Source organism: Hoylesella buccalis ATCC 35310, from assembly GCF_000177075.1.
Lineage (GTDB): Bacteria > Bacteroidota > Bacteroidia > Bacteroidales > Bacteroidaceae > Prevotella > Prevotella buccalis.
The window spans coordinates 1-47002 of the sequence record NZ_ADEG01000057.1 but is presented as its reverse complement, the minus strand read 5'-3'; the positions used below and the strand labels follow the sequence as shown (position 1 = coordinate 47002).

The window sequence follows — 47002 nt, the reverse complement described above, 5'->3', positions numbered from 1 at the left end:
TTGTCGTCACCACGGTAGATAATGGATGCGTTTTTGTCACGCTTGATTTTCTTCTCCTTAATTAAGCGTTCTTTCTCTTGGCGAATCTTTTCAAGCAATACGCTTGCTGGCTCATCATGAGGGTCTTGCGGTACAAGCTTTCCCTGTATCGCCCATTGTAATATGCTGTTCTTTAATTGCTTCCCGTTCATTGTTTGTTCTTTTCTTTTTCTTGTAACTCAAAAAATTTCTTTTGGCGTTCAATTTCTGCGATAAGATCCTCTTCCTTAGGAAGATATGTCATATACTTAGCAGCAAACAACTGCTTATTGTCGTGAAGAATGCTATAACGTGCAAGGTCTTTGCTTGTTTCAGCACATAACAGCAAACCTATTGTTGGATTATCACCCTCTGTACACTTCAGTTCATCATACATACGGATATACATATCCATTTGTCCGATGTCTTGATGAGTGATTTCTGTAGTTTTTAAGTCAATCAACAGAAAACACTTCAAGATGTAGTTATAGAAAACGAGATCGATGTAGTAATCTTTCAAATCTGTGCGGATAAGTTGTTGGCGAGCAACAAAAGCATAGCCTTTACCAAGTTCCATGATAAACTTTTGAAGGTGGTTTATGATAGCTGTTTCCAGATTTGTTTCGGTAAAGTCGTTATTTTTAGCCAGTCCTAAAAATTCTGCCACAATGGGGTTTTTCAAAAACTCCAATCTGTCTTTATCGAAATCGGCGGTCTTTGCTTTCATTTCTGCAACCACTACATCCCTTTTAGGAGATTGAAGTAAGCGGAAATAGTATTGTGAGTTGATATTACGATCGAGGGTGCGTGTTGACCAATGTTCCTTGGAGGCTTCCATTAGATACCATTTCCTCGCATCGTCGTTTTGCACACGAAGCAAAGAACGATAATGTGTCCAATTAAGATTTGGTACGCGCGCGTACCAAATCTCAAAATCATTGAAAGTCAGATAGAACTGCCTGTAATTACGTAAATCTCTCGGAGTAAAACTTTTATTGCCTCCGTATTCAGTGATCAGACTTTTAGACAGATTGTTGATAATGTTCTTACCATATTCAGCACGCGCTTCCCCATGCTGCTCTTCCAAAATGATGCGTCTACCAATTCTCCAATTTGTCATGCAGATAACAGCACTAATCGCATCAGACCCCTGTTTGTGACCTTCTTCTATTATTTGCTTTACGTCAATAAACAGTTTGTCTATATCGGGCATATTTGATATTTCGTTTGCCATAGTTTTTTTCTAAATTAGTGAGACAGCGTCTCACCTTTCTATAATTTTGCGGAACACCGTCTCACATTTTATAATTCCTCCACATTCACATCAATCCCCAAGATACGTTGTATCTCAGCCAAGGTCTTGTCTATCTCATGATCGAGAACCTTGCGCTTCTTGAAATAATTGGCAAGCAATTCGGCTGGAGGTAGGATTTCTTCATCCTCTTTCGGGAACTTACACAAGTCGAAGTTGCAATCAGTATCTATCAACTCCTGTACTGGATAGCAGCGTGCTTTCTCGTCACCGTCGGCAATAATCATCTCCTTGCGGTCGTTCCACCACTCACGGATAGGGTCGCAATGCACAGACTTCATGGATTTTGTCTTGGAGAAATGCTTGTAACCTTCTGGCATGTCGAGACGATAGAACCAAGTGTCTTTTGTGGAGAAACCTTCGGGTGCGCCGTCTGCGCAGGTGTTGTCGAAGAACAGTATGTTTGTGGCAATGGAAGTATAAGGAGCGAAGATGCTGCCTGGCAAACGGATGATGGTGTGCAGGTTGAAATCACGAAGCAACTTCGTCTTAATGGCAATCTTTGTGTTGTCAGCGCCAAAGAGGAAACCGTCTGGCACAATGACCGCCGCACGCCCATTCTTCTTCAGTCGGTACATGATGAGCACCATAAACAAGTCGGCAGTCTCGCTACTACGCATGTCTGAAGGGAAATGTGACTTGACGTCAGACTTCTCGTTGCCACCGTATGGAGGGTTCATCAACACCACATCAAACTTGTCTTCGTCTGTGTAGTTGAGTACATCTTTGGTAAGCGAGTTGTCATGAAACACCAATGGCGTGTCGATACCATGCAGCAACAGGTTTGTCACGCACAGCATATATGGGAATTGTTTTTTCTCGATACCAAATACAGATTGATTGTACTCCTTACGGTCTTCTGCTGTCTTTACCTTTTTATCCAGTTCGCCCAGCCAACTCGTAATAAATCCACCTGTACCACAAGCGAAGTCTGCCATTTTCTCGCCAATCTGTGGATTGACGATTTCTGCCATAAACTCGGTTAAGGCTCTGGGTGTGTAGAACTCACCAGACGAACCAGCCGACTGCATTTCTTTCAAGATGGTTTCGTATATCTCACCGAAGGCGTGGCTCTCTTCATAGTCGCCAAGGTTTAATCCGTCAATCACATTGAGCACTTGGCGGAGCTGAACGCCATCTTTCATATACTGGTTGGCATCCTCAAAAGTTGTCTTAACAATCGCTTCACGAATTGGGGTGTTTGGCGTTATCTCTATATTTTTGAGTTTGACAAACAAGGTGTTGTTGACAAACGATAGCAAATCATCACCCGTCAAGGCATTGCCGCTGCCATCATCATGCGCCCAGTTGCGCCAACGGCATTCCTCAGGAATGATTGACTTGTAATCGTCATCGTCCAATTCCCAGTCGTTCTCTTTCTCGTCATAGACTTTCAAAAACAGCATCCATGCCATTTGCTCTATACGCTGCGCATCACCGTTGATACCAGCGTCATTGCGCATGATATTGCGTACCCGTTTTACGAAATTTGATAAACTCATCTGTTGTTTCTCTTTGTGCGTCTTTTCTTGTCACGACATCACTCAAGTAGGTTGGCTCTGTTCGTTTGACTTGTCGAAAAGATTTATTTATGCTATATTATATATGTATTGTTCCAATTCCTTCACGGCATCAAGATAACCTTGCTTGCCACCGAAGAATTTCACGATGTTTGCCTTGGAGCCCAATTTGCGGAAAGGATCATTCTCAAGCACGGTAAGACTTTCTAATTCCGAAATACCCTCTTTGATATACTTATCTAATAAGGCTTCAAGCACGCTGCGTGCCTGCTCGCCATACTTATTGAAGATGTCTCGCTTCTTTACCTGCTCTGCACGCTCATGCCGTGTAAGTGTTTTCTTTCCATAGGCTATATGGCAGATGAAATCGAAATCATCCACATCATCCATATTTTCTGTATGCTTCAACGCCGCAAGGTCAATACCACTTTCTTTGAGCATTTCAGCAATGTCAGACTTTTTCTTGGTTTCTTGCCACTTGGATGTGAACGTGTCAATCGTTGCGTATGTGTCAATGATACTTTTCTTGGTATAGTCTGTAATGCTCTCCGTACGAAGCAGCTTGCCGTCTGTATCATAGACAGAAACAACCTTGTTGATAATCATCACTTGGCAACCGTCCTTGGCAACTATCGGTTTCGGTTGTGGTGCTGGGTCTGGTTCTTTCACTCCAGTAGGTTCATTCTCTTCTGGAGGTAGATACGGCGTAGGTTCTTTTTCTTTGGGCGGATAGTTTGGGTCTATCTCTATCGGTCCGTCCCACTCGGGGTCTGCGAACAATCGTGTCACATTGCGGAAATCCATGACGGTGAAATATGTCTTTCCCTCCTTTTCACGAAGACGGGTACCACGACCTATTATCTGTTTGAACTCTGTCATGGAGCCTATTTGCTGGTCAAGGACGATTAGTTTTGTCATTTTGCAATCAACGCCAGTCGACAGCAACTTACTTGTTGTAGCTATGACAGGATATTTCTCCGCAACGGAGATGAAGTAGTCCAACTTGCTTTTTCCGTATTCGTCACTACCAGTTATACGAACCACATAATCGGGATTCTTCTTGCACATATCAGCGTTGGCATTCGTCAAAGCCATGCGCATGCGTTCAGCATGAGTCTCATCCGCACAGAACACGATGGTCTTTGCCATGCGGTCTGTACTTTTCAAATAGTTGGTTATTTCTTGCGCCACTTCCCTAATGCGGTCTTCTATTACAATATTATAGTCGTAGTCGCTGTTGTTATAGATACGGTCTTCTATCTCGTTGCCGTGTATGTCCTTTTGTCCTTTTGTTGGTCTCCACTCATCACCAATGTTCGTTGTGATGTTGATTACCTTGAATGGAGCAAGGAAGCCGTCCTCTATGCCATTTTTAAGACTGTAAGTATAGATAGGCTCGCCAAAATAGCCAATGCTTGATTGATACTTTGTTTCTTTCGGGGTGGCAGTCATGCCAATATGAGTAGCCGAAGAGAAGTAATCCAAGATGTTTCGCCAGTTACTGTCGTCTTTTGCACTGCCTCTATGACACTCGTCAACGATAACAAGGTCAAAGTAATCGGGGTTTGGAAACAACTCTTGGTAATTCTTGGCATCGTTCTGCCCAATCAACTGTTGATAGAGTGCAAAAAACACTTGATACGAACTTAATTCCTCCAAGTGGTTCTTGTCTTTTGAGTAATCTATCTTATGTGTTACCTTTTTCAGTGGATTAAAGTCCTGTTGTATGGATTGGTCAACCAGAATATTGCGGTCGGCGAGGTATAACACTTTCTTCTTCAATTTGCTATGTAGCAAACGCCATACAATCTGAAAGGCAGTATACGTCTTGCCTGTTCCAGTTGCCATAACGAGGAGCACCCGACTCTGTCCTTTTGCGATGGCGTTGACAGTGCGGTTGATGGCATTGCGCTGATAATATCGTGGAGGAAAGATATTTTGACCAGTGCAGAAAGGCTGTGCAATGACAGCCAACTCTTGCTCATTAAGTCCGTTGCCATCGTTAGCCTCGCTTTTGTATCTTTCGATAAGTTCCTCTTTCGTAGGAAACTCTTCCATGGAAAAAATGCGTTCCTTGCCTGTCAAATAATCATGTTCCGCAAAACCTTCGCCATTTGAGCTGTAGGCAAACTTCACATCAAGCATTTGGGCATAGATCTTGGCTTGTTGCAATCCATGCGAAACAGAGTGGTTGGCGTCCTTCGCTTCTACAATGGCAATGGGCGTTGCCTTGTTCGCATAAAGCACATAGTCGGCAAACTTCGGTCTCTCTCGATGCACAAGATTGCCATGAAGGCTGATTTTTCCGTCAGTAAACCTAACCTTCTGTTCCATAAATATACTATCCTTTGGCCACCCCTTGCTTGTAATAGCTTCACTGATGTAACGGTTCTTGACATCCTCTTCTGTTAATTCTTTGCTTATGCCCATATTCAAATAATATTTTATTATCAGAAGTTATACTACATACTTTATATAGATTGGGAACTATGCGTTCATTTTACTCTTTGTTCTCGTTATTTATCAAATCCTTGAGGCCAACTTCGAAACCGTTAAGATTTTCAAGATGTTTCTCTAACTCGGGTTAATATTTATTTCGAGCAGAGCAATTGATAGCGCAAACACTCTTACCTAATTGTTTTGTCAGCCAGATACCTTTGCTATCCAAGATGTCTTTCATCTTGTTTAGTTTCAACATTCACCGAATTTACAGCAAATATACATTAAATATTGCGATAATCCGTTTAAATCGTACCATTTTGTGGAATCCTCTATTAAAAATCTTGTGGTATCGTATAATCATGGCTCTTTCATTTAAGAAAGGTTGTTTATTGTGCAAAATAATCTTTGTTCTTTTGTTGTAGCGATATTTTTAATAAAAAAACTTCTTGCAACAAGAGGTTATCGACTTTTTTTATTAACTTTGTATAATCGAGGTTTCTAAAAGTGTCGATAACCTCTTTTATATTATAATGAGAAAGGATAAAAACAAAATGAATGATTTTAGAAAATATGCCACCCAACACTTGGGAATGAATGGCATGGTGCTTGATGACGTCATCAAGAGTCAAGCGCGATATCTTAACCCGTATATTCTGGAGGAACGTCAGCTGAATGTAACGCAGTTGGACGTGTTCTCGCGCCTGATGATGGATCGCATCATCTTCTTAGGCACGGAGATTGACGACTATACGGCCAACACCTTGCAAGCGCAGCTGCTGTATCTCGACAGCGCAGACAGTGGAAAGGACATTTCCATCTACATCAATAGTCCTGGCGGAAGCGTCACAGCGGGCTTGGGTATCTACGATACCATGCAGTTTATCTCGTCTGACGTGGCAACCATCTGTACGGGTATGGCGGCTTCGATGGCGGCCGTACTCTTGGTAGCAGGACAAGAAGGCAAGCGCAGCGCGCTGACACACAGTAGGGTGATGATTCATCAGCCGCTCGGAGGCGTGCAGGGACAGGCTTCTGACATCGAGATTGAGGCGAAGGAAATCATTAAGTTCAAGAAGGAACTGTTCACCATCATCGCCAATCACTCGCACACACCGTACGAGAAAGTATATCGGGATTCTGACCGAAACTACTGGATGGACGCTGAGCAGGCGAAGAAATATGGCATGATTGACACGGTGCTGGTTAGGAAACAACAAAAAGTAGAAAATGCCGACGATTAAGAAAAAGTGTAGTTTTTGCGGAAGAAGCGAGCAAGAAGTACGACTGCTCATCACGGGAGCTGACGGATTTATCTGCGAGGATTGTGTTCAGCAGGCTTATCAGATTGCCGTGGCTTCCGGGGCTTTGGATGAAGAAGTGGAACAGCACGCCAGTGATCAGCCCTTCAAGCTCAAGAAGGTTCCCAAACCACAGGAAATCAAGGCTTATCTCGATGAATACATCATCGGCCAGGATGATGCCAAACGTTATCTGTCGGTGGCTGTGTACAACCATTACAAGCGGTTGCAGCAGCCCAAGAATGATGACGGCGTGGAGATAGAGAAGAGCAACATCATCATGGTGGGCTCAACGGGAACGGGTAAGACGCTGCTTGCCAAGACCATCGCTCGACTGCTCGATGTGCCTTTCACCATCGTCGATGCAACGGTGTTTACCGAGGCTGGATATGTGGGTGAGGATGTAGAGAGCATCTTGTCGCGCCTGTTGCAGGTGGCCGATTACGACGTGCCGGCAGCCGAGCGGGGCATCGTTTTCATTGACGAGATTGACAAGATAGCCCGCAAGAGCGACAATCCGTCCATCACACGCGATGTGAGTGGCGAAGGTGTGCAGCAGGGACTTTTGAAGTTGTTGGAAGGAACCATGGTGAATGTGCCGCCAAAAGGCGGTCGCAAGCATCCCGACCAAGATTACACCCACGTGGACACCAAGAACATTCTGTTTATCTGTGGCGGTGCCTTCGATGGCATTGAGCGCAAGATAGCGCAGCGGCTCAACACGCATGTAGTGGGTTATAACTCGGTACAGAACGTGCGGAACATCAACAAGGGCGACCTGATGCAATATATCTTGCCGCAAGATTTGAAGTCGTTCGGACTGATTCCCGAGATCATTGGGCGTCTTCCCGTACTCACTTATCTGAATCCTTTGGACAGAGAGGCGCTGCGCAAGATTTTGGTGGAACCCAAAAACTCGATTGTCAAACAATATATCAAGCTTTTTGAGATGGACGGAATCAAGTTGACATTCAACGAAGATGCGCTCGATTACATTGTTGACAAAGCAGTTGAATATAAATTAGGTGCGCGCGGTTTGCGCTCTATCGTGGAGTCGGTGATGATGGACGCCATGTTCGAAATCCCCTCCAAGCATGTCAAGAGCTTCAAAGTGACGCTCAAATACACCCAGGAGCAACTTGACAAGGCTCATTTACAGAAATTGGAGTCGGCTTAAACAGCCGCACAGTGAAACACAATAGCGATAATCTAAGTCGGACTGTTCGGCGAGGAAGGACCTGATCCCCGCCGAACGCGCCGGCACTAATGAAACACTATGGCAGAGAAGGTTAATCTTACAGAGAAATTAAAACTTTATTTCGGCTTTGATGCTTTCAAAGGCGAGCAGGAAGCCATCATCAAACATCTTCTGGCTGGCAACAGCGCATTTGTGCTCATGCCCACCGGGGGAGGCAAGAGCTTGTGCTATCAGTTGCCGTCACTTATCATGAAGGGAACGGCCATCGTGGTATCTCCGCTCATCGCCTTGATGAAAAATCAGGTGGATGTCATCAACGGCATCAGTGAGGAAGAGGGCGTAGCCCATTTTCTTAACTCGTCTTTAAACAAGGCTGCCATCCAACAGGTCATGGACGATGTTCGCTCGGGGCGTACCAAGTTGTTGTACGTGGCACCCGAATCGCTGAACAAGGAAGAGAACATTGAGTTCTTAAAGACCGTCAAAATTTCTTTTTATGCCATCGACGAGGCGCATTGCATTTCAGAGTGGGGGCACGATTTCAGACCGGAGTATCGAAACATCCGACCCACCATCAACAAGATAGGCGATGCACCTGTGATTGCTTTGACGGCAACCGCCACCGATAAGGTGCGCACAGACATCAAGCGCAGCTTGGGCATTGCGGATGCACGCGAGTTTAAAAGCTCGTTCAACCGCCCCAATCTGTACTACGAGGTACGCCAAAAAGCGTCGGATATCGACCGCCAAATCATCATGTTCATCCGTCAGCATGAGGGCAAGAGCGGCATCATTTATTGCCTGTCGCGCAAAAAAGTGGAAGAATTGTCTGAAGTGTTGAAAGCCAACAACATCAAGGCGGCTCCTTATCATGCTGGTTTGGACAGCGCCACCCGTTCACAAACGCAAGACGACTTTTTGATGGAGCGCATCGATGTTATCGTGGCCACCATTGCTTTCGGCATGGGTATCGACAAGCCCGACGTGCGCTTCGTCATCCACTACGACATCCCGAAGAGTCTGGAGGGATATTATCAGGAGACGGGTCGTGCCGGTCGCGATGGCGGTGAGGGCATCTGTGTGGCTTTCTACGCGCGGAAAGACCTCAAAAAGTTAGAGAAGTTCATGGAAGGAAAGCCCGTGGCAGAGCAAGACATCGGCCGCCAACTGCTGCAAGAGACGGCGGCTTATGCCGAATCTTCCGTGTGCCGACGCAAAATGTTGCTGCACTATTTCGGCGAAAGCTATACGCAACCCAACTGTCATAGCTGCGACAACTGTCTGCATCCCAAAGAGCGGCGCGAGGGCAAGGACGCCCTGCTCATCATTCTCAAGGCCATCGTAGCACTCAAGGAAGAGTTCCGTCAGGATTATGTCGTTGATTTTGTTATGGGCCAATCCACGGAAGACATCACCTCGCACAAGCACGATGAGTTGGAAGAGTTCGGCTCCGGCGAGGACGAAGATCCCAAGATGTGGAATCCCGTCATCCGACAAGCGCTCATCGCGGGATATATCGAAAAGGAAGTAGAGAACTATGGAGTGCTCAAAGTGACGGCTGCTGGTAAGAAATTCATTAAAAAGCCCGTGTCGTTCATGGTCGCACTGGATACCGAGTTCAACGATTACGATGAGGCTGAGTCGCCAGAAGGCGGAACCGGTGTACTCGATCCGGCACTCTTCAGCATGCTGAAAAATCTGCGAAAGCAAATGTCGGCCAAGCTAAACCTGCCAAAATACGTCATCTTCCAGGATGCCTCGTTGGAGCAAATGGCTACCGATTATCCCATTACCTTGGAGGAATTGCAGCAAATTCAGGGCGTGGGAGCCGGCAAAGCCAAGCGATATGGACCAAAATTCGTCGAGCTGATCAAAGCGCATTGCGAAGAGAATCACATCGAACGGCCCGAAGAGATGCGTGTACGAACGGTGGCTAAGAAGAGCATGCTCAAGATTAAAATCATTCAGAGCATCGACCTGCAGGTGGCACTCGATGACATCGCCAATGCTTTAGGGCTAGATTTCGACGAAATGCTCGACGAGTTGGAAGCCATTGTCTACAGCGGAACCAAAATCAACATCGACTACTTCCTGGAAGACGTGATGGACGAAGACCATGTGGACGAAATCTACGACTACTTCTTGGACAGCGAGTCGGATGGTTTGAAGCTGGCCATGGAAGAGTTGGGCGACCAATATACCAAGGAGGAGTTGCGCTTGGTGCGCCTCAAATTCATTTCTGATTTAGCCAACTAAGACACATCCCATCTCCCTGAGCCCTCTTTGAATCGTTTGTGAGTGACCAAGGTGTCTCCCTTCGTTCAAAAAGAAAATGCGCAACGTAGCATGGGAGAAATGAGAAAAATAATGATGGAGGGGTGGTATTCCCACTATTCCTGAAACGAAAGGGATGGTGAGTATGCCGCCCCTTCATGGCAGATAACGGCACATCGCCGATGCTTGTCTTTCCGTGAACATCCGCAACGTTTGGTTGCGCTATTTCGAGTCGGTTTTTTTATCGAATGATGATGGATTTGAAAAGCATGGAGTTTGGTGGCTAAACTCCATGCTTTTGGCAGCCAAAGTCAATGGGTTTAAGCGCCAAACTCCATGCTTTTTTCCACGAACCCTGTAACATGATGAACAAGCTATGTGAATAACGTTTTTGTCATGCCCGAACATAAAGCGTGACGAACACCCCCCTCATGCTCGTATTCAGTAAGCATTTAGTGAAGCTGTGGAGATAGAATGGTGTGATGGAACAAGCAAAAAGGCACGTCAAATCAGTGCCTTTTTGCCTTTTTAAAAGGTGTCGAGAAGGCGGTTGCTGCCGTCTTTCAAATCGTTAATTTCTAAATCCAATCGATACAAATGGAAGGGCAAGTCTTAATGAGCTGTGCCAATATTCCCAGTTGTGAACACCATTGCGAATGCGAAGTTCGCTTTTGAGGCCTGCTTTGCTGCAGAGCTGGTGAAGATTAAAAGAGTCTCCCACATCGGGATCATCATCTCCACAATCGAAGAACCAGCGTACTGTGCGCAGCTGTTGCTTTGTTGCTTCATTTGCATTCAACATGAAATCAATTGCAGAGTGGTCACGAACCGATTTGCATACATAGTATAACTTGTCCTTCCCATGCGGGGCAACTTCTGGTTCTTTGGTGTCCAACCAGGCACTCATGGCAAAAGACGATGAGAAAAGCTCGGGATGATGCTGGCAGTACACGGTGCTGGCACCTCCGCCCATCGAAAGTCCCATAATGGCTCGGTGTCCTTTGTCGGTATAGGTATGATACTTTTTCTCTACGGTAGGCATCAGTTCGGTAAAAAAGAACGTTTCATAGTTCCAGCCAGGCATGTTGTAGTAGCCATTCCACTGATTTCTTGCATCCGGGTGTCCTGCGTTAGGCATGATAATAACCATGGGTACAGCCTCTTGGGCTTTAATCAATTCATCTGCAACCTCTCTCATGTTTGCTTTCATAGCCCAGTCTTTATAGGTGCCATACAGACCATGCAGCAAGTAAACGATGGGATACTTTTGTGATGCTGGCTCATAACCTGTGGGCAGATAGACGTTGTATTTTATCGTACTATTCAGCAGCTTACTGTGTATGCTGTCGGTAATTACTTTACCAGCCCATAACGGAACACTCATCCAAAAGATAAAAAATAATAAAAATAACTTTTTCATTGTTATGTTGTTTAAAATAGTAATTTCTGGCAGAATCATTTGGTTGCGGGCAAATGCAAAGGTTGTCAGTAGCTATTGATGCTATGCAAAGGTATATAATTTTTTATTTTCCAGATAGGAAGGATTGATAAAAATAGCGAGTTTATGGTTTTTTCTCGCTGCGTTTACTTACAGTGATTCTGTTGCGGTGTGGAGCAGGGGATGGCTATGGATATTCATTATAGCCAGAATCTTTGCAAATCCCAAAATTGGACAAGAGGAAATTAAGTGTAAGTGCAAGCAAATACAATTAAAAAAACAAATAAAAGCCTGGTATCCTAACAAGTTGCTGTGTGTTTTTGATGTGGCAGCGCTCGCCGCGTTAATTTCAATTAAATGACATAGAAAAACGGGAAAAGTGCGGCAGATGTGGATTTTTATTGCTAAATTTGCACGCAATAAATTTTTAAATAAGGTACCTAAATATGTCATCATTTGTTGCAGATAAAATTATGATGGACGGTCTTACCTTCGATGACGTCCTGTTAGTTCCCGCTTATTCTGAAGTTTTGCCCAAGGAGGTTCAGTTGAAAACCAAATTCTCTCGTCACATCGAGATGAACGCTCCTTTCGTGTCGGCCGCCATGGATACCGTCACCGAATCGGCCATGGCCATCGCTATCGCACGCGAGGGAGGCATCGGCGTGATACACAAAAACATGTCGATTGAGGAACAGGCGCACCAGGTGGCTATCGTGAAGCGTGCCGAGAACGGCATGATTTACGACCCGGTGACCATCCGTCGTGGCAAGACCGTGCGGGATGCCCTGGAAATGATGCGCAGCTATCACATCGGAGGTATTCCTGTTGTTGATGAGGACGGGCATCTGGTTGGCATCGTGACCAACCGCGACCTGCGTTTTGAGCGTCGGTTGGACAAGGCCATCGACGAGGTGATGACACATGAGAATCTGGTGACTACGCATGCCAGAACCGACTTGGCTGCGGCTGCACAAATCTTGCAGGAACATAAAATAGAGAAGTTGCCGGTGGTGGACGCCAACAACAAATTGGTGGGATTGATTACTTACAAGGACATCACCAAGGCCAAGGACAAACCCATGGCTTGCAAGGACGAGAAAGGGCGTCTGCGTGTGGCTGCCGGTGTGGGCGTAACGGCCGATACCATGGAACGTTTGGAAGCATTGGTGGCAGCAGGTGCCGATGCCGTGGTTATTGATACGGCCCATGGTCATTCCAAGGGCGTGATAGAAAAGTTGCGTGAGGCCAAGGCTGCCTTCCCCAATATCGATATCGTTGTGGGTAACGTGGCGACAGCTGCCGCAGCCAAGTTGCTGGTGGACAATGGTGCCGATGCCGTGAAGGTGGGTATTGGGCCTGGCTCGATTTGTACTACTCGTGTGGTGGCCGGTGTGGGCGTTCCACAGTTGTCTGCCGTTTATGACGTGTTCTCCGTACTGAAAGACACGGACGTTCCGTTGATTGCTGATGGCGGTCTGCGCTATTCGGGCGACGTGGTGAAGGCCTTGGCGGCTGGTGGCAGTTCGGTGATGGTGGGTTCGTTGGTGGCAGGTACCGAGGAAAGTCCTGGCGAGACCATCATTTTCAACGGTCGTAAGTTTAAGAGCTACCGCGGCATGGGCAGTCTGGAGGCGATGGAACAGAAGAACGGATCGAAAGACCGCTATTTCCAAGCAGACACCACGGATGCCAAGAAGCTGGTACCGGAAGGTATCGCCGGTCGTGTGCCTTACAAGGGAACCGTTCAGGAGGTGATTTATCAGTTGATGGGTGGCTTGCGTTCCGGCATGGGTTATTGCGGTGCGGCAACCATTGAAGAATTGCATCATGCGAAGTTTGTGCGCATCACCAACGCAGGTGTTTTGGAAAGTCATCCGCACGACATCTCCATCACCAGTGAGGCTCCCAACTACAGCCGGCCGGAATAAACGGTTTTGCGGGAGTTCCCGGTGAAGACAGAATAGCATCGAGACATGAAAAAAATGAAAAAGCTTTTGACCATCATGCTCTGCTGTAGCAGCATGGCTCTGGCACAGCAGACCGATCCTGTCGTGATGACCATCAACGGTCAGCCCATCACGCGTTCGGAATTTGAATATTCTTACAACAAGAACAATGCGGAAGGCGTAATCGACAAGAAGACCGTTGACGAATATGTTGACTTGTTCATCAACTATAAGTTGAAGGTGATGGCCGCCCAGGCTGCCAAAATGGATACGGCTCGCTCGTTCAAGACAGAGTTTGCTACCTATCGCGACCAGCAAATCAGGCCAGCCATGATTACGGATGCCGATGTAGAGCAGCGCGCTCGTGAGATTTACAGAGAAAGCCAGCAGCGTGTTGACGGTGTGGGCGGACTGGTAAAACCGGCACACATTTTGTTTGGTATTCGCCAGACCGATGGTGAGGACAAGAAGAACCAGGCGAAGCAGCGTGCCGATTCGGTTTACAATGCCCTGCTGAAGGGAGCCGACTTTGCTGCATTGGCGCGACAACTATCAGATGACAGAGGCTCAGCCGAGCAGGGTGGCGAACTGCCATGGATAGAGAAAGGGCAGACGCTGAAAGAGTTTGAAGACATGGCTTTCTCCCTACGCAAGGGCGAACTCAGTAAACCTTTCCTTTCTCCCGCCGGTTATCACATCGTGTTGTTGAAGGACAAAGGCAAATTCTTCCCATACGATTCGTTGCGAACCAGCATTTTGCGGTTCATCGAGCAGCGGGGCATTCGCGAGCAAATCATCTCGCAAAAGATAGAAACCTTAGCCAAGGCTGCCGGACCTAACGTGACTGCGGACGAGGTGCTGGCCAAGAAGTGCGCTGAAATGGTGGCGAAAGATTCAAACTTGAAATATCTCATTCAGGAGTATCACGACGGACTGTTGCTCTTTGAAATCAGCAGTAAAGAGTTTTGGTCCAAGGCGCAGAGCGATGAAAGGGGCCAGGCTGACTATTTTAAGAAAAACAAGAAAAAGTATAAGTGGGAGCAACCCAGATTCAAGGGCATCGCCTACTATACAAAAGATAAAAAAGACGTGAAGGCTGTGCGGAAGGTAGTGAAACAACTGCCGTTTGACCAATGGACGGAAAAACTGCACAGTACATTCAATAATGACAGCATCTTGCGCATCAAAGTAGAAAAGGGTATCTTCAAGGCGGGTGATAATTCGCTGGTAGACAGGAATGTCTTTGGGAAGAAGGTGCTGCTGAAGCTCGAGAAAGATTATCCATACGCCGCCACCTACGGCAAAAAACTCAAGGCCCCCAAAGACTATCGGGACGTGAAAGCACAAGTGGTTGCTGACTATCAAGATGAACTGGAGAAGCAATGGGTGGAGAGGCTTCGCAAACAATATGCCGTGACCGTGAACCGCAGCGTGCTCGCTACGGTGAACAAGCATTGAGGTTTGGCGATGGTGTAAACAGACAATACAAGAAACATGAATAAAACTTTTAACGTAGGCTGTGCCCTTTTGGCACTCACGGTTGTGTTGGGAATCAGTGCCCGACCGCATGGCTCTGCTGCCGTTCAGCCCATGGCCGACTCTACAAATGTGGAGCAGCGTGCCCCCGAGTCGAGTGTCATAGACGAGGTGATATGGGTGGTTGGCGATGAACCCATCATGAAATCGGATGTGGAAATGTCACGTTTGCAAGCTGAGGCTGAGGGCATCAAGTTCAAGAGGAACCCCGATTTTGCCATTCCAGAACAAATTGCCGTTCAGAAGTTGTTCTTGCATCAGGCTGAATTGGACTCTGTGAAGGTGCAGGAATCGCAGGTCACCGCAAACATTGAGCGACAAATCAATCGATGGATTGAAATGGCAGGTGGTTCGGTTGAGCGATTGGAGCAGTATCGTGGACAATCTATTGCCCAAATGCGGTCACAGTTGCGCGATGATTTTCGCAACAACTTGCTCGTGCAAAGCATGCAGGAAAAACTGGTGGAGGATGTGAAGGTGACTCCCTCTGACGTGCGTGCCTATTTCAAAAACCTGCCGGAAGACAGTATTCCCTTTGTGCCAACAGAGGTGGAAGTAGAGATTATCACCCGTACACCGCGAATCTTACCCGAGGAAATCAATCGGGTGAAGGACGAATTGCGTAACTATACCGAGCGTGTAACCAAGGGTGAAACCACCTTTGCCACCTTGGCGCGTCTTTATTCAGAAGACCCAGGTTCTGCTCGCCAGGGAGGTGAAATGGATTACACAGGACGTGGCATGCTCGACCCGGCATTCGCCAACGTTGCCTTCAACCTAACTGATCCGAAAAAGATTTCGAAGATTGTAGAGACGGAGTTTGGTTTTCACATCATTCAGTTGGTTGACAAGCGTGGTGATAAAATCAAGGTTCGCCACATCTTGATCAAACCGAAGGTTACTGATGAAGAGGTGAACAAAACACTCATGCGACTTGATTCCGTTGCTACGCAGCTCCGCAAAGACAGCTTTTATATAAAAGATGAGAAAATGTCATTTGGTGACGTGGCAACGTTCATTTCGGATGACAAAGATACCCGTAACAACAGAGGGTTGATGGCTTTTGTGGATCCAATGACCGGAAGTTTGTCTTCAAGATTCCAGATGAAAGACTTGCCCACGGAAGTGGCCCGAGTGGTAGAAGGTATGAAGGTGGGCGATGTGTCCAAACCTTTTAGAATGATTAACAAGCGTGGTAAGACCGTTTGCGCCTTTGTCCGGCTGCGCAATCGTATCGATGGACATCGTGCCACGATAACAGAAGACTATCAGGTGATGCAGAACATCGTGTTGGCTAAGGAGCGACAAGACTTCATCCACAATTGGGTGGTCAATAAAATTAAGAAAACGTATGTGCGGATGAAAGACCGCTACAAGACGGGTGAATACGAATACGAAGGTTGGGTTAGATGATCAATCGAACAGGTAAATTACTTTCAAAGGGCGGGCATAGAATCAGGTTCATCGTGAGTCTATGCCTGTTTGGACTTTGTATGGCACAGGTTCTTCCTGCTCAGCGCAACAAGAAAAAAACGCAAAAGAAAGATCGCGTAGAACTCTTGCATGCGGATGAGTTGCGCTATGACCTGTATGGACCTAACCCCGAAGCGCAGATACTCAAGGGACATGTGTCGTTTAGACATCAAGGTGCCAGGCTAACCTGTGACAGTGCTTACTTCTATGAGGCCGACAACTCCATGCAGGCTTTCGGACATGTACGTTTCCGCCAAGGCGACACTCTCTCACTGACAGCTGACCGAGCAGATTATGATGGGCAAGAACAAGTGATGCGGGCCAGGAAGAATGTGGTGCTGAAACACCGCAGACAAATCTTGCGCACCGACAGTCTGGACTATGACCGATTGTACAAGAATGCTTATTTCTTTGAAGGTGGAACGCTGATTGATGGAAAAGACCGACTGGTTTCCGACTGGGGTGAATACAACACCGAGACCAGACAGGCTGTGTTTTACTATAACGTGAAACTCAAGAGCCCCGAACGAGTCGTCACCACAGATACGCTGCATTATGACACCAAGAAATCAATTGCCCATGTGCTGGGTCCATCCAAGATAACCACCAAGTCGAGTGTGGTTGAGACCAAAGATGCATTTTTCCACACCAAGAGCGATCAGGCGCAGTTGTATGGCAGGTCCACCATCGTGGATGGAGAGAAAACCATTACGGGCGACAGTCTGTTCTATGACAGTCGTACAGGCGACAGCCATGGCAACGGCAACGTGGTGTTCGTGGATAAGAAAAATAGGAATTCGTTGATGGCCAACTATCTTCAGTACAATGAAAAGACGGGACAAGGCGTGGCTACCGACAGCGCATTGGTCATCGACTATTCACAAAAGGACACGTTGTACATGCATGGTGATACGTTGAAGTTGTTTACCTTTCATATCGACACCGACTCCATGTATCGTAAGGTGCATGCATATCATAAGGTAAGGGTGTACCGAAAAGACCTTCAGGCGGTATGCGACTCGTTGGTGTTCAGTACGGAGGACTCGTGCATGACCATGTATCAAGATCCCATCATCTGGAACAATAATCGTCAGCTTCTGGGGGAACAGATTCATTTGTATATGAACGACAGTACCATTCGTGAGGCGCACGTCATTGGACAGGCATTGTCGATAGAACAGGCTGACCAGAAAGATCATTATAATCAATTGTCATCGAAAGAAATGCACGCTTACTTCACCGATGGTAACATCCGAAGGACGATTGCTGTGAGCAATGTGCTGTCGGTGTTCTACCCCGTTGATGATAAGGACAGCTCTTTGGTAATGATGAATTATCTGGAAACAGATACGATGAAAATGTATTTTGCCGACCACCGACAGTTGGAAAAGATATGGACACCCAAGGCGGTGGGCACCTCTTATCCGATGTCGCAGATACCAGCCAATAAGGAACGCTTGCCCGACTTTGCCTGGTTTGCGGATATCAGACCGAAGGATAAGGATGATGTCTTCCGTTGGCGAGGGAAAGAAGGAGGCAATAAGCTGAAGTATGTGCCACGACAGCAAGCTCCGCTGCAACGATTGAACCGAAAGAAAGGAGCAACGCCATGAGTTTCTTTCAACAACCAAAGCCGCGAGGTTTTCAGCATCAGTATCTCTATGTGGACGAACGAAAAGAACGTTTGAAGGCGATGGAGCGCAGGGCGAAGGCTGCGTTGGGCCAACAAGAAAAGCAAACTTATGATGCTGAAGCGCAGTTGAAGGGGACTATCAATCGCTCTACCCATCATGCCCACCGAAGGAAACCCCTTTCGGTTGCCACCGTGTTGCTGCAAGCACTGTTCGTTGTATTGCTGGCGTTTGTTGTGCTGTGGTTGCTCATTCAACTGAAGGGGCTGCCCGTATAGAAAAAAAAGGAGAAAAAACCAGGAGAATGAAGGACGTTATACAACTTTTACCCGACATCGTAGCCAATCAGATAGCCGCTGGTGAAGTGATTCAGCGCCCCGCAAGTGTCATCAAAGAGCTTGTGGAGAATGCCGTTGATGCCGACGCCAAGGAAATCAACATTCTTGTTGAGGACGCTGGAAGGACTTCCATCCAAGTGATTGATGACGGAAAAGGTATGTCTGGCACGGATGCTCGCTTGTCATTTGAGCGCCATGCCACGTCCAAAATCCGCAAGGCCGACGATTTGTTCGCCTTGCAAACCATGGGCTTTCGTGGTGAAGCCCTGGCATCCATCGCTGCAGTGGCACAAATAGAATTGAAGACGCGGCGGGAAGAAGATGAGCTGGGTACTCATTTGTCTATCGCCGGCTCTAAGTTTACGGGACAAGAACCTTGTTCATGTCCGGTAGGCAGTAATTTCATGGTTGCCAATTTGTTCTATAACGTTCCAGCTCGTCGCCGTTTTCTCAAATCAAACACCACAGAACTCAACCATATCATCTCGGCTTTCGAGCGCATTGCCTTGGTCAATCCACAGTTGGCCTTTACCTTGTACAGCAATGGCTCGGAGTTGTTTAACCTCCGTTCTGGAGGATTGAAACAAAGAATTGTAGATATTTTTGGCAAACGCATCAATCAAGACCTGCTGCCATTGGGCGTGGAGACGTCGATGTGTAAGCTGAGTGGTTTTGTCGGCAAGCCAGAATCGTCCAAGAAAAAAGGAGCGCATCAGTATTTCTTCGTCAACAACCGCTACATGCGGCATCCTTATTTCCACAAGGCCGTGATGAACGCCTTTGAGCGATTGGTGCCGCAAGGCGAGCAGGTTCCTTATTTCATTTACTTCGAAGTGAAGGCGCAGGATATCGATGTCAACATCCATCCCACCAAGACTGAAATCAAGTTTGAGAACGAACAGGCCATCTTCCAAATCCTGTTCGCAGCCGTGAGAGAAGCTGTAGGACTTTTCAATGATGTGCCATCCATCGAATTTGACACGCAGGGACAGCCCGACATTCCCGTCTATACGCCAGGAAACGATGGTGCGGTGGTTCCAAAGGTGAACTACAATCCGCAATACAATCCATTCAAAGGTGGGGAATCCGCTTCCAAGCCGTCGGCAGACCATTGGGAACAGCTCTACGACAGCATCAGTCAACCGCCCACCATGCCCAATGTTTTTGACCAGAATGCTAATAATGGGGAAGGCAGCGATGACGAACTGGTGGAAGACAAATCTCCTATACATTATCAATATAAGGGTCAGTACATCATGACAGCCGTCAAGTCGGGATTGATGATGATAGACCAGCACCGCGCGCACGTCAGGGTGTTGTACGAACGATATTTGCAGCAAATCAAAAACCAGAAAGCCTATCCGCAGAAAATGCTGTTCCCCGAGTTGATTGAATTCTCTCCATCCGAAGCGATGAACTTTGCCAAGCTCAAGCCAGAGTTTGTCGCCATGGGCTTCGAGTTTACTGACATGGGCAATCATGATTATGCCATTCAGGCTGTTCCATCAGGGATTGAAGGACTGGATGCCGTCCAACTGATACACGACATGCTGGTGTCTGCCAAGGAGAAAGATTCCAGCGCGGTAGAAGAAGTACATCGGGCTTTGGCCTTGAGCTTGGCACGAAGTGCAGCCTTGCCAACGGGACAAGTGCTGAATAATGATGAGATGGAAAACTTGGTCAACAGTCTGTTCAGGTGTCAAAATGTAAATTATACTCCTGATGGTAAATCTATCCTACACATCCTCCAACAGTCTGAAATAGAACGTTTATTCGATTCATAAAGGCCTAAAATAGACTTGAATTATTAAAAAAGTTGTTTTTTTTCATCAAAAAGGTTGATTTATGGGAGAAAAGTGATGATATTTAATTTTTATTATTATCTTTGTCCACGATTAGCACTATATGCTATCTTGTTTAAGAATATTTTTTGATTGTTTAATAAATAAAGGTTATGAGAAAATTTTTAATCGTTTTGGCATTTGCCGGCGTTTCTATGTGCTCAATGGCACAAGACGCAGACCCTACGTTGAAGCATAGCGTAGCAACCAACTCTTTCTGGAGTAACTGGTTTATCCAGGTAGGTGGTGAGTGGAATGCTTGGTATTCAAGCGAAGAACATGGAAATGGTTTGGATAGAAGTCCATTCAAAGATTTCCGTTCTAGCCCCGCTGCATCAATAGCTGTAGGTAAGTGGTTTACACCTGGCCTCGGTCTCCGCACAAAGTTGCAGGGTGTTTGGGGTAAGACTGTTTATGCTGACAAGGCTGGAAAGCCAGTAGGAGATGATAACAAGTATTGGATTTTGAACGAGCATGCATTGTTCAACTTGAGCAACATGCTTTGTGGTTACAATCCAAATCGTGTTTGGAACTTCATTCCATTCGCAGGTGCTGGCTTTGGCCGCACAATGACACACAACTTGTATGCTATGGACTTGAGCGTTGGTATCTTGAATACATTCCGTTTGGGTCAACACGTAGCTCTTCACTTAGAGGCAGGTTGGAACCGTTTGGAAACCGATATCGACGGTGGTACCGAAAAGTCAATTGGTAATCGCGGATGGGATTCGCACGACAACAACTTCTATGGCGAGCTTGGTTTGACCTTCAACTTGGGTAAGGCTTCATGGGATCGCGTTCCTGATGTTGATGCTATCAAGGCTTTGTCACAGTCACAGATTGACGCTCTCAATGCACAGCTCAATGACGCTAATGCGGAGAACGCTCGTTTGAAGGACATGTTGGCTAACCAGAAGCCAGCTGAAACTCCAGCTACTGTTAAGGAATTCGTTACAACTCCTGTATCTGTATTCTTCAACATCAACAAGACCAACATCGCTTCTCAGAAGGATCTCGTAAACGTACAGGCTGTTGCTAAGTATGCTAAGGAGAACAACTCTCGCTTGATGGTTAACGGTTATGCTGACAGCGCAACTGGTAAGCCTAAGTACAACCAGTGGTTGTCAGAAGAGCGTGCCAAGACAGTTGCTAACGAGCTTGTTAAGATGGGCGTAAGCCGCGACAACATCTCTACCAAGGGTAACGGTGGTGTTGATGAGCTTTCTCCAATCTCATTCAACCGTCGTGCTACTGTTCAGGTTTCTGAGTAATTTATTTGAATCTTATTTCATATAAGATATTACATCATGAGAGAGGTGTTTCACGAGATGGAACGCCTCTCTTTTTGCTTTTATACACACTCGGCTGAGGCTATCTTGTTTATTTCCAAATAGAAAGAATCATGGTTAACGGTTTGTCTTCCCTACGTTATTGGTTCAAGCGGAGCACGGTTTTCATGCGTCGTTTCACACATTCGCAGGGCTTTGGCATACAGTCGCCGTCGGCTTATCGGTTTGACAGAGAGGTCATCAATGCGCATTATTCTTATGATGCTTACACTGATTTGAAGCAAGCATTCCCGCGGCAAGACCGGTTGACGCTGAAGCTGGCACGCCTGTACTTTCGCATAGCCCATGCGACACAGGCCAGGCAGTGGGCGCTGTGTACGCATCAAAATGATGTTTACTGCGCTTATGTCCAGGCAGGATGCCGCACGGCCAGCCTCGTTGATGTCCATGAAGTAGGTGAGGTGGACAAGGTTGCGGCGTCAGACGTGTTGGTAACGGCCATGGAGGATGACCGATGGCCGATGTGCGAAGCCTTTGTTAGTAGGGCGCACGAGCGTTCGATACTCATCGTTGAGGGAATTTACGCCTCTAAAAAGGCTAAAGTGCGCTGGAAAGAGCTGGTCAACGACGCACGTACCGGGGTGGCCTTTGATCTCTATGATTGCGGAATCATTTTCTTCGATCATACCAAAAGCAAACAAGTCTATATCATCAATTTCTAAAGGGCGGTTCTATGAATTAGCTTTTTCAGATTGCGAGTCTGTTTTTGTGTTCAATTTGTTTGTGATTGAAGGAGTATAGCGGGCTATACGACTGAACGAACAAGCAAATTGAACTAAAAAGAGACCGCAAGATGACAAAACGTAAACCGACCAACATACAAAAAACTTTACGGCGGTAATTTATAGAACCGTCCTAAATATCAGATGCAATGAAAATATATACAAAGACCGGCGACAAGGGGTCTACGGCACTCATTGGCGGTGCCAGGGTGAAGAAAGATGACCTGCGCATTGAAACGTACGGAACGTTGGACGAACTCAATGCGCATCTTGGTGTGTTAGATACCTTGCTGACCGATGCTGCTGACAAGTCTTTCGTTCAGCGCATACAGTCCAACTTGTTCGTCATCGGCAGTTATCTGGCCTGCGATTCGCAGCATCCGGCTCAGGCCAATCATTATCGCTTACAGCCAGATGAGGTGAACGAGCTGGAACAAGAGATTGACCGAATGACGCAAGCCTTGCCGCCCCAGAAAACATTTTTGTTGCCAGGTGGATGTCCTGCCAGCGCGCAGGCTCATGTGTGCAGAACCGTGTGTCGACGTGCAGAACGGCGCATGGTTTCGTTGAACGAAGCACATCCCATACAGTTGGAAATCCTCGCTTTTGTGAATCGACTGTCCGATTATTTGTTTGTCTTGGCCAGAAAAATCAACTTTAATGAGAATGTAATGGAAAAAAAGTGGGAACTTTCTTGGTGATTATAGAAAAATCATTATTTTTGCACGCAAAATGATTAACATCTAATTTTGATAAACTATGTATTGGACACTTGAACTAGCTTCTAAACTTGAAGATGCACCTTGGCCTGCAACGAAAGATGAGCTGATTGACTATGCCATCCGCTCGGGTGCTCCACTGGAAGTGCTGGAGAATTTGCAGGAAATAGAGGATGAGGGAGATGTTTATGACAGTATCGAAGATATTTGGCCCGATTATCCTACCAAAGAAGATTTCCTGTTTAACGAAGACGAATACTAAAGCCATCAGGCTGGCTATTTTGTGAATGTAAATAAGGCTTTACTGAAAAAGTAAAGGCCAGAAGTACCCAAGGGCAGTAAACCTGCTCTTGGGCTTTCTTTTTTCGGCAAGACGTGAGCCAATTCTGGTCGGATGAATATTCAAAAGATGAGCAAAAAAATGCCCCAGACTCATTTCATGCAGGTGAGCGTCAACGGGGCATCTGCGAGGCATAGAATAGGAATTTTTCTTGACACCTTGCCTCTTCATATTTGGCGTGTAGATAATCAACCCGCCTCGTGGACGTAAATACGCCAAGCATGAGCGACTTTTGTATCTTGTTCATACACAGCTGTTTATATGTTTTCGGTGTTGTTATGCAGCCTCGTTTTCTGCTTTTTACCCGCCAAAAGCAGGTGTTAACGGCTGATATTGACATGCTTTTAACGCCCAACAGCGTGTAGGTAGCGGGTCAAAAGGATGCTTCTTGCTGGATAAACTCATTGCTTTTATTTGGTATGGTGTTTTTTCTTGTCCAATCATCTCTCATTTGCATCCTCCCAGCCTATTGTTTTTCTCTATATTGAAAGTTTTCAAGTGCCATTTTTAGGGCGTTATTTGGTAAAAAATATCAACGAAAGACACTACTCGAGATTTCATTAACTCATGAGCAACCTCAACTCTGACTGACAGTGCCGCGTATATTTTGCCACCATTGCATCAAAAAACTTGCAGAAATCATCTGCCATACAAAATGTTTCAGTAACTTTGTCCTCGGTGATTATAGCGATTTTTGTTTGTAATTGTTTGTAACACAACACCTTAAAGGTATAACAAATTTCGCTAATCACCAAATTTATAGACACTTATAATTATCGAACTCACGTTAATATAAAGTTCAGATGGAATAGAATGATAGAACTCAACCATTTTTCTCATTAACTATATAGAACTCTTGTTCTCAATTATACTAACAATAAAATTAGGCTATGCGAAAGATATTTTTTGTTTTGGTTATGTTATTGCAATCCATATTCTTGCATGCATATGTAGTAAAAGGATTTGTGGTTGACGAAAAGGGTAAACCGATACGGAAAGCCTTGGTTATCGGACGTAACAGTATGAAGAAGGTGGTTGTCGGGGTTGAAACCGACCCATCGGGGAAGTTTTCATCGGCAAACGTTACCGATTCTATATTGGCAATCGAAATATCGAAAGAGGATTATACCACGGTCTACATCAGGATATCTGGTACTGACGGTGAGTTTGTAGATTTGGGTACAATAGAACTTAAACCCATGGAAGTGAGTTTAGGAGAGGTTGTTGTCACTGCCCAAACGGTCATTCAAAAGCCGGACAGGTATATCATCATCCCGTCAAGAAAGGAGTTGGATCGGGCAGCCAACGGTTTGTCACTGTTGAGCGACATGCAATATAAAATGCCGGGACTGACGGTGAACGAGTCCTTGCAATCGGTTCAGGTGGATAATGCGACACCTGTTTTTAAGATTAACGGAAGACCGTGTAGCCTAAGTCATTTCTTGGCGTTAAACCCGCAACGTATCTTACGTATTGAATACCATGACAATCCTGACGTAAGATATGAAAACCGCAGGGTGATTAATGTGATACTCAATCCGAGAGGTGATGGGGGATCGGTCATCGCCAATGTGCTGACAGGGGCTAATGCAGGTTTTCTCAATGGCAATATTGGTTTGGGGTATTATCGCAAGAAATCCGTATGGGAACTCAATTATAGCACCAACTGGAGAGATTACGATGAGAGGGAAATAAACTCTTCCAGTGAGTTTATCGGACGGAATGCCCCAGTCTTGAGAGAAAGAAACGGAATACCCGGCGACTTCCGCTACTGGTGGAATACGATATCATTGGGTTATACCTATATGCATGATCCTAATACGGTTTTTGCGGCAAAGGCCGGTTTTGGAATTGAGAATCAAAAGATGGATGAAGATTCATGGAACACGCAGCAATACATGGGTAACCTGTCACAATATCAGAACCTGACGCACAAAAAATTGAAATACAGTTCACCCAGTATCGATTTGTTCTTTAGGAAGCAGATAGACGAGACACAATATATTGAAGCCAATGTGTATGGCATATATGGGTCGGGCGATTATAACCGTCGATACATCAACTTATATCAAAGTTCGTTGCCCGATGATTCCGTACTGTCGCTAACAAACGATAAGTCGTGGCGTTTAACTGCCGATATTATGTATTCTAAAACCCTCAAGAACCTTGTCGCAGCCTTGGGAATCAAGGAGTATTATAACAGTACCGACAACGAACAGACAGAGAATGGGATTTTAGGTAAGGGTAAAATCACTCAGAACAGGCTGTCGATGTATGGTCAACTCCAGGGAAAAATCAAGCGTTTGGGTTACAGTCTAAGTGCTATTGGCATTTACAATCATGCCAACAACAACTCGTACAAGACAGATGCTGTAAGGCTGAAATCAAACATCGTTGCCAATTATCCGCTATCACAACGTCTGACGTTGAATTATCTGCTGATGCTCGAACCGTCGTTGCCGTCAGTTACGCAGCAGTCTGCCTTGATACAAAGGGTTGACGACATTACCATCCGGCAGGGTAACCCAGACCTGAAACCGTCTTCCTATATTAGGAACAGGGTGTATGTACGATATGCCGATAAACGTTTTACGGGTTCCTTGTGGGCTTCTTACAGCAGGACACAGAAGCCTATCTACTACGCTTATAGCTATATCAGTGATGTTTCAAGTCCGTATTATGACATGTTTATGAGTCGCCCTGTTAACGGACAGCACGACGACCAATTCAATCTTGAGTTGAACTTAGCGGCACAAGAACTTTTCGGGTTTGCGACAGTATGGGGGAACGTAGGTTGGAATAATTTGCATATCACCATGACGGATAAGAGTTATGTCAGGAATCGGCTGTACGCATCCCTGAATGGGGCGTTGTCTTTCGGAAATTGGCTCATAACTGCTATGTATCAGATACAGCCCGACTATAATTTGTCAGGAAACTCATACAGCACAAAGGATAGGTGGAACACAGTCAAGGTCCAGTATAAGCATAAGAACTGGCTCTTTTCACTTACAGGGGTGGACATGTTCACAAAGCGAGGCAGTGTTTATGAGAATATCGTCGTATCAGACGTCCATCCCGAAGAATACAGCCAATGTATCAGGGACAATGCTAATATGCTGTTGTTGGGCGTGAGTTATAGACTTGATTTTGGCAAGAAACGAAACAATACCAAACGTTCCTTGAACAATGAGGGAATAGAACGAGGAATTGATATTAATTATTAAAAGCGAGTTTTGAAAAAATTTAAATTGTTTTGGCAAATGGAGAGTACAGACTGTGGAGCCGTATGCTTGCAGATGCTCTGTGCATTCTATGGAAAGCCTATTTCGCTACAATATATAAAAGAGGGTCTTAGCATATCTCGTATTGGCATAACAATCAGAGATGTTAAGACTAGAGCAACCGAATTAGGCGTTTGTACATATTATTTTAAGTAACTTTTACGGAAACTTCACGTGCTATATCGATTTTAATTCGTAATTTTGTCGCCTAAGACAAGATTGTAGATATGACACTGGATGCATTGACTGCCATCTCACCGATAGATGGACGTTATAGGAACAAGACGGTTGCCTTGGCCGATTATTTTTCTGAGTACGCACTTATTCGTTATCGTGTACGCGTTGAGGTGGAATATTTCATCGCGTTATGCGAGTTGCCCTTGCCGCAGTTGGCATCGTTCGACACCGCGCTGTTCAGTCGTTTGCGGGATGTTTACCGCCATTTTGATGAAACATCCGCCCAGCGTGTCAAGGATATCGAGCGTACGACCAACCATGACGTCAAGGCCGTGGAGTATTTCCTGAAGGAAGAATTTGACAAGATTGGCGGACTGGACGCTTACAAGGAATTCATCCATTTTGGCTTAACGTCGCAAGATATCAATAACACCAGTGTACCACTGTCTATCAAAGAGGCTCTGGCTGAGGTCGTTGTTCCGCAGGTGGAAGAGCTGATTGGTCAGTTGGAGCAATACGCGGAACAATGGAACGATGTTCCCATGTTGGCCAAAACGCACGGTCAGCCTGCGTCGCCAACCCGCTTGGGTAAAGAAATCATGGTGTTCGCCTACCGCCTGCGCGAGCAGTTGGAACAGTTGAAAGCCTGCAAGATGAGTGCGAAGTTTGGCGGGGCAACCGGCAATTACAATGCGCATCATGTAGCTTATCCGTCCATCGATTGGAAAGTATTTGGCAACCGTTTCGTAGAAGAAGCGCTCGGACTGCACCGTGAACAGTTTACCACCCAAATCAGTAATTACGATAACATGGGGGCAGTGTTTGATGCCATCCGCCGTATCAACACCATCATCATCGACTTGGACAGAGATTTCTGGATGTATATCTCGATGGAATATTTCAAACAGCAAATCAAGGCTGGCGAAGTAGGATCGAGTGCCATGCCTCACAAGGTGAATCCCATTGACTTTGAAAACAGTGAGGGCAACTTAGGTATGTCCAACTGTATTCTGCAATTCTTGGCGCAGAAGCTGCCTGTGAGCAGGTTGCAGCGCGACTTGACGGATTCTACCGTCTTGCGTAACGTGGGCGTTCCATTGGGACACACCGTCATCGCCATTCAAAGTACGCTGAAAGGACTTCGCAAGCTCATCTTGAACGAAGACCGACTTAGTGAGGATTTGGACAATACATGGGCTGTCGTGGCAGAGGCCATTCAGACCATTCTTCGCCGAGAGGCTTATCCACATCCTTACGAGGCATTGAAAGCCCTGACGCGCACCAATCAGAAAATGACCGAACAAACCATTCACGAATTCGTGCAAGGACTGAATGTCAGCGATGAGGTGAAAGCCGAATTGATGGCCATTACACCTCACAACTATACAGGCGTATAATAGGCTCGTTGAGAAAATATGAAGGCTACATGTGATAGCGTGAAATCAAAATAATAAGTAGTTATATATATAATAAGGTAGAAAGTAACAAAAATGATTTTAAAGGGATGGCTCGCTCGGTGCTGGTCATCTCCATTCGAGAAAGTAGAAATAAGGCCGTGAGGCTTATGGTAAAATAAGAAAAAGAATTAGAATTATGGATTCAGAATTAAACAAAAATCTTCAAGAACAATCATCAGCACAGCGCGATTCAGCTCGGGAGGGCTACGAAAATCACGCAGACAACAATCAACGCGACTATCATGGCGGAGGAGAGCGGACACGTCGTCCCCGAATCCAAAGTCAACGAACATACAGCAGTAATCGCCCAGAGCGATTAAACCAAGCAGGGGGCTTCCGTCCTGAAGGATTTGGAAGCAATTTGCAGACCAATGAGGAGGGTGGCGCACAGCAACGTGCTTATCGTCCCCGCTTCAATCAGCATGGTGAGCAAGGCGGTTATCGTCCCCGTTATCGCAGTGAGGGTTACCAACCTCGCCAGCAGGGCGGTTATCGTCCGCGCTACAACAACGATGGTGAGGGCGGCTATCAACCTCGTCAGCAGGGTGGGTATCGTCCCCGTTATAACAATGAGGGCGAAGGTGGCTACCAACCTCGTCAGCAGGGTGGCTATCGTCCACGTTACAACAACGATGGCAAAGGCGGCTATCAACCCCGTCAGCAGGGCGGTTATCGTCCACGTTACAACGACGATGGCGAAGGTGGGTATCAACCTCGTCAGCAGGGTGGCTACAATCGGGGTGGCTACGGCAATAGGGGCAGACAGCAGTATGGCGGCTACAACAATCGTGGTGGCTATCGTCAGCGTACGCCCGATTACGATCCCAATGCCAAGTATAGCTTGAAGAAGCGCATTGAATACAGTGAACAGCATGTAGACCCCACCGTACCCGTTCGTCTGAATAAGTTTTTGGCGAATGCCGGTGTGTGCAGTCGTCGCGAGGCCGATGAGTTCATCCAGGCCGGTGTGGTCAAGGTAAACGGCGAAGTGGTGACAGAGTTGGGAACCAAGGTCATGCGTACCGATGAGGTGGTGTTCCATGATCAACCGGTATCTCTGGAAAAGAAAGTTTATGTGTTGCTCAACAAGCCGAAGGACTACGTCACCACCAGCGATGATCCGCAGCAGCGTAAGACGGTGATGGATTTGGTGAAGAACGTGTGTCCCGAGCGCATCTATCCGGTTGGACGTCTGGACCGCAACACCACGGGTGTGCTGTTGCTGACGAACGATGGTGACCTGGCCAGCAAACTGACCCACCCCAAGTATTTAAAGAAAAAGGTGTACCATGTGTTCCTGGACAAGAATGTGACGGCTCACGACATGCAAAAGATAGCAGAAGGTATCGAGCTGGAAGACGGAGAGGTGCATGCAGATGCCATTGAGTATGCGCATGAAACCGATAAAAACCAGGTGGGCATCGAGATTCACAGTGGTAAGAATCGTATCGTTCGTCGCATCTTCGAGAGTCTGGGCTATCGCGTCATCAAGTTGGATCGCGTTCAGTTCGCTGGCTTGACCAAGAAAAACCTTCGCCGAGGCGACTGGCGGTTCTTGACAGAAGAAGAGGTGAACATACTTCGCATGGGGGCTTTTGAGTAGTTGAGATATATAGTTGACAAGTTGACAAGTTGACAAGTTGACAAGTTGATGGTTCTATAATGTCGCTTTATAATCGACAGCGAATGACAACAAGCCACGGTATTAACTTGTAAACTTGTGAACTCGTAAACTCGTAAACTCGTAGACAGTTCTATAATGTCGCCCTATAATCGATAGCGAATGACAACAACTCATCGGTATTAACTTGTAAACTCGTAAACTCGTGAACTCGTTGACAGTTCTATAATATCGCCCTATAATCGACAGCGAATGACAACAAGCCACGGTATTAACTTGTAAACTTGTGAACTCGTAAACTCGTTGACAGTTCTATAATATCGCCCTATAATCGACTGTGAATGAATGACAAAACTTCGGTATTAACTTGTGAACTCGTAAACTTGTCAACTCGTAAACTAAAAAAAATACAAACAATGAAACGTACAAAAGTTGTTGATGTTCTGAAGAGCACCGACTTTGGAAAAGAAGTGGTGGTAAAGGGATGGGTGCGCACCCATCGCAGTAGTAAGGCCGTTGATTTTATTGCCTTGAACGACGGCTCTACCATCAAGAATATACAGATTGTTGTTGATCCGTCAAAGATCAATGCCGATACGTTGAAGAGTATTACAACAGGCGCTTGCCTCTGTGTTACCGGTACCTTGGTAGAGAGCCAAGGCAAGGGACAGAGCGTGGAAATCCAATGCCAGGACATCGAGGTCTATGGCTTGTGTGGTAGCGACTATCCCATGCAGAAGAAAGGACAGTCGTTTGAGTACATGCGTCAGCATGCTCACATGCGCCTGCGCACAAACACCTTTGGCGCCGTGATGCGCATCCGCCACAATATGGCCTTCGCCATCCATCAATATTTCCACGAACATGGATTCTTCTATTTCCACACACCCTTGATTACAGCCTCAGACGCTGAAGGCGCTGGCGAGATGTTTCAAGTGACCACGCAGAACCTCAATGATTTGAAAAAGGGAGAAGATGGAAAGGTAAGCTACGAAGATGATTTCTTTGGTAAGATGACCAGCCTCACGGTGAGCGGACAGTTGGAAGGTGAGTTGGGAGCCACGGCTTTGGGACAGATTTATACCTTCGGGCCTACGTTCCGAGCCGAGAATTCAAACACGCCGCGTCACTTGGCTGAGTTCTGGATGATTGAACCAGAGATTGCTTTCATCGCCTTGCCCGACTTGATGGATCTCGAGGAAGACTTTATTAAATACTGTGTACGATGGGCCTTGGACAACTGCAAGGACGATCTTGATTTCCTCAATTCGATGATCGACAAAACCTTGCTGGAACGGTTGCAGGGCGTTTTGAAGAATGATTTCGTGCGATTGACTTATACAGACGGTATCAAGATTTTGGAAGAGGCGGCTGCCAACGGACATAAATTTGAGTTCCCTGTATCATGGGGAATGGACTTGGCCAGTGAGCATGAACGTTTCTTGGTAGAACACCACTTTAAGAAGCCAGTTATCATGTACGACTATCCCAAGGAGATCAAGGCCTTCTACATGAAAATTAACGAGGATGGCAAGACCGTTCAAGGTACCGATGTGCTATTCCCACAGATAGGAGAAATCATCGGTGGCTCGGTGAGAGAGGAAAGTCTTGAGAAACTGACTTCTGAAATCGAACGTCGCCATATTCCGATGAAAGATATGTGGTGGTATCTCGACACGCGTAAATACGGCACATGTCCGCATGGAGGCTTTGGTCTGGGCTTCGAACGCCTAATCCTCTTCGTGACCGGCATGCAGAACATTCGGGATGTTATCCCATTCCCGCGTACACCGAAGAATGCGGAATTCTAATGATGCCAATCCATGCGCCATGGATGAAATTGAATCAGCCATGGCGTAGTGGGGCGTCAGCCTTCCGTGAAACTGGTGTTCATCTTAACTTCATTTTCAGGTAAAACAAGAAAACAACTAACCTATTCTGTGAAATTTATATATAATTTGTGAACATTACAATACCATTTCAATTATGTAATCACATTCTGTTATGCGGAAATGTAAATATAACTGACGGATTCTGCTTCATAAAATAGGCTTGAATAAAAATTTTGACTAAATTAAAAAAAAGATGCATTTTATTTGTTTGTTCTAATATTTATCTATATATTTGCACCAAAATAATTTGCCTGAAATACGGTTACTATGTACATAAATGACGTTTATTGGTATGAAAAAATTATTTGTGTTGGCTTCTTGACTAGAATCCAATGCAATATTAGCTAGTATATATTTTAATTTTTATTGTTTTATTTAATTTTTATATCGTATGAGAAAGAAAATCTTAAGTACGCTGCTGATGGGAGCCTTAGTTACGGCTTCTATGAGTACGTTTACATCTTGTAAGGATTACGATGATGACATCAATAATTTGCAGACGCAGATTGATGCATTGACTCCGCTCAAGACTGTAAAGACAGAGTTGCAGACCGAGATTGCCAACTTGCAGAAGCAGTTGGAAGCCAAGGATGCACAACTGCAAGAGGCTATTACCAAGCTGCAAACAGCTGGTGAAGCTCAAGCAAAACAGATTACCGAAAAGGTTACCAAGCTTGCTGCTGATGTATCTGGCTTGGAGGCTCGTGTAAAGACTGCCGAAGAAGCTTTGTCAAAAGTTAACAAGGCTTTGGAAGGCAAGGCAAGTAAGGATGAGCTGAAAGAGTTGGCTGGTAAGGTAGCTGCTGTAGAAAGTAGTCTTGTGGAGCCTTTGAAGCAAATCAAAGATCTGAAGGCTGGTCTTGACGATGTGAAGACAGCTCAAAACGGCCTTAAAGCTGACATCGATGAGCAGAAGGATGCTCTTGAAGGTTACAAGACTCGTTTAGAGGCTCTTGAGAAGCAAGGCTTGTCAGAAGCTGACATCAAGAAGATCTATGACAAGATTGAAGAGGCTAAGAAAGCTTTGGATAAGAAATTGTCTGAAGAAATCTCACAGCTCAAGGCAGATGCTAAGGCATTGTCTGATAGAGTTGACGAGGTAAACAAGAACATTAACGTGTTGAATGTGTTGTTGCCAACCGAACTGCGCAGCATCGTATTCGCTCCAGATTCATACTATTATGGTATTGAGGCTACGAAGATTCAAACCTTGAAGTACGACGCTTACACATTGCCTGCTGCTGTATGGAATGTGAAAGAGACTAAGGGTTACGACAAGGCTGAGCGTTACGACAAGAAGCCAGGTTCAAGCGTACTTGCTTTTGTAGCAAACTACCACATGAATCCATCTACTGCTGTATTGGACAAAGCTACTGCTAAGGTTAATGTGCTCTCTGGTGATAAAGAGTATGAGAATACTCGTGCTGCCGATGCTGGTTTGTCTGTTGCTGACTGGAAGGTAGAGAACGGCATGCTGCAGGTTAATCTGGATGTAACAAAACCTGAGGCGATTAAGTCTGTCAAAGAAAACCAGATGGTTACTGTTTTCGCAACACAGGTAACACTTCCTGGCGTAACCTTGAACAAGAATAATGAAGTGGCAGAAAGAACCATTACTTCTGATTATGCCACCTTGTATGCAGAGTCAATTACGAACTTGAAGTTGGCACACCGCGCTGGCGACGACGTTCCTTTCTTAAACGTTGAGAGCGAACACAAGTCTGTATTAGGCGGTCCTGACAAAGACCACAAACACCACCAGCTGTTGATGCAGCATGTGTTTGAAGCTGCTAGAAGCGGAAAGTTCGGTCCTCAGGATTCTGTTAACTTCAACGAGACTTTGGATCTCCGCAAGCTTGTTGAGGTTCATTACACCAATGCTAAGGGTGTGAAACGACTGATGACAGCCAAGGAGCTGGAAGCTAATGGAATGAAGTATAAGTTCGAGATTACCGCACTTTACTTAGGATCTAACGAGACTTCTGAGTCTGCTCACGCAGCCATCAATCCTAAAGACGGTTACACATTCCGTCCACAGATGCCTGAGTATGACAAGGCTCATGTAGGAAAACAACAGGCTTACGGTGCTACACAGGCTCGTCCTACCATTGGCCGTACACCTTTAGTACGTGTATCTTTGGTTGACAAGAAGGGCAACGTGCTTGACTATGGTTACATCCGTATCAAGATCACTGAGAAGAAGGATCCTGCTGTCATTGTTCCTGACGAGCATATTGATTATCAAGGTCCTGACTACAACTACTCATACAATGGTGAATGTACAGATCCCGTAACAGAGTGGAAGTACGAGACTAAGTGGATTCAAACAGAATATGACCTGTATCACATGCTGGGCATCACTCGTGAAGAATTCGAGGCTAACTATGGAACTTCTCCAGTAGAGAATAGTGATGGCGTTTTGCAGCAGTATAAGATGAGTGCCAATGGCAAGACATTTGAGAAGATGAAAGAACCTATCGGACTGGCTTATACAAGAAACGAAACTTCTGCTGAGGACGGAACTCTGACCAGTATCTTAGGTTGGAAGTTAGCACCTGCTCAAGCAAAGAAACTCTTCGTTACTGATAAGAAGGCTAATGTTGAAATTGCTGTGAAGTACGAGTCTAAGGACAAGTCTAAGCTTCCTGACGTATTCGTTGTCTTCAAGACAGGTAAGCGCATAGGTACTGACTCTACTCCAGCCGGCGAGGTATTGTGGGCTAATAATATCATTTCTAACTACTGGTATAAAGCCAATACATCTAAGGCTGGAACAGACGAGATTCATACTAACACACTGACACCTGAGGATAATCCTGGCGGTACTGCCGACAAGATGGAGAACACCTTCGGTGATGTATTCAAGGGCAATAAGATTGCGGCTTCTGCTTTGATCAAGGTTACTAAAGACCTTACTCAGAATAAGGAGTATGCAGCTGGTAAGTTGAAACTCAATGTTGTATTCGACGCTTCTAACGATGGCAAGGAATACAAGGGTATCGACGGCAAGACTTATGTTATGTCAGTTGCTGATAAGGGTAAGACCTTGAATGCTCAGATTAAGGGTAATCAGGCTAAGCAAGCTGTTGCTAAACTTACTAGTCCTGAGGATCCAAGTGAGACCAAGATTGCTTACCAGCATGGTGAGTATGCTCATGCTTTGCTGAACTACAAGGATCACAACTCGTTGGCAAACGACGTAGTGAAGGCTATCATCGGTATTATTGCTCAGAATGAATGTGCTAAGGAATTACCTCTGACGAACAATACGTTTGACGTTCGCTTCCTCCGTCCAATTAATGCTGTGAATGCGAATAAGACAATTGAAGATGCAAGTTATGTAGCCATGCAGAAGATCAAGGCAACAGACCTCTTGAAGTTCACCGACTGGCGTGATGCTTGGAACAAAAACCAAGCTGCTGGTATCGGTGGTGAATATGAGAAGTACTATGGAGTTCAAGGCGTAACAATCGAGGGAATTAAGGACGGTGAGTCTATTAGTCTCAATCCTAATGTAATGACCAACTTGGGTCAAAGTAATCCTAAGACGTTCGTTGCTCTGGGTGATGTTACTAAGAATATTGACTTCGTTTATACTTCAGCAGACGGTGGTACATTGACCTATAAGAACTTGAGCACCACTGTTCAGGAATTCCAGATTAAGATTCCTGTAACTGTGAAGTACATCTGGGGTTATATCACAGAGAACGTAACTGTTACAGTGAAGAAGACTGCTAGTAACGCTAAAAAGTTCTAATCCTAGATTAGATTATCATATTTGAAGGGGAGGGGTAATTTACTCCTTCCCTTTTTTTCTTAATTTGACTTTATGAAAATCAAAATATTTACAATATGCATGCTTTGCATGGCATTGACATTTGCAGGATGTAAGTCTGGTAAGAAGAAAGATCCATTGCGATCCGAGTATCTCAAACCGGCCTCGATTGATTATTCTAGCAAAGACTCGTCTGAGATCAAAAGCCTTGTAGACAACTATGTGGAAAATTTCAAAAACAAAAATTTCCGCGTTACATCTAGCATGCTGTATACCCTACGTAACGACAGCGTTCTGCCTTTGTCAGAAGAAAACAAGCAAAAATATATTGATGTCTATTCGCACATGCCGATTTATGATTGTGCAGTCAAAGGCATGATTTTGCGTAGTGACAAGAACAACGAGGTGCAAGTAGCTGTACAAATTAGCCCGGATGGAAATATCGATGCCGAAAAAGGTATTACTACATTTTGTTTGAACCCGGTTTTGAAGGATGGCAAATGGTATCTTACATTACTTGACGAATATGCTGAGGGTGTAGAAAGCGTTTATGATAAATATAAGGAAAACCAGTAGCCTGTTGCTGTGGGTGTTGCTCCTGGTTAGCTGCGCAACACTGTCGTGTGCGAAAGAAGCACCAAAGCTGAAACTGGCTACGCTGCAATATAATTTGGGCAATCTGGATGCTAAACATCGTGTGCAGACCATCTTTGCTGATTTCACTAATCAAGGTAGCGGTGAGTTGGTGATCACCGATGTAAAGACTGATTGCGACTGCACCACGGTGCAATATCCTAAAGGTGCATATAAACGTCACATGGGTGACAAAATAAAAATTAGAGTAGATTTAACTCCGTTCTTTCCCGGACCGATTTTGAAAAAGGTTGCCGTCTATGTAAATGACCAACCTAAACCGGTTGTCATAACCATTAAGGGAAATGTAATATGAACGGAGTAACTGATAAATGAAATATTGATGAGACGATCAAGAATTATAATCATTTTATCACTGTTGTTGTGTATGTTCTATACAACTTCCGTGGCAAGCAACGAAGGTGATGTACTGATGGTTCAAATGAAGTCAGGTGATTTGTATAAGTTTCATCTTTCGGAACGTCCTGTCGTAACTTTCTATCCAGATGGAATGAAGATTGTTTCGTCTGACTTTAGTGCAGAGTATAAAAACGTACAGAAAATATATTTTGAGGAATACACAACCGATGTTTCCTTACCAATCGATAATCAAGCAAAAACAGTATCCTTTACCTATCTTGATGGGCAGACGGTACAAATAGACGGACTCAAAGAGCATGCGACCATTCGCGTGTATGCTTTGGACGGCAAGAGTATGCCACTTCACGTGGATCAGCAATCCAATTGTGTTAAACTGAGCTTGGCAGCTTATCCTAAAGGCATCTACGTTATCCGTTGTAACAAACATTCATTCAAAGTAACCAAACGATGAAACAAAGAATACTAACTATATTATTGCTTTTCGCCACATTCTTTCAGGTGCAGGCCCAGCAGAAGGTTTATGTACACACACTTGATAAGATCTTTGAATGGTTTACCTGGGAGGTGGATAGCATCACATTTAAAGAAGCTGAACCTCTTGAACTTCCCGCAACCGCACAGCCTGTTGACTTAGGTCTTTCCGTAAAGTGGGCCGACTTCAATCTGGGTGCCACTACCGACACCGAACCCGGTCTTTTGGTAGGATGGGGTGACGTGACAGGTACCAACAGGTCTGTCAATCTGAAATACTTCCCCGTTGAGCATCCGCTGGGCAATATCATTATGAGTAAGTATGACATTGCCAAGCAGAAGTGGGGCGACCTATGGCGATTGCCATCAACAGACGAAATACAAGAGTTGATAGACCATTGTACCTGGACGTGGACCACTAAGAATGGCGTATCTGGCTATCAAGTTGCCAGTCAAAAGCCAGGAAACACCAATTCCATTTTCATCCCTGTCACGGGTTCACGTACTGGAGCCATTATGGCCGAGGAAGGCGTTGCTGGTTACTATTGGTCGGGTATCTTGGACACCGATAAGACCAGTGCTGTTGCCTTGAAATTTACAGATGCCGACAAGCTGCAAACTGCCTTGAAACGTTTCATTGGCTGTAGCATCCGACCCGTCTATGGCAAATATGTACAAGCTGTATATGCTGTAACCGCTCCAGCTACAGAGGTAACCTATCAAACTGCTAATGTTAACGTTTCTCTTTCAGGGGGTATTGACCAGGTAAAAGAGTATGGTGTTTGCTATGCTAAGAATCCTGTTGATTTAGATCCCATTAAAGGGCCTAAAGTTTCAGATACAACCTTACCTCAAGGAAATACCAAAACGTTCGTCCTCACAGGTTTATCTCAGCGTACTACCTATTATTATCAAGCTTATGCTTTAGTTGGGAGTGATTACGTTTATGGAGAAAAGTTACAATTTACCACACAGCCCAAATTCCCAGAGCCCGAGATTGTAGACTTGGGTTTGTCGGTGAAATGGGCAAAGTGGAACATGGGCGCCAAGACTGAGGCCGATTATGGAGGTTACTTTGGCTGGGGCGATCCAACGGGCGAGTTGTTCTCGAATGATGTTACCGACTATGCCAAAGGATTGACCACAAAAGATATTGGTGGAACCAAGTATGACATTGCGCGTGCGCAGTGGGGGGGTAAGTGGCGACTACCTACAACCAAGGAGTTGAAGGAATTAGAGAAGTGTACTTGGTCGTTCACTTCAAATTACAACGATAAGGGTATTGCGGGTTGGATTGTTTCCAATAATGGCAAACAATTATTCTTTCCACGTGCAGGCTGGAGACGGTCTGATAATTCATCTCACGGCATCAGTAAAGATGCCTATTATTGGTCGTCAGAGTTAGCTGACAACAACCCAAACGCAGCCAAGTATGCTCAGCTGTTAGGAAAGAACTTTGTAGAAATAGAGGTGAGTTTGAAGACTATCCTCATTCCTGTCCGTGCCATTTATGACGAACCGGGCGAAAACTACACACCTGATCCGACGCCTGATCCTGGTACCGATCCGACACCTGATCCTGGTACTGATCCTGACCCTAAACCTGAGCCACCATCATCTACGGCTGGAAAGGCGGTTGATTTGGGTCTGTCTGTCATGTGGGCCGACCGCAATATAGGTGCCAGCAAGGCATCAGATGCTGGTCAGTATTTCGCTTGGGCCGAAATCAAAGATAAGGCCGAGTATACCAAGCAAAGTTATACCTCCGGATACGATACTTCGACCGGAATGTTTACCGACTCCGTTTCCGTGAACCACATTGCGGGGAGCAAGTTTGATGCTGCCCGTGTTTTGTGGGGCGGAACATGGCGATTGCCTACCGATGACGAAGTGGATGAGTTGAGGAACAATTGCAAGTTGGAGTGGACTTTCCAGAATGGAGTTCCTGGTTATCTAGTTACGAGTGAGAAAAATGCCAAGAACCAAATCTTCCTGCCTGCTGCTGGATTTAACAATGGAACTTCTGTTGCTGGCGACGGATCGTTCGCAAAGTACTGGACAGACCGTCTCTACACCTACAAAGATGACACCAAGGCCAAAGCTTATGCGCTGTCTTTGGCTAAAAGCAGTTTCTACTCCGACAAAATGGCTAGGGAATACGGAGCCTTAATTAGGCCTGTGATGAATTATTAATTTTATCTAAATACAGTAATTATGAAGAAGTTTAAGAAAACTTTCATGGCTGTTGCTCTGTTGTCTATGAGCGTAGCCACCGCATTTGCGCAAGCAACTTACACAGATGCTGAAAACAACGAGTATCAGTTTAAGAAACATGCATTCCTGAATCTTCAGGGAGGTGCACAGTACACACTTGGCGAAGCTAAATTCGACAAATTGATTTCGCCCAATGTACAGTTTGGTATTGGTTATCAGTTCTCTCCTGTCTTTGCTTTACGTTTGCAAGCCAATGGCTGGCAAAGCAAGGGAGGCTGGAACGGTTATGAGTTGGCGCGTACCGGTAATCCGTATACCGCTGATTACAAATTCAACTATGTCGCTCCAGGATTGGATTTGATGTTCAATCTGTCCAATTTGTTCTGTGGTTGGAATCCTAATCGCGTCTTCAACGTAACAGCTTTCTTAGGTGGCGGTGCTAACATTGCATGGAAAAACGATGAGGTGAATACCATTGCAGCTACCTTGAAGAAACTTGATGATTATCAGTTGCAAAACCTGTGGGATGGAACTAAAGTTCGTCCCTTCGGGCGTGGCGGTGTTGAGTTAGCTTTCCGCTTGAGTGATGCTATCAGCTTCCTGGTAGAGGGTAATGCCAATATCCTCAGCGATAAGTACAACTCAAAGAAAGCTGACAACCCAGATTGGTACTTCAATGCTTTGGCTGGATTCCGCATCAACTTGGGCAAGACTTATAAGAAGACAGAGCCCATGCCAGAACCAGAACCAGTTGTTGAAGAGCATGTTGCTCCGGCACCTGCCCCAGCTCCAGCTCCTGAAGTAAAAGAAGAAGTTGTTGAAACGAAGGTAGAGCCTTTCCGTCGTGATGTGTTCTTCTTGATCAATTCTGCCAAGATTCGTGCTACAGAAGCAAACAAGATCAAGGAGATGGTAGACTACCTCAATGCCAACCCCAATACAAAGGTATCTGTTACGGGTTATGCTGATGCCGGTACTGGTAACAATCGCATCAACGATCGTTTAGGTCGTCTTCGTGCACAGATTGTCGTAAAGACCTTGAAAGAGAAATATAACATTGCAGCCGACCGAATCATCTCTGATTCGAAGGGTGCTCGTGTACAGCCATTCGCACAGAACAATAAGAACCGTGTGACCATCTGTATTGCCGAGTAACAGCGGTTATATTAGTCATATACACATTGGGAGAGTCCTTTTCAAGGCTCTCCCTTTTCGTTTTCAATAATTATGTGTAAATTTGCGTAGTAATTACTTAAAACTATCAATCATGAAATCTATCCATTCAGAAAAGGCACCTGCTGCTGTAGGACCGTACAGCCAGGCCATCGAGGCCAATGGCTTTGTTTTTGCATCTGGTCAATTACCAATTGATCCTTCTACAGGAAAATTCCCTGAGGGTGGTATCAAGGAGCAAACCCGGCAATCCATACTTAATGCACAAGAGGTGTTGAAGGCCGCTGGCTTGGATTTATCCAAAGTCATCAAGACCACGGTGTATCTATCCGACATGGCTAACTTCGGTGCCATGAACGAGGTGTATGCACAGTTCTTCACTGAACCTTATCCAGCCCGCTCTGCCGTTGCAGTGCGCACTTTGCCCAAAGAGGCCTTGGTAGAGGTGGAGTGTGTTGCGGTGAAAGGGTAAAAGCCTCTCCCCCAACCCCTCCCCGAAAGGGAGGGGAGTGATTAGCTTTTTCATTGAACTCTTCGATAGTTTGCTCACTTGTTTTGAGAAAATGACAAGGCTAAGATACCCCAGTATTCCCTTGGGGTAAAACATTCATTTCCAATGTCAATGGGATTAGGGCATAAAGTCATTGCCTTTGGCAGTCAAACCCAAAGAGTTTGACCGCCAAAGGCAATGCTCTTTTAACCGCCTGCTAATGTGGTGTATAGGGGGTGCGCGGCCGTCTGCGATTATACGCTTTTGCTTTTCATTTCACATTGCCCACCTTGATGAGGTATTCGGCAATCTGCACGGCATTGAGAGCCGCTCCTTTTCTGATTTGGTCACCTGTCAACCATAGCGTCATGCCGTTGTCGTCGGCCAAATCTTTGCGAATCCTGCCCACGTAGATGTCATCGTGCCCAGCCGATTCCAATGGCATGGGGTACGATGCTTGGGTTGGGTCGTCCTTCACCACGCATCCGGGTGCAGCGGCAATGGCCTGTCGCACCTCTTCAACGGATAGTGGGCGTTCGGTCTCCAGCCATACCGATTCAGAGTGCGAACGCAGCGATGATACACGCACGCACGTCGCACTGGTCTTGACATCCGAGTGCATGATTTTGCGTGTCTCGTTGAACATCTTCATTTCTTCCTTGGTGTATCCGTTGTCCATGAACACGTCTATTTGCGGTATCACGTTGTATGCCAGCTGATGTGGAAACTTGCTGACGGTCTTCACGCTGCCTGTTTCCACCAGCTCCTTGTATTGCTGTTGCAGTTCGGCCATGGCTGCCGCACCGGCACCGCTGGCACTCTGGTAGGACGAGATGCGTACCCGCTTGATGCGACTCAGGTCGTCGATGGGTTTCAGTACCACCACCATCATAATGGTAGTGCAATTGGGGTTGGCAATGATGTTACGCGGACGTTTCAAAGCGTCTTCAGCATTCACTTCAGGCACCACCAAAGGTACGTCCTCGTCCATGCGGAATGCGCTGGAATTGTCAATCATCACGGTGCCATGCTTGGTGATGGTGTCGGCAAATTCTTTCGAGGTGCCACCGCCGGCTGATACGAAGGCGATGTCTATGTCTTTAAAGTCATCATTATGTTGCAAGAGCTTTACTTCATGGTCTTTGCCCCGAAACGAGTAAGTTGTACCGGCACTGCGCTGAGAACCGAACAGAACGAGCTCGTCTAACGGGAACTTCCGCTGCTCTAAAATGCGTAAAAACTCTTGACCCACTGCGCCACTTGCGCCAACAATCGCTACTTTCATGATCTGCTTATCTGTTGATTATAAATATTCTTGCCGACAAAGTTACGAATTATTCATTTGTTCTTCCTATAATGAGTGACATTTTTTATTGTCTTTTCCGATTCCATCTGATTAGCGTGGCATCGTGGGTATTTTGTCGTTTTTCCTTTTTCAATTTCAACGAGAATCAACTGTGATATCCATTTTTTTTGATTAACTTTGTTGCCTAATACTAACTTTGATGTCGCAATTGTCAGCCTACTTTCCCATCTCCGATCCGACATTGATTTTCCTTGTCGTCTTGCTGGTCATCCTACTGGCCCCCATTGTTATGGGCAAGTTGCGAATTCCGCACATCATTGGCATGGTACTGGCAGGCGTGTTGCTGGGTGAACACGGATTGAGCATCCTGGATCGTGACAACTCGTTTGAACTTTTCGGCAATGTGGGGCTCTATTACATCATGTTTCTGGCCGCACTTGAGATGGACGTGGAGGGTGTGAAGAAGAACAAGTACCGCATGTTGACGTTCGGTTTGCTCACCTTTGCCATTCCACTTGCGTTGGTTTATGTCAGCAGCGTTTCCATCCTTCGCTATTCCGTGATGTCATCGTTACTGTTAGGGTGCATCATGGCCTCCAACACGCTGGTGGCTTATCCCATCGTGAGTCGTTATGGTTTGCAGCGAAAGCCCAGTGTGATGCTCAGCGTTGGGTCTACCATGCTCTCGTTGTTGTTGGCGCTTACCCTGCTGGCCGGCATCGTTGCCTCGTATCAAAGTGACGCCAACCTGACGTTCTGGCTGTTTTTCGCACTTAAATTTGCCGTCTATTGCGTCGCAATGATCATGCTTATCCCCCGTCTTACACGCTGGTTTCTACGGAGTTATAGTAATGCTGTGATGCAATATGTCTTTGTCATGCTCATGATGTTCATGAGTGCCGCATTGAGTGCCGCTGTTGGTTTTGAAGGTATCTTCGGCGCATTTTTCGCTGGATTGATTTTGAATCGCTACATTCCCGCCGTTTCTCCATTGATGAACCGCATCGAGTTTATCGGCAACGCGCTGTTCATTCCCTATTTTCTCATCGGCGTGGGCATGCTCATCAATCTGCGTGGCTTGTTCAGTGGTGGCAACATCTTGCTCATCCTGTTTGTCATCACGGTGATGGGAACGTTGGGCAAACTGCTGGCAGCCTATATTTCCTGCATCGGTTTCAGGCTGCCCCTGTCTTCTGGAACGATGATGTTCGGCCTCACCTCTGCCCATGCGGCTGGCGCCATTGCCATGGTGATGGTGGGAATGAAGATTGAAACGGCCCCCGGTGTCTACCTTGTCGATGATGATTTGCTCAATGGGGTGGTGCTCATGATTCTGTTTACCTGTGTCATCTCGTCGCTGGTAACCGAACATTCGGCGCAGAAGATTACGCTTCGCGACCAAGACGTGGCCCACGTGGAGACTGCGAATGAGAACGATGAACACATGCTGATTCCCGTAAAATATCCCGAATATGCCGATCATCTGGTGAATCTCGCCCTCCTGATGCGGAACAAGAAACTGAACAGACCGTTGACGGCACTCAATGTGGTGTACGAGGATGAGAACATGCGCGCCAACCAAGAGAAAGGCAGACGCTTGCTCGAGCAAGTGAGTCGCTACGCAGCCGGGTCGGATGTGGCTGTGCAGACCCAGGTGCGCATTGCGGTGAACATTGCCAATGGCATCAAGCACGCTTTTCAAGAGTTTCGCACCAGCGAAATCATCATTGGCATGCACACGCACACGGAGGTGTCTAAGAAATTCTGGGGGCAGTTTCATCAGAGTCTGGTCAACGGGCTGAACTGCCAAATCGTCATGGCAAGGTTGATGCAACCCCTCAACACCTTGCGGCGCATTGTGGTGGCTGTTCCGTCGAGAGCGCAATTCGAGCCGGGGTTCTACCGATGGTTGGAACGTTTGTCGCGCATGGCAGGCCAGTTGGAATGCCGAATACAGTTTCATGGTCGTGATGACACGCTGGCTTTGATTCGTCAATTTGTGCAGAATAGGCATCATCAGGTGCGTGCCGAATTTGTGGAAATGACGCACTGGAACGAGGTGCCCAAGCTGGCTGCAACCATTGCGGCCGATCACATGTTCGTGGTGGTGGCGGCGCGAAAGGGAACGGTGTCGTATAAAAATGCGTTGGAAAATCTTGCCGAGGAGATCAGGCAGTACTTCTCGGGAAAGACCCTGCTCATCATTTTCCCAGATCAGTATGGCTCTCAGGACGAAGACATGACCTTCTCGCAGTCGCAACATACCGAGGAACATTCGGCCTACGAGGTGCTGGGCAGCTGGATTAAAAATGCGCTGGGTAAGAGAAAATGGTGAGGGTCGATGGGGCTTTTCAGAAATTATTATTTATCTTTGCATAAAACAGGCTGCACCTCAGCAATTCAAACGCAGTTTGACTGCTTTCGGTTTGCGCTGTTTTTGCATAAGATAGGCTTCGCCTCAACAAAGTAAGTAAACTTTCTTTGTCTTCGGCTTGCGCTATCTTTGTAAATGATAGGCATCATGAGGTGATGCAGACAGAAAAGAAATATTTTTTATGATAGATATTCAAGGTGTTACAAAGTCGTTTGGCAACCTGCAGGTATTGAAAGGCATCGATTTGCATATCGATAAGGGAGAGGTGGTCAGCATTGTGGGACCAAGCGGTGCTGGCAAGACTACGTTGCTGCAAATCATCGGCACGCTTGACCAGCCTGATGACGGACAAGTAAAGGTGAATGACATCTTGCTCAATGGATTGTCATCGGATAAGTTGAGCGACTTTCGCAACCGTCACATCGGCTTTGTGTTTCAGTTCCATCAATTGCTGCCAGAGTTCACTGCTTTGGAGAACGTCCTGATTCCGGCTTACATTGCCGGCAAGGGTCAGGGTGAGGCCAAGAAGCGGGCGCAAGAGCTGCTGGGGTTCATGGGACTGACTGACCGTGCTCACCATAAGCCCAACCAACTGTCGGGCGGAGAGAAGCAACGGGTAGCCGTGGCGCGTGCGCTGGTCAACCATCCGGCGGTGATTTTGGCTGACGAACCAAGTGGGAGCCTTGACTCTAAGAACAAAGCTGAACTACATCAGCTGTTCTTCGATTTACGTGATGAGTTCGGTCAAACATTCGTCATCGTGACTCACGATGAGGGATTGGCTGCCCTGACCGACCGAACCATTCACATGAAAGACGGCAGACTGATTGAACCGCAAGCAACGGACATTGAGCCTGCGGAAAACAAGGAATAACAAGATGGAAAACACACATGCAGGTCATCCACAGAAGGATGTGTCGGAAGAGAAGCGAGAACAGCCCAGTGAATCGGCTCGCACGATGATTAAGTTGGGCGATTACAACCAGTTGACAGTTGTCAAAGAGGTGGATTTCGGTCTTTATTTGGACGGAGGGGAAGAGGGTGAGATACTCCTTCCTAAACGTTATGTGTCAAGTGAATACAAAATAGGTGAGCCTTTGGAGGTGTTTGTCTATCTCGATCAAGACGAACGGTTGGTTGCCACCACGCAAACACCTTTGGCTCGGGTTGGCGAGTTCGCCTATTTGGAATGCTCGTGGGTGAACAAGTATGGCGCATTCTTAAACTGGGGACTGATGAAGGACTTGTTCTGTCCGTTCCGTGAACAGAAAAAGCGCATGGAGATGGGTGAGCGTTACATCGTTTACGTCTATCTCGACGAGGAGAGTTACCGCATCGTGTCATCTGCCAAGGTGGAACATTTCTTATCTGACAGCCTACCAACTTATCAACAGGGTGAAGAGGTCGACCTGCTGATTTGGCAGAAAACCGACTTGGGTTTCAAGGTTATTATCAACAACCGGCATGCGGGATTGGTGTACGATAACCAAATATTCAAGGCCATTCACACGGGCGACCGCATGAAAGGATACATCGCCAACGTGCGCGAAGACGGAAAAATAGACGTTACGTTGCAGCCTATGGGGCAGAAGGTGGTTGCAGATTTCGCCGAAACGCTGTTGCAATATCTGCAAGATCATGGCGGCTATTGCGACTTAGGCGACAAAAGTGATGCCGAAGAGATAAAACGTCGCTTCGAAGTGAGCAAGAAAACATACAAGAAAGCCATTGGTGACTTGTACAAACGTCGCCTCATATCGATTGATCCAGATGGCATCTATCTACAGAAAACCCGCAAGTAAGAATTAACAGTCTTTCGGGTTTGTTTGAGCGGCGATACCTGCTCGTGTGACAAAAAGGCGTATGTCTCATCTTTTTGGCTGTTTTTTTGTTAAGCATTCAATCACTCAAATTGGGACTGTAGAGTTAAAAGCGCATCGCATCTGAAGTCATGTACCTGTAGTTTTAGCATCCAGATTTGATTATTAATCCCTTCTGTTTATCCATTAAAGACAGTTCCCGATTTCATTATCACGTTATAACTTCTTATCAACAATGCTGAGACCTCTGCAAAACTCATTGTTCAAAATTTGCTGATTTCATCATATTTTTGTACCTTTATAGTATGAAACAATGTCCTTCTTCTCCGAGTTTTGCTGACCTAATAGTTGGTCATCGTAAGGTTAAACAGACCTTTTTCTTTCAAATTGATCAGATAATTGACTGGAATCCCATTCGTGGACTTATTGAAATTGCTTACACCAAAGGCAACTGTTCCACTGGTCGTCCAAGCTATGACAGCCTTGTGTTGTTCAAGACCGAACTTCTTCGTACATGGTATGGCTTGAGTGACGGC

Annotated in this window: 35 protein-coding genes and 2 pseudogenes; 29 read left to right on the top strand and 8 right to left on the bottom strand. The window is 46.0% G+C overall.

Annotation, left to right across the window (positions count from 1 at the left end; translation table 11 throughout):
- The 4 genes and pseudogenes from HMPREF0650_RS06145 to hsdR form a co-directional block, all read right to left on the bottom strand.
- Positions 1-191: pseudogene (locus HMPREF0650_RS06145) on the bottom strand (restriction endonuclease subunit S); the annotation flags it as partial.
- Positions 188-1252: a PDDEXK nuclease domain-containing protein gene (locus HMPREF0650_RS06140; RefSeq protein WP_004349235.1), complete on the bottom strand. Its 1065-nt coding sequence runs from the start codon at positions 1250-1252 to the stop codon at positions 188-190. The gene HMPREF0650_RS06140 and the pseudogene HMPREF0650_RS06145, both read right to left, overlap by 4 nt.
- Before the next feature lie 68 nt (positions 1253-1320).
- Positions 1321-2832 (bottom strand): class I SAM-dependent DNA methyltransferase, encoded by a 1512-nt coding sequence (locus HMPREF0650_RS06135; protein ID WP_004349233.1) that lies wholly within the window; start codon positions 2830-2832, stop codon positions 1321-1323.
- Positions 2833-2919: 87 nt separating this feature from the next.
- Complete coding sequence (gene hsdR / locus HMPREF0650_RS06130) at positions 2920-5280, bottom strand: EcoAI/FtnUII family type I restriction enzme subunit R (RefSeq protein ID WP_004349231.1); 2361 nt, start codon at positions 5278-5280, stop codon at positions 2920-2922.
- 563 nt (positions 5281-5843) lie between these two features.
- On the opposite strand from hsdR, the gene clpP reads away from it, so the two are divergent.
- From clpP to recQ, 3 genes are all read left to right on the top strand, one after another.
- A complete protein-coding gene (gene clpP / locus HMPREF0650_RS06125; protein ID WP_004349228.1) occupies positions 5844-6533 on the top strand; it encodes an ATP-dependent Clp endopeptidase proteolytic subunit ClpP in 690 nt (229 codons plus the stop codon).
- Entirely contained in the window at positions 6520-7767 is a 1248-nt protein-coding gene (gene clpX, locus HMPREF0650_RS06120) for an ATP-dependent Clp protease ATP-binding subunit ClpX (RefSeq protein WP_004349226.1), read from the top strand. The genes clpP and clpX overlap by 14 nt, the downstream gene beginning before the upstream one ends.
- Positions 7768-7866: 99 nt before the next feature.
- Positions 7867-10044: a DNA helicase RecQ gene (recQ, locus tag HMPREF0650_RS06115; protein WP_004349224.1), complete on the top strand. Its 2178-nt coding sequence runs from the start codon at positions 7867-7869 to the stop codon at positions 10042-10044.
- 589 nt (positions 10045-10633) lie between these two features.
- On the opposite strand, the gene HMPREF0650_RS06110 is transcribed toward recQ, so the two are convergent.
- On the bottom strand, positions 10634-11482 hold the full coding sequence (locus HMPREF0650_RS06110; RefSeq protein WP_004349222.1) for an alpha/beta hydrolase: 849 nt from the start codon (positions 11480-11482) through the stop codon (positions 10634-10636).
- Between the two features lie 464 nt (positions 11483-11946).
- Between HMPREF0650_RS06110 and guaB the strand changes: the two genes are divergently transcribed.
- The 10 genes from guaB (at position 11947) to HMPREF0650_RS06055 (ending at position 23320) form a co-directional block, all read left to right on the top strand.
- Positions 11947-13431, top strand: coding sequence for an IMP dehydrogenase (gene guaB, locus HMPREF0650_RS06100; RefSeq protein ID WP_004349220.1), 1485 nt, complete (start codon positions 11947-11949; stop codon positions 13429-13431).
- Positions 13432-13476: 45 nt separating this feature from the next.
- On the top strand, positions 13477-14907 hold the full coding sequence (locus HMPREF0650_RS06095) for a foldase protein PrsA (protein WP_004349218.1): 1431 nt from the start codon (positions 13477-13479) through the stop codon (positions 14905-14907).
- A gap of 36 nt (positions 14908-14943) precedes the next feature.
- The gene (locus HMPREF0650_RS06090; RefSeq protein WP_004349216.1) at positions 14944-16398 is read left to right on the top strand and encodes a peptidylprolyl isomerase; all 1455 of its coding nucleotides are present in this window, start codon (positions 14944-14946) and stop codon (positions 16396-16398) included.
- Entirely contained in the window at positions 16395-18071 is a 1677-nt protein-coding gene (locus HMPREF0650_RS06085) for an OstA-like protein (protein ID WP_040562650.1), read from the top strand. The genes HMPREF0650_RS06090 and HMPREF0650_RS06085 overlap by 4 nt, the downstream gene beginning before the upstream one ends.
- Positions 18068-18367, top strand: a complete 300-nt coding sequence (locus tag HMPREF0650_RS06080; protein WP_004349212.1) for a hypothetical protein — start codon at positions 18068-18070, stop codon at positions 18365-18367. Before HMPREF0650_RS06085 ends, HMPREF0650_RS06080 begins: the two co-directional genes overlap by 4 nt.
- 26 nt (positions 18368-18393) lie before the next feature.
- Positions 18394-20211: a DNA mismatch repair endonuclease MutL gene (gene mutL / locus HMPREF0650_RS06075; protein WP_004349210.1), complete on the top strand. Its 1818-nt coding sequence runs from the start codon at positions 18394-18396 to the stop codon at positions 20209-20211.
- Positions 20212-20381: 170 nt separating this feature from the next.
- Positions 20382-21539 (top strand): OmpA family protein, encoded by a 1158-nt coding sequence (locus HMPREF0650_RS06070; RefSeq protein ID WP_004349208.1) that lies wholly within the window; start codon positions 20382-20384, stop codon positions 21537-21539.
- A 131-nt stretch (positions 21540-21670) separates the two neighbouring features.
- On the top strand, positions 21671-22279 hold the full coding sequence (locus HMPREF0650_RS06065) for a hypothetical protein (RefSeq protein ID WP_004349206.1): 609 nt from the start codon (positions 21671-21673) through the stop codon (positions 22277-22279).
- Positions 22280-22488: 209 nt separating this feature from the next.
- Positions 22489-23040, top strand: a complete 552-nt coding sequence (locus HMPREF0650_RS06060) for a cob(I)yrinic acid a,c-diamide adenosyltransferase (protein WP_004349204.1) — start codon at positions 22489-22491, stop codon at positions 23038-23040.
- 58 nt (positions 23041-23098) lie between these two features.
- On the top strand, positions 23099-23320 hold the full coding sequence (locus HMPREF0650_RS06055; protein ID WP_004349202.1) for a DUF2795 domain-containing protein: 222 nt from the start codon (positions 23099-23101) through the stop codon (positions 23318-23320).
- A 190-nt stretch (positions 23321-23510) separates the two neighbouring features.
- Here HMPREF0650_RS06055 and HMPREF0650_RS13650 read toward each other — a convergent pair whose 3' ends face one another.
- The gene (locus HMPREF0650_RS13650) at positions 23511-23645 is read right to left on the bottom strand and encodes a hypothetical protein (RefSeq protein ID WP_260107729.1); all 135 of its coding nucleotides are present in this window, start codon (positions 23643-23645) and stop codon (positions 23511-23513) included.
- Between the two features lie 352 nt (positions 23646-23997).
- A pseudogene (locus HMPREF0650_RS13795) lies at positions 23998-24084 on the bottom strand (transposase); the annotation flags it as partial.
- A gap of 279 nt (positions 24085-24363) precedes the next feature.
- Between HMPREF0650_RS13795 and HMPREF0650_RS06050 the strand changes: the two are divergent.
- The 12 genes from HMPREF0650_RS06050 to HMPREF0650_RS06000 all read left to right on the top strand — a co-directional run bounded on the left by HMPREF0650_RS06050 (position 24364) and on the right by HMPREF0650_RS06000 (position 40948).
- Positions 24364-26625, top strand: a complete 2262-nt coding sequence (locus tag HMPREF0650_RS06050) for a TonB-dependent receptor (protein WP_245543466.1) — start codon at positions 24364-24366, stop codon at positions 26623-26625.
- A 9-nt stretch (positions 26626-26634) separates the two neighbouring features.
- The gene (locus HMPREF0650_RS13740; RefSeq protein WP_162013125.1) at positions 26635-26838 is read left to right on the top strand and encodes a cysteine peptidase family C39 domain-containing protein; all 204 of its coding nucleotides are present in this window, start codon (positions 26635-26637) and stop codon (positions 26836-26838) included.
- Between the two features lie 71 nt (positions 26839-26909).
- Positions 26910-28256: an adenylosuccinate lyase gene (gene purB / locus HMPREF0650_RS06045; protein ID WP_004349198.1), complete on the top strand. Its 1347-nt coding sequence runs from the start codon at positions 26910-26912 to the stop codon at positions 28254-28256.
- Between the two features lie 196 nt (positions 28257-28452).
- Positions 28453-29919: a pseudouridine synthase gene (locus tag HMPREF0650_RS06040; RefSeq protein ID WP_004349196.1), complete on the top strand. Its 1467-nt coding sequence runs from the start codon at positions 28453-28455 to the stop codon at positions 29917-29919.
- A gap of 434 nt (positions 29920-30353) precedes the next feature.
- Positions 30354-31748: an asparagine--tRNA ligase gene (asnS, locus tag HMPREF0650_RS06035; protein ID WP_040562645.1), complete on the top strand. Its 1395-nt coding sequence runs from the start codon at positions 30354-30356 to the stop codon at positions 31746-31748.
- Positions 31749-32220: 472 nt separating this feature from the next.
- Entirely contained in the window at positions 32221-35586 is a 3366-nt protein-coding gene (locus HMPREF0650_RS06030) for a hypothetical protein (RefSeq protein WP_004349192.1), read from the top strand.
- Positions 35587-35694: 108 nt separating this feature from the next.
- Positions 35695-36180 carry a hypothetical protein gene (locus HMPREF0650_RS06025; RefSeq protein ID WP_040562644.1) on the top strand — a complete coding sequence of 162 codons (486 nt, stop codon included), beginning with the start codon at positions 35695-35697 and terminating at the stop codon, positions 36178-36180.
- The gene (locus tag HMPREF0650_RS12440) at positions 36155-36553 is read left to right on the top strand and encodes a DUF1573 domain-containing protein (protein ID WP_004349188.1); all 399 of its coding nucleotides are present in this window, start codon (positions 36155-36157) and stop codon (positions 36551-36553) included. The genes HMPREF0650_RS06025 and HMPREF0650_RS12440 overlap by 26 nt, the downstream gene beginning before the upstream one ends.
- A 27-nt stretch (positions 36554-36580) precedes the next feature.
- A complete protein-coding gene (locus tag HMPREF0650_RS06015) occupies positions 36581-37069 on the top strand; it encodes a T9SS type A sorting domain-containing protein (RefSeq protein WP_155813590.1) in 489 nt (162 codons plus the stop codon).
- Positions 37066-39282: a fibrobacter succinogenes major paralogous domain-containing protein gene (locus HMPREF0650_RS06010; RefSeq protein ID WP_004349184.1), complete on the top strand. Its 2217-nt coding sequence runs from the start codon at positions 37066-37068 to the stop codon at positions 39280-39282. The genes HMPREF0650_RS06015 and HMPREF0650_RS06010 overlap by 4 nt, the downstream gene beginning before the upstream one ends.
- Before the next feature lie 21 nt (positions 39283-39303).
- Positions 39304-40458 (top strand): OmpA family protein, encoded by a 1155-nt coding sequence (locus tag HMPREF0650_RS06005; protein WP_004349182.1) that lies wholly within the window; start codon positions 39304-39306, stop codon positions 40456-40458.
- Positions 40459-40570: 112 nt separating this feature from the next.
- A complete protein-coding gene (locus tag HMPREF0650_RS06000) occupies positions 40571-40948 on the top strand; it encodes a RidA family protein (RefSeq protein ID WP_004349180.1) in 378 nt (125 codons plus the stop codon).
- A gap of 289 nt (positions 40949-41237) precedes the next feature.
- On the opposite strand, the gene HMPREF0650_RS05995 is transcribed toward HMPREF0650_RS06000, so the two are convergent.
- Positions 41238-42251 (bottom strand): aspartate-semialdehyde dehydrogenase, encoded by a 1014-nt coding sequence (locus HMPREF0650_RS05995; protein ID WP_004349178.1) that lies wholly within the window; start codon positions 42249-42251, stop codon positions 41238-41240.
- Positions 42252-42471: 220 nt separating this feature from the next.
- Here HMPREF0650_RS05995 and HMPREF0650_RS05990 point away from each other — a divergent pair, with 220 nt between their 5' ends.
- From HMPREF0650_RS05990 to HMPREF0650_RS13520, 4 genes are all read left to right on the top strand, one after another.
- Entirely contained in the window at positions 42472-44607 is a 2136-nt protein-coding gene (locus tag HMPREF0650_RS05990; protein ID WP_004349177.1) for a cation:proton antiporter, read from the top strand.
- Between the two features lie 220 nt (positions 44608-44827).
- Positions 44828-45520 carry an ABC transporter ATP-binding protein gene (locus HMPREF0650_RS05985; RefSeq protein WP_004349175.1) on the top strand — a complete coding sequence of 231 codons (693 nt, stop codon included), beginning with the start codon at positions 44828-44830 and terminating at the stop codon, positions 45518-45520.
- Positions 45521-45605: 85 nt separating this feature from the next.
- A complete protein-coding gene (locus HMPREF0650_RS05980; RefSeq protein WP_040562653.1) occupies positions 45606-46448 on the top strand; it encodes a CvfB family protein in 843 nt (280 codons plus the stop codon).
- 323 nt (positions 46449-46771) lie between these two features.
- The coding region (locus HMPREF0650_RS13520) for a transposase (protein ID WP_004349172.1) at positions 46772-47002 on the top strand (231 nt) is incomplete at its 3' end.

What these genes read in the sequence shown, in the direction of transcription:
- HMPREF0650_RS06140 (WP_004349235.1), bottom strand. Translation starts at nt 1,252, where the DNA reads ATGGCAAACGAAATATCAAATATGCCCGATATAGACAAACTGTTTATT.
- HMPREF0650_RS06135 (WP_004349233.1), bottom strand. Translation starts at nt 2,832, where the DNA reads ATGAGTTTATCAAATTTCGTAAAACGGGTACGCAATATCATGCGCAAT.
- hsdR (WP_004349231.1), bottom strand. Translation starts at nt 5,280, where the DNA reads ATGGGCATAAGCAAAGAATTAACAGAAGAGGATGTCAAGAACCGTTAC.
- clpP (WP_004349228.1), top strand. Translation starts at nt 5,844, where the DNA reads ATGAATGATTTTAGAAAATATGCCACCCAACACTTGGGAATGAATGGC.
- clpX (WP_004349226.1), top strand. Translation starts at nt 6,520, where the DNA reads ATGCCGACGATTAAGAAAAAGTGTAGTTTTTGCGGAAGAAGCGAGCAA.
- recQ (WP_004349224.1), top strand. Translation starts at nt 7,867, where the DNA reads ATGGCAGAGAAGGTTAATCTTACAGAGAAATTAAAACTTTATTTCGGC.
- HMPREF0650_RS06110 (WP_004349222.1), bottom strand. Translation starts at nt 11,482, where the DNA reads ATGAAAAAGTTATTTTTATTATTTTTTATCTTTTGGATGAGTGTTCCG.
- guaB (WP_004349220.1), top strand. Translation starts at nt 11,947, where the DNA reads ATGTCATCATTTGTTGCAGATAAAATTATGATGGACGGTCTTACCTTC.
- HMPREF0650_RS06095 (WP_004349218.1), top strand. Translation starts at nt 13,477, where the DNA reads ATGAAAAAAATGAAAAAGCTTTTGACCATCATGCTCTGCTGTAGCAGC.
- HMPREF0650_RS06090 (WP_004349216.1), top strand. Translation starts at nt 14,944, where the DNA reads ATGAATAAAACTTTTAACGTAGGCTGTGCCCTTTTGGCACTCACGGTT.
- HMPREF0650_RS06085 (WP_040562650.1), top strand. Translation starts at nt 16,395, where the DNA reads ATGATCAATCGAACAGGTAAATTACTTTCAAAGGGCGGGCATAGAATC.
- HMPREF0650_RS06080 (WP_004349212.1), top strand. Translation starts at nt 18,068, where the DNA reads ATGAGTTTCTTTCAACAACCAAAGCCGCGAGGTTTTCAGCATCAGTAT.
- mutL (WP_004349210.1), top strand. Translation starts at nt 18,394, where the DNA reads ATGAAGGACGTTATACAACTTTTACCCGACATCGTAGCCAATCAGATA.
- HMPREF0650_RS06070 (WP_004349208.1), top strand. Translation starts at nt 20,382, where the DNA reads ATGAGAAAATTTTTAATCGTTTTGGCATTTGCCGGCGTTTCTATGTGC.
- HMPREF0650_RS06065 (WP_004349206.1), top strand. Translation starts at nt 21,671, where the DNA reads ATGGTTAACGGTTTGTCTTCCCTACGTTATTGGTTCAAGCGGAGCACG.
- HMPREF0650_RS06060 (WP_004349204.1), top strand. Translation starts at nt 22,489, where the DNA reads ATGAAAATATATACAAAGACCGGCGACAAGGGGTCTACGGCACTCATT.
- HMPREF0650_RS06055 (WP_004349202.1), top strand. Translation starts at nt 23,099, where the DNA reads ATGTATTGGACACTTGAACTAGCTTCTAAACTTGAAGATGCACCTTGG.
- HMPREF0650_RS13650 (WP_260107729.1), bottom strand. Translation starts at nt 23,645, where the DNA reads ATGAACAAGATACAAAAGTCGCTCATGCTTGGCGTATTTACGTCCACG.
- purB (WP_004349198.1), top strand. Translation starts at nt 26,910, where the DNA reads ATGACACTGGATGCATTGACTGCCATCTCACCGATAGATGGACGTTAT.
- HMPREF0650_RS06040 (WP_004349196.1), top strand. Translation starts at nt 28,453, where the DNA reads ATGGATTCAGAATTAAACAAAAATCTTCAAGAACAATCATCAGCACAG.
- asnS (WP_040562645.1), top strand. Translation starts at nt 30,354, where the DNA reads ATGAAACGTACAAAAGTTGTTGATGTTCTGAAGAGCACCGACTTTGGA.
- HMPREF0650_RS06030 (WP_004349192.1), top strand. Translation starts at nt 32,221, where the DNA reads ATGAGAAAGAAAATCTTAAGTACGCTGCTGATGGGAGCCTTAGTTACG.
- HMPREF0650_RS06025 (WP_040562644.1), top strand. Translation starts at nt 35,695, where the DNA reads ATGGCATTGACATTTGCAGGATGTAAGTCTGGTAAGAAGAAAGATCCA.
- HMPREF0650_RS12440 (WP_004349188.1), top strand. Translation starts at nt 36,155, where the DNA reads ATGATAAATATAAGGAAAACCAGTAGCCTGTTGCTGTGGGTGTTGCTC.
- HMPREF0650_RS06015 (WP_155813590.1), top strand. Translation starts at nt 36,581, where the DNA reads ATGAGACGATCAAGAATTATAATCATTTTATCACTGTTGTTGTGTATG.
- HMPREF0650_RS06010 (WP_004349184.1), top strand. Translation starts at nt 37,066, where the DNA reads ATGAAACAAAGAATACTAACTATATTATTGCTTTTCGCCACATTCTTT.
- HMPREF0650_RS06005 (WP_004349182.1), top strand. Translation starts at nt 39,304, where the DNA reads ATGAAGAAGTTTAAGAAAACTTTCATGGCTGTTGCTCTGTTGTCTATG.
- HMPREF0650_RS06000 (WP_004349180.1), top strand. Translation starts at nt 40,571, where the DNA reads ATGAAATCTATCCATTCAGAAAAGGCACCTGCTGCTGTAGGACCGTAC.
- HMPREF0650_RS05995 (WP_004349178.1), bottom strand. Translation starts at nt 42,251, where the DNA reads ATGAAAGTAGCGATTGTTGGCGCAAGTGGCGCAGTGGGTCAAGAGTTT.
- HMPREF0650_RS05990 (WP_004349177.1), top strand. Translation starts at nt 42,472, where the DNA reads ATGTCGCAATTGTCAGCCTACTTTCCCATCTCCGATCCGACATTGATT.
- HMPREF0650_RS05985 (WP_004349175.1), top strand. Translation starts at nt 44,828, where the DNA reads ATGATAGATATTCAAGGTGTTACAAAGTCGTTTGGCAACCTGCAGGTA.
- HMPREF0650_RS05980 (WP_040562653.1), top strand. Translation starts at nt 45,606, where the DNA reads ATGATTAAGTTGGGCGATTACAACCAGTTGACAGTTGTCAAAGAGGTG.